Source organism: Colwellia sp. MT41 (assembly GCF_001444365.1).
GTDB lineage: Bacteria > Pseudomonadota > Gammaproteobacteria > Enterobacterales > Alteromonadaceae > Colwellia > Colwellia marinimaniae.
Window position 1 is genome coordinate 1268772 of sequence record NZ_CP013145.1, and the last position, 57671, is coordinate 1326442.

Annotated in this window: 54 protein-coding genes and 1 pseudogene (2 of these 55 cut by a window edge); 39 read left to right on the forward strand and 16 right to left on the reverse strand. The window is 39.7% G+C overall.

All coding sequences use genetic code 11. The features are described from left to right. On the reverse strand, positions 1-1132 hold the 5' portion of the coding sequence (locus CMT41_RS05355; RefSeq protein ID WP_058026574.1) for a carbohydrate binding family 9 domain-containing protein. 1130 nt of this gene lie to the left of the window's left edge; the window shows 1132 of its 2262 coding nt (coding positions 1-1132); it begins with the start codon at positions 1130-1132; its stop codon lies off the left edge, out of view. Positions 1133-1494: 362 nt separating this feature from the next. Further along, entirely contained in the window at positions 1495-2700 is a 1206-nt protein-coding gene (locus CMT41_RS05360; protein ID WP_057180146.1) for a serine hydrolase domain-containing protein, read from the reverse strand. 159 nt (positions 2701-2859) lie between these two features. Here CMT41_RS05360 and CMT41_RS05365 point away from each other — a divergent pair, with 159 nt between their 5' ends. The 11 genes from CMT41_RS05365 to CMT41_RS05410 all read left to right on the forward strand — a co-directional run bounded on the left by CMT41_RS05365 (position 2860) and on the right by CMT41_RS05410 (position 14182). Then, positions 2860-3216, forward strand: a complete 357-nt coding sequence (locus CMT41_RS05365; RefSeq protein WP_057180147.1) for a DUF2750 domain-containing protein — start codon at positions 2860-2862, stop codon at positions 3214-3216. Between the two features lie 453 nt (positions 3217-3669). Next, complete coding sequence (locus tag CMT41_RS05370) at positions 3670-4230, forward strand: type II secretion system protein (RefSeq protein WP_057180148.1); 561 nt, start codon at positions 3670-3672, stop codon at positions 4228-4230. Positions 4231-4378: 148 nt separating this feature from the next. Next, positions 4379-5335 (forward strand): ABC transporter substrate-binding protein, encoded by a 957-nt coding sequence (locus tag CMT41_RS05375; RefSeq protein ID WP_057180149.1) that lies wholly within the window; start codon positions 4379-4381, stop codon positions 5333-5335. 95 nt (positions 5336-5430) lie between these two features. Beyond that, positions 5431-7086: a glutamate synthase-related protein gene (locus tag CMT41_RS05380; protein ID WP_057180150.1), complete on the forward strand. Its 1656-nt coding sequence runs from the start codon at positions 5431-5433 to the stop codon at positions 7084-7086. Between the two features lie 175 nt (positions 7087-7261). Further along, complete coding sequence (locus CMT41_RS05385; protein ID WP_058026575.1) at positions 7262-8587, forward strand: DEAD/DEAH box helicase; 1326 nt, start codon at positions 7262-7264, stop codon at positions 8585-8587. A gap of 364 nt (positions 8588-8951) precedes the next feature. Then, entirely contained in the window at positions 8952-9407 is a 456-nt protein-coding gene (locus tag CMT41_RS05390; protein WP_057180152.1) for a DUF1456 family protein, read from the forward strand. 201 nt (positions 9408-9608) lie between these two features. Beyond that, a complete protein-coding gene (locus CMT41_RS19005; RefSeq protein ID WP_157466282.1) occupies positions 9609-9782 on the forward strand; it encodes a DUF3545 family protein in 174 nt (57 codons plus the stop codon). A gap of 691 nt (positions 9783-10473) precedes the next feature. Continuing rightward, the gene (locus CMT41_RS05395; protein WP_058026576.1) at positions 10474-11520 is read left to right on the forward strand and encodes a MipA/OmpV family protein; all 1047 of its coding nucleotides are present in this window, start codon (positions 10474-10476) and stop codon (positions 11518-11520) included. A gap of 12 nt (positions 11521-11532) precedes the next feature. Then, positions 11533-11964 (forward strand): DUF3019 domain-containing protein, encoded by a 432-nt coding sequence (locus CMT41_RS05400; protein ID WP_058028148.1) that lies wholly within the window; start codon positions 11533-11535, stop codon positions 11962-11964. A 119-nt stretch (positions 11965-12083) separates the two neighbouring features. Next, entirely contained in the window at positions 12084-12818 is a 735-nt protein-coding gene (locus CMT41_RS05405) for a response regulator (RefSeq protein ID WP_057180154.1), read from the forward strand. 47 nt (positions 12819-12865) lie between these two features. Further along, a complete protein-coding gene (locus CMT41_RS05410) occupies positions 12866-14182 on the forward strand; it encodes an ATP-binding protein (RefSeq protein ID WP_058026577.1) in 1317 nt (438 codons plus the stop codon). A gap of 351 nt (positions 14183-14533) precedes the next feature. Here CMT41_RS05410 and CMT41_RS05415 read toward each other — a convergent pair whose 3' ends face one another. Next, on the reverse strand, positions 14534-15031 hold the full coding sequence (locus CMT41_RS05415; RefSeq protein ID WP_058028149.1) for a CreA family protein: 498 nt from the start codon (positions 15029-15031) through the stop codon (positions 14534-14536). 413 nt (positions 15032-15444) lie between these two features. Between CMT41_RS05415 and CMT41_RS05420 the strand changes: the two genes are divergently transcribed. Continuing rightward, on the forward strand, positions 15445-15612 hold the full coding sequence (locus CMT41_RS05420) for a hypothetical protein (RefSeq protein WP_197410257.1): 168 nt from the start codon (positions 15445-15447) through the stop codon (positions 15610-15612). Between the two features lie 362 nt (positions 15613-15974). Next, positions 15975-17900 (forward strand): methyl-accepting chemotaxis protein, encoded by a 1926-nt coding sequence (locus CMT41_RS05425; protein WP_058026579.1) that lies wholly within the window; start codon positions 15975-15977, stop codon positions 17898-17900. Positions 17901-18134: 234 nt separating this feature from the next. Here CMT41_RS05425 and CMT41_RS05430 read toward each other — a convergent pair whose 3' ends face one another. Continuing rightward, positions 18135-20138, reverse strand: a complete 2004-nt coding sequence (locus CMT41_RS05430; protein ID WP_442855081.1) for a M13 family metallopeptidase — start codon at positions 20136-20138, stop codon at positions 18135-18137. Between the two features lie 494 nt (positions 20139-20632). On the opposite strand from CMT41_RS05430, the gene CMT41_RS05435 reads away from it, so the two are divergent. Continuing rightward, positions 20633-21157, forward strand: a complete 525-nt coding sequence (locus tag CMT41_RS05435) for a phosphatase PAP2 family protein (RefSeq protein ID WP_058028150.1) — start codon at positions 20633-20635, stop codon at positions 21155-21157. Between the two features lie 56 nt (positions 21158-21213). After that, on the forward strand, positions 21214-21537 hold the full coding sequence (locus CMT41_RS05440; protein WP_058026581.1) for a DUF2956 family protein: 324 nt from the start codon (positions 21214-21216) through the stop codon (positions 21535-21537). Positions 21538-21603: 66 nt separating this feature from the next. On the opposite strand, the gene CMT41_RS05445 is transcribed toward CMT41_RS05440, so the two are convergent. The 4 genes and pseudogenes from CMT41_RS05445 to CMT41_RS05455 all read right to left on the reverse strand — a co-directional run bounded on the left by CMT41_RS05445 (position 21604) and on the right by CMT41_RS05455 (position 24827). Next, entirely contained in the window at positions 21604-21903 is a 300-nt protein-coding gene (locus CMT41_RS05445) for an FAD-dependent oxidoreductase (RefSeq protein ID WP_058026582.1), read from the reverse strand. 158 nt (positions 21904-22061) lie between these two features. Further along, positions 22062-23030, reverse strand: a complete 969-nt coding sequence (locus CMT41_RS05450) for a dihydrodipicolinate synthase family protein (protein WP_057180368.1) — start codon at positions 23028-23030, stop codon at positions 22062-22064. A gap of 104 nt (positions 23031-23134) precedes the next feature. Further along, positions 23135-23390: pseudogene (locus CMT41_RS18550) on the reverse strand (transposase); the annotation flags it as partial. 114 nt (positions 23391-23504) lie between these two features. Next, positions 23505-24827 carry an NAD(P)/FAD-dependent oxidoreductase gene (locus CMT41_RS05455; RefSeq protein WP_058026583.1) on the reverse strand — a complete coding sequence of 441 codons (1323 nt, stop codon included), beginning with the start codon at positions 24825-24827 and terminating at the stop codon, positions 23505-23507. A gap of 485 nt (positions 24828-25312) precedes the next feature. On the opposite strand from CMT41_RS05455, the gene CMT41_RS05460 reads away from it, so the two are divergent. The 8 genes from CMT41_RS05460 to CMT41_RS05495 all read left to right on the forward strand — a co-directional run bounded on the left by CMT41_RS05460 (position 25313) and on the right by CMT41_RS05495 (position 37360). Beyond that, positions 25313-26326, forward strand: coding sequence for a 4-hydroxyproline epimerase (locus CMT41_RS05460; RefSeq protein WP_058026584.1), 1014 nt, complete (start codon positions 25313-25315; stop codon positions 26324-26326). 140 nt (positions 26327-26466) lie between these two features. Beyond that, positions 26467-27999 (forward strand): aldehyde dehydrogenase (NADP(+)), encoded by a 1533-nt coding sequence (locus tag CMT41_RS05465; RefSeq protein ID WP_058026585.1) that lies wholly within the window; start codon positions 26467-26469, stop codon positions 27997-27999. A gap of 279 nt (positions 28000-28278) precedes the next feature. Then, complete coding sequence (locus CMT41_RS05470; protein ID WP_058026586.1) at positions 28279-30081, forward strand: MFS transporter; 1803 nt, start codon at positions 28279-28281, stop codon at positions 30079-30081. A 91-nt stretch (positions 30082-30172) separates the two neighbouring features. Then, positions 30173-31252 (forward strand): proline racemase family protein, encoded by a 1080-nt coding sequence (locus tag CMT41_RS05475; RefSeq protein ID WP_058026587.1) that lies wholly within the window; start codon positions 30173-30175, stop codon positions 31250-31252. Between the two features lie 56 nt (positions 31253-31308). Further along, positions 31309-32403, forward strand: coding sequence for a M24 family metallopeptidase (locus tag CMT41_RS05480; RefSeq protein WP_058026588.1), 1095 nt, complete (start codon positions 31309-31311; stop codon positions 32401-32403). Between the two features lie 246 nt (positions 32404-32649). Next, complete coding sequence (locus CMT41_RS05485; RefSeq protein WP_058026589.1) at positions 32650-33600, forward strand: ornithine cyclodeaminase family protein; 951 nt, start codon at positions 32650-32652, stop codon at positions 33598-33600. A 422-nt stretch (positions 33601-34022) separates the two neighbouring features. Continuing rightward, positions 34023-34352 (forward strand): VF530 family DNA-binding protein, encoded by a 330-nt coding sequence (locus CMT41_RS05490; RefSeq protein WP_057180168.1) that lies wholly within the window; start codon positions 34023-34025, stop codon positions 34350-34352. Between the two features lie 536 nt (positions 34353-34888). Next, the gene (locus tag CMT41_RS05495; protein WP_057180169.1) at positions 34889-37360 is read left to right on the forward strand and encodes a PKD domain-containing protein; all 2472 of its coding nucleotides are present in this window, start codon (positions 34889-34891) and stop codon (positions 37358-37360) included. A 377-nt stretch (positions 37361-37737) separates the two neighbouring features. Here CMT41_RS05495 and CMT41_RS05500 read toward each other — a convergent pair whose 3' ends face one another. Then, positions 37738-39648 (reverse strand): hypothetical protein, encoded by a 1911-nt coding sequence (locus CMT41_RS05500; protein WP_058026590.1) that lies wholly within the window; start codon positions 39646-39648, stop codon positions 37738-37740. A gap of 328 nt (positions 39649-39976) precedes the next feature. Here CMT41_RS05500 and CMT41_RS05505 point away from each other — a divergent pair, with 328 nt between their 5' ends. The 3 genes from CMT41_RS05505 (at position 39977) to CMT41_RS05510 (ending at position 40969) form a co-directional block, all read left to right on the forward strand. Next, complete coding sequence (locus CMT41_RS05505; RefSeq protein WP_057180172.1) at positions 39977-40243, forward strand: hypothetical protein; 267 nt, start codon at positions 39977-39979, stop codon at positions 40241-40243. A gap of 122 nt (positions 40244-40365) precedes the next feature. Beyond that, positions 40366-40521, forward strand: a complete 156-nt coding sequence (locus CMT41_RS19330) for a hypothetical protein (RefSeq protein WP_197410254.1) — start codon at positions 40366-40368, stop codon at positions 40519-40521. Between the two features lie 193 nt (positions 40522-40714). Next, a complete protein-coding gene (locus tag CMT41_RS05510; protein WP_058026591.1) occupies positions 40715-40969 on the forward strand; it encodes a hypothetical protein in 255 nt (84 codons plus the stop codon). Between the two features lie 343 nt (positions 40970-41312). Here CMT41_RS05510 and CMT41_RS05515 read toward each other — a convergent pair whose 3' ends face one another. Further along, the gene (locus CMT41_RS05515; RefSeq protein WP_058026592.1) at positions 41313-42545 is read right to left on the reverse strand and encodes a M24 family metallopeptidase; all 1233 of its coding nucleotides are present in this window, start codon (positions 42543-42545) and stop codon (positions 41313-41315) included. 272 nt (positions 42546-42817) lie between these two features. Then, positions 42818-44197 (reverse strand): NAD(P)/FAD-dependent oxidoreductase, encoded by a 1380-nt coding sequence (locus CMT41_RS05520; RefSeq protein ID WP_058026593.1) that lies wholly within the window; start codon positions 44195-44197, stop codon positions 42818-42820. 331 nt (positions 44198-44528) lie between these two features. Here CMT41_RS05520 and CMT41_RS05525 point away from each other — a divergent pair, with 331 nt between their 5' ends. Continuing rightward, the gene (locus CMT41_RS05525; protein WP_232300021.1) at positions 44529-45170 is read left to right on the forward strand and encodes a pyridoxamine 5'-phosphate oxidase family protein; all 642 of its coding nucleotides are present in this window, start codon (positions 44529-44531) and stop codon (positions 45168-45170) included. A gap of 8 nt (positions 45171-45178) precedes the next feature. Here the strand turns inward: CMT41_RS05525 and CMT41_RS05530 are convergent, their stop codons facing one another. After that, positions 45179-46207, reverse strand: a complete 1029-nt coding sequence (locus CMT41_RS05530) for a lipid A deacylase LpxR family protein (protein WP_232300022.1) — start codon at positions 46205-46207, stop codon at positions 45179-45181. A gap of 110 nt (positions 46208-46317) precedes the next feature. Here CMT41_RS05530 and CMT41_RS19700 point away from each other — a divergent pair, with 110 nt between their 5' ends. The 4 genes from CMT41_RS19700 (at position 46318) to CMT41_RS05540 (ending at position 48624) form a co-directional block, all read left to right on the forward strand. Beyond that, a complete protein-coding gene (locus CMT41_RS19700; protein WP_257721034.1) occupies positions 46318-46440 on the forward strand; it encodes a hypothetical protein in 123 nt (40 codons plus the stop codon). Positions 46441-46537: 97 nt separating this feature from the next. Continuing rightward, positions 46538-46699, forward strand: coding sequence for a hypothetical protein (locus CMT41_RS19335; protein WP_197410255.1), 162 nt, complete (start codon positions 46538-46540; stop codon positions 46697-46699). A gap of 299 nt (positions 46700-46998) precedes the next feature. Next, the gene (gene efpL / locus CMT41_RS05535) at positions 46999-47574 is read left to right on the forward strand and encodes an elongation factor P-like protein EfpL (RefSeq protein WP_057180177.1); all 576 of its coding nucleotides are present in this window, start codon (positions 46999-47001) and stop codon (positions 47572-47574) included. Positions 47575-47715: 141 nt separating this feature from the next. Then, complete coding sequence (locus CMT41_RS05540; RefSeq protein WP_058026594.1) at positions 47716-48624, forward strand: M14 family metallopeptidase; 909 nt, start codon at positions 47716-47718, stop codon at positions 48622-48624. A 120-nt stretch (positions 48625-48744) separates the two neighbouring features. On the opposite strand, the gene CMT41_RS05545 is transcribed toward CMT41_RS05540, so the two are convergent. Then, on the reverse strand, positions 48745-49920 hold the full coding sequence (locus CMT41_RS05545; RefSeq protein ID WP_058028152.1) for a flagella assembly protein FlgT: 1176 nt from the start codon (positions 49918-49920) through the stop codon (positions 48745-48747). A 228-nt stretch (positions 49921-50148) separates the two neighbouring features. On the opposite strand from CMT41_RS05545, the gene CMT41_RS05550 reads away from it, so the two are divergent. Together CMT41_RS05550 and CMT41_RS05555 are read left to right on the forward strand one after the other, a co-directional pair. After that, on the forward strand, positions 50149-50793 hold the full coding sequence (locus CMT41_RS05550) for a FlgO family outer membrane protein (RefSeq protein WP_057180179.1): 645 nt from the start codon (positions 50149-50151) through the stop codon (positions 50791-50793). A gap of 103 nt (positions 50794-50896) precedes the next feature. Continuing rightward, complete coding sequence (locus tag CMT41_RS05555; RefSeq protein ID WP_057180180.1) at positions 50897-51364, forward strand: LPP20 family lipoprotein; 468 nt, start codon at positions 50897-50899, stop codon at positions 51362-51364. An 86-nt stretch (positions 51365-51450) separates the two neighbouring features. On the opposite strand, the gene flgN is transcribed toward CMT41_RS05555, so the two are convergent. From flgN to flgA, 3 genes are all read right to left on the reverse strand, one after another. Beyond that, positions 51451-51897 carry a flagellar export chaperone FlgN gene (flgN, locus tag CMT41_RS05560; protein ID WP_057180181.1) on the reverse strand — a complete coding sequence of 149 codons (447 nt, stop codon included), beginning with the start codon at positions 51895-51897 and terminating at the stop codon, positions 51451-51453. A 48-nt stretch (positions 51898-51945) separates the two neighbouring features. Further along, positions 51946-52254 carry a flagellar biosynthesis anti-sigma factor FlgM gene (flgM, locus tag CMT41_RS05565; RefSeq protein WP_058026595.1) on the reverse strand — a complete coding sequence of 103 codons (309 nt, stop codon included), beginning with the start codon at positions 52252-52254 and terminating at the stop codon, positions 51946-51948. 163 nt (positions 52255-52417) lie between these two features. Next, positions 52418-53110 (reverse strand): flagellar basal body P-ring formation chaperone FlgA, encoded by a 693-nt coding sequence (flgA, locus tag CMT41_RS05570; RefSeq protein WP_058026596.1) that lies wholly within the window; start codon positions 53108-53110, stop codon positions 52418-52420. A gap of 208 nt (positions 53111-53318) precedes the next feature. Here flgA and CMT41_RS05575 point away from each other — a divergent pair, with 208 nt between their 5' ends. The 6 genes from CMT41_RS05575 to flgE all read left to right on the forward strand — a co-directional run. Continuing rightward, positions 53319-54248, forward strand: coding sequence for a chemotaxis protein (locus CMT41_RS05575; protein WP_057180377.1), 930 nt, complete (start codon positions 53319-53321; stop codon positions 54246-54248). 106 nt (positions 54249-54354) lie between these two features. Beyond that, complete coding sequence (locus tag CMT41_RS05580) at positions 54355-55185, forward strand: CheR family methyltransferase (RefSeq protein WP_057180183.1); 831 nt, start codon at positions 54355-54357, stop codon at positions 55183-55185. Positions 55186-55335: 150 nt separating this feature from the next. Next, positions 55336-55731, forward strand: a complete 396-nt coding sequence (gene flgB / locus CMT41_RS05585; protein WP_057180378.1) for a flagellar basal body rod protein FlgB — start codon at positions 55336-55338, stop codon at positions 55729-55731. Between the two features lie 5 nt (positions 55732-55736). Beyond that, the gene (flgC, locus tag CMT41_RS05590) at positions 55737-56168 is read left to right on the forward strand and encodes a flagellar basal body rod protein FlgC (protein WP_058026597.1); all 432 of its coding nucleotides are present in this window, start codon (positions 55737-55739) and stop codon (positions 56166-56168) included. Between the two features lie 51 nt (positions 56169-56219). After that, the gene (locus tag CMT41_RS05595) at positions 56220-56912 is read left to right on the forward strand and encodes a flagellar hook assembly protein FlgD (protein WP_057180185.1); all 693 of its coding nucleotides are present in this window, start codon (positions 56220-56222) and stop codon (positions 56910-56912) included. A 475-nt stretch (positions 56913-57387) separates the two neighbouring features. Beyond that, positions 57388-57671 carry the beginning of a flagellar hook protein FlgE gene (gene flgE, locus CMT41_RS05600; protein WP_058026598.1) on the forward strand. Its footprint extends 1021 nt past the window's final position, so the window shows 284 of its 1305 coding nt (coding positions 1-284); its start codon is at positions 57388-57390; its stop codon lies beyond the right edge, outside the window.

Genomic DNA, 57671 nt, shown 5'->3' on the forward strand with positions numbered 1-57671 from the left:
GCATTAAAAAGGAGGTGTTATTGTCATCGGCTAACATTAAGCCGTAACTGTGCTCACCGGTTTTCCCGGTTAACTTTAGCCCTACATCAGGATCAGCGATATTACGGGTATGGACAAAATTAAAATTAGTGGTATCAAAGTATGAAGCACCATCTAAGAAAAAAGGCCTTTTTTCTGGGTAAAATAATGAATAAGTATTGTTAACATCCAGTTGACCGGCATCGGCTTCCACTTGGGAAAAATCAGGGTTTAACGTCGCATTTAGTACGATATCTTGCGTTAAGCCCCAACGAACATCTAAGCCAGGCTCTACTTCAATATCACCGTTTTGCCACTCTCCGGGCAAGTCGGGTTTTTCATCTTTTCGTGATAAGGTAAGCGTTGGTGTTAATTGAAAGTTCTTACCTGGTTTAATGTGCTCAAAACCAATTAGTTGGTGAAACTGGCAGAGGTTACACTCTATATCGCGATCAAAGATATTGGTGGCCATTTGAATTTTGACATCACGGGGGTAATTTCGCAAACCGGTAATATTCCAGACCAGTTTTTCATCCGAATCAGGGAAACGTAGCGCACTAAAAGGAATGCTCATTTCAACCACATAACCAAAGTCAGTAATTTGTCCGGCACTTTCCCATATAGCATCCCACGAACTATCCTCATCCCAACCATCAGTATCGTCCATACGAACATCGGCTTGTGCCCCTAAGGGGTTGACAAAAAACTCATAACCGCTGCGTTCATCGTTAAAGGTATCGATAATGATGGCGACGCTGTCATCAGCCCATAAGCTATCCCGGTCTCGCAAGGATGCTCTAATATTTTCAGGATTGGGATCGTAGGCGATAAAGGCAACGTTAAAAGAGCTGCCGTTTTCATAGAAGAACACCTCGGTTTTTACTGGCGAGGGTGTACCATCACCAGGACTCTTTTCATATTTTAATTCCATTTTTGTCGCCGTCTGCCACACGGCTTCGTCCATGCGGCCATCAACCTTGATAACGGCTTTATTGTGGGTTAATTGGTAACGTATTCTCTCTGCTTGCTTGGCAGCAAGATTTAAGGGCAGAGTGGCAATAACAAGAAGTAATAGCGTGCGAGTCAATTTTTGGCTGTTTTTTATCAAGGACATAGAGAAATATTAAATATTTATAAATTATTTTTATTAGGGTAATTGTCGCTTGAAAGTTTGAAAAGGTTTGTTTCCATATGTAACAAAAAGTAACTGACTGGTATTTTTTATGGGCAGTATTGCTGTATATACAACAAGGCTACGACTTGTCTCGTAGTCTCATCACTTTATTTTATTTCTTAGCACTAACAAAATGTCATAAATATTGACGATTTTTACTCATTTTTGCGGTAAATATTAATAAAATAGTAACTGTTTTAACTCTTTAAGCTGAACTTTACCTAACGGGCGTTATTGAGCAAGTGCTGTTTATAGCCGAGTTGGGGGGGCATTTAGTTTTATCTCTACCGCTCTCAGGTTCTTTAAAGTGTACTCTTAGTGCGCTTGGTTAAAGGTCTGCTAGACAAGTTTGCTACTTGGGACCAAAACTGGCTTGATATTTTACTGATGGTGTTTGATTCAGCGTTAATGAGTATGGCAAAACCTAGGTCTAAATCAGGTGCATAACCTATTTCCGCCCGAAAGCCTGCCACCCAACCGGAATGATAAATTATTTTCTGGCCTTTAAATTGGTATATGCGCCAGCCATAACCGTAATGTGCATCGGTTAAATACTCACGCCAATAGCGCCGACGTAAATCTTTTTTCGTTCTGATCCTCGGTGTGGTTATTTCTGTTAACAGCGCGGGTGATAATACCTCAGGTTTATGGCCTAAATTGGCGATTAACCATTTAGCTAAGTCAGTAATACTGGCATTAATACCGGCGGCAGGCGCTACTTTATAATAATCTGGGCTAACTTTTACCGTACGCCAGACATATTCGTTAATCTCACGACCTTGCTGGTCTTTTTTACCTGTTTTGACCCGTTTTCGAAGGATATGGGGCTTGGCCGTATTTATCTGCTCTTTATAAACATCGATACCCACAGAGGCGTGCGTCATATTGAGCGGGGAAAATACGCGTTCTTGTAATAAACTGGCGTAGTCTTTATCTTGGCTAGCTTCAATCGCCCCTTGCAACATACTGTAGGCTATATTTTGGTAGCCATAACATTTTTCTGGCGGGCAAATCGGCGTAATGCGTTCAAATCGGCCGATAATTTTTTCCATGTCCCAGTTTTCATGGAGTAGATTATCAAAGGCATTTGGCATCAAGCCCGTTGAATGACTTAACAGATGTTTGAGTTGTATTTTTTGTGCTGCGCCATCAGTGGCTAACACAAAGTTCGGTACATACTTGGTAATAGGATCTGACAGGCTTAATTTATGCTCTTGCGCCAGCATGGTGGTTAGTGTGGCGGCAAATGTTTTAGATACCGAAGCTAAACGAAAAACAGTATTGCTATCAATTTGATGGGACTTAGTTTTATCGGTATGACCAAAGCTTTCTATGGCAACAATAGTATTGTTTTGTACTATGGCATAAGTACCGCCAGGAATACTATATTGCTTTAGTTGCTTACTTACTTGCAGTGAAAACTCATTATTGAACTGACTAATATTAATAGCTGATGAGGACAAAGAAAAAAATATTGCTAGTAAAGTGCAGCTCATTCGAAAAAACATAGATGGCTCTCAATATTAAAATGGCGCCAATTCTAGCCATTAAGCAGCCAAATAAAAAGGCTTTAATTTTACTGCCACTTGAGCGTTACGACAAAAGCATGATCAATAGTGGCAACTTCGCTATAATCAGCGCATTCAATTAATGAGAAGCAATGACTTATGAGCAATAATATACTGACCACCTTTTTGACTGAAGCAAAACCGACACAAGTGCTTTGGGCACTACAAGATAAAGCCAGTGAAGATTGGGTCGTCCTTGATTCGCCTAGCTTTGAAAACACCGAGGTGATGCCACTTTGGTCAAGTGCCGATTTAGCTCAGCAGCACTGTATTGATGAGTGGTGTAACTATGTTCCTTGTGAAATTTCCCTAGCAGATTGGTTTGAATTTTGGCTAGAAGACTTAAATAAAGATGGTGTTATTGTTGGTATTAACTGGCAAGGTGATGAGGAATATTTGGAAATGGAATTAAGCGACTTTACTCAAGCGCTGGCTGAAATAGAGTCGTTAAAATAAATAGCCCATGCAAGTAAAGTGATTAAACTGGCTGTTTTTAAACTTTATCTACTCAATAGTTTTACCACCACAGCTACTGGAACTTGGTAAAACTCTTTGAGATATTTTGTGCGTTCAAATAGGATTTTATTTGTTTTGTCACTTTACCCGGATTACTACATTATAATGAAAAACCACGTCTCATCACATAGACATGACCTAAGAAAATAGGGTCAGTATTTGTTGAAAATATGGTCTTTTCAGTGTTATTCATCGGTTAGATAGTCCACTTATCTTGAGCATAGTTCGTTGTTTGCTTTCACTAGTATACCGTAACTTATTTGGTAAAGTCTTTGAGCCGTTATAGTTTAAGGGGGTAACACTTATTTAACTTTTAAGTGTAACATTCTTCAACTATTAATTATATTGCATGCAGTATACAATACCTAGGTTGTAATTTTTAGGTATGCAAACATGAGAGCAAAAGGATTCACTTTAATTGAGTTAGTCACCGTCATTGTCATTCTTGGCATTTTGTCTGTTACTGCTTTACCCCGTTTTATGAATTTAAGCCAAGATGCTCACGATAGCGTTGCTCATGCTACCTTTGCTTCTTTTGAAAGTGCGGTGGATTTATACCACAGTTGCTGGTTAGTCAAATCAGCAGCAGGTCATGTTAAAGATCTAAAGTGCTTTGGCGCTGGCGATATAGATGCCACTGTTACGGGCTTTCCTTTAGGACAAGATACCGAACTTTATGGTGATAATGGTCAACAGTTAACGGGAGATTTTTGTGCTGAGCTTTGGCAAGGATTACTCGAGCAAGACTTTAACATTGCTATGCATGCCGATAGTGCTTTTGGCGGCGAAAACGATATAGTTTACTGGTATATTGGTGGTGCAATATCCAATCCTGATACCCATTGTTACTTCAATTATATCTCCGATAATCCCGCAAAAGGCCAAGAAAATTGGCAAATGCGTTATTACCCTGGTACGGGTGAAGTTACAGTAGGTAAAGCAACGCTAGGTTAATCTTCATGGTGTTAGTGATACTAGTGTGCTAATAAATCTTCTTAGCTTAAGGCAAGGCCTCAGTGTTTTTTGCGAATGAGCCTTACGTATCCTTATTTCATCTTAACGCTATACTTATAACATTGTAATTCGTTTAAGGCAGCCACAAGTGCGTGTCCCCTCATTATTTTTACTTTTTTTTATTTCTTTCCATGCCTATTCTTTAGCAAAAGAAGCCATAGTTCTCCCGCTAAATGATTGGGCTAGTCAACGATTACTATCCAAAATAGTTGGCGATAAAATTGAACAATTAGGTTATCCGGTTGAGTATTTAGTTATCAGCTCTATCAATCAAATGGGAGCGTTAAGAAAGGGGCTGGTACATATACAAGTAGAAATATGGCAAACCTATGATGACGGTACCTTCGCTCAAGCGGTTAAAGCAGGCTATATAGAAGACCTTGGTTTGCATTCCGCTCTAGGTAGGGAAGATTGGTGGTACCCAGAGTATGTTGAGCAGTTGTGTCCTGGGTTACCTGCATGGCAAGCATTAAAAAAATGTGCTGAAATTTTTAGTGGTGATAGCCAGAGCTCGAAGGGCGTCTATTATACAGGACCATGGAATTATCGCGATGCTGCCCTTATAAGGGCATTAGGGATGAATTTTACTATTGAACGGTTAGGCAATGCCGAACAGCTGTGGCAAAAATTGCGTCAAGCAGAAAAGGCTAAACAAGCGATAGTACTACTTAATTGGAGCCCTAACTGGATAGATGTGCGAATAAAAGGGCACTTTATTGAATTTCCTGAGTTTGAAAAAGCCTGTGAGCAAGACGCTTCATGGGGGGTCAACAAAGAGATGTATTTCGATTGCGGTAACCCCAAGGTTACTTATATCAAAAAAGCCGCTTGGCCAGGGCTTAAAAAGCGCTGGCCTTGTGTCTACCAACTGCTAAAAAAAGTTAATTTTACCACTGAGATGATTGCTGAAGCTTCGGCATTAAATGGCGCAGATAAAAAAACTGAGCAGCAAGCGATAACAGCATGGCTGACTAAATTTAGCGATCAAAGCCAAGACTGGTTAAGTTTTACTTGTCCTAAAAACTTGCTCGATAATTCCCCCTAATCTTAGCTCTATTTTCTCAACTGGCTGTGCTTAATACTATTTATGTCTATATTTACCTCAGTTAACAATTAATAGCTAATAAGTGAGGGCATCCCATGGCTAAAGCAATCATTGCTGATATTAAACCGATTAAAGTCAATTTGCATAAAGAGCAAGAATACTACTTTTGTACTTGTGGTCGTTCACAAAGCCAGCCTTTTTGTGATGGTTCACATAAAGGCACTGGACTTAAGTCCATGCGTTTTATTGCCCAAGATAGTGGCGATGCTTTTTTATGTCGATGTAAGCAAACTGACAATGCACCTTATTGTGATGGCAGTCATAATAAATTAAGCAAAGAGCACATTGGTAAAGAAGGCGCTGCTGGAGAAACAGCTGTAGTCGCACAGCCGATAGATATTTTACCTGCAACTACTCCTTTAAGTACTAAGCCTTTAAGCACTACACCTTTAAGTAATAATCCTGCCAGTCAAATGCCAGTTGCCAGTCCAACCAAAGAAGAGCCAACGGTTGAATTTATCCATCAACTCGCTAAAGAGGGGTTAGCCGGCGTTGGCCAGCATGGCCCGATGACCTCCATGGGTGTACCCAGACATCAATTACCACATTGGGATGATTTACAAATTATGGTGGCGCAAATGGCGCGTAAACCACTAATGGAAGATGCCACCGTTGCCACTGAACTTATTATTGGTCCAGAGGCTAAAAAACCCTTGCAGTTAAAGATCCCCTTATTTGTTTCAGATATGAGTTTTGGCGCCTTATCCGAAGAAGCTAAAATTTCTTTAGCAAAGGGCGCACAGCTTTCGGGGACTGGTATCTGCTCGGGAGAAGGTGGCATGTTGCCGGAAGAGCAGGCCGCTAATGCTCGTTATTTTTATGAGCTGGCCAGTGCCAAATTTGGTTACAATGAAAAACTATTAAAAAATGTGCAAGCCTTTCATTTTAAAGGTGGCCAAGCAGCAAAAACAGGTACCGGCGGGCATTTACCAGCCAGTAAAAATGTAGGTAAAATATCACAAGTGAGGGGCATAACACCGGGGCAAGCGGCTATATCGCCGCCAACGTTTAAAGACTTGGTTAGTGTTAACGATTTTAAAGATTTTGCCGATCATGTTAGAGAGATTACTGGCGGTATTCCTATTGGCTTTAAACTTAGTGCTAATCATATTGAGCAAGATATACAATTCGCCCTAGATGCCAGCGCAGATTACCTTATTTTAGATGGTCGTGGTGGTGGTACCGGCTCTGCTCCCGAAATGTTTCGAGATCATATCAGTGTGCCAACTATTCCAGCGCTTGCCCGAGCGAGGCGTTATCTTGATAAAGTTGGTGCTAGTGGTCGAGTAACACTTATTATAACCGGAGGACTACGGGTGCCTATGGACTTTGTTAAAGCACTCGCTCTGGGAGCCGACGGTATCGCAATTGCCAACAGTGCTATGCAATCTATAGGCTGCGTTGCCGCGCGGATTTGCCATACCAATAATTGTCCAGCGGGTATTGCCACGCAAAATGCCGATTTACGTCAACGACTCAATATTGAAAAAGCATCGCAACAATTGAGTAATTTCTTTGATGCCTCTACGCAGTTGATGCAGGTTATGGCACGTGCCTGTGGTCATCATGATTTTAAGCAATTTAACTTAAATGACTTATCGACTTGGCACCGTGACATGGCGTTACTTAGCGGGGTTAATTTTTCCGGCGTCCTTGCTCAGGGGGAAATTTATCAAGGGGAACTTCGCTAAGATGAAGGTAAAATGGCCGGCTAAAATGAATATATTTGTTATAGCCATAGGTTAACTTCTAGGCTTTGTCGATTGCTGCTATACTGCAGCAATTCTTATGCTGCCAGCCTTTATCTATCGGTAAGTTCTATAAAGTATGCTGAGCCAGTCACCTTCTTTGCTCCCGAGACACCTTATGTCCTTCGCTACCCTTAAATTATCCGCGCCAATTTTAACCGCTCTAGCGGATTTAGGTTATGAAAAACCTACCGCTATTCAAAATAAAGCCATCCCTCACGTTTTAGCCGGTAGAGATATTATTGCCGCCGCACAAACAGGCACGGGAAAAACCGCCAGTTTTGTTTTACCTTTACTTGAGCAACTCCACAGTCGTTATAAAAAAACCGACCATAAACTGCGTGGTAAACGTATTCGTGCGCTTATCTTGGTACCCACTCGAGAGTTGGCGGTGCAGGTAGAAGCAAGTATCAGTCAGTATGCTAAGCATTTAGAAATTAGCTCGATGGCAATGTACGGAGGTGTTGATGCACAAGCGCAAAAGCAACGTTTGATTTTGGGTATAGATATTCTTGTTGCTACGCCAGGACGTTTACTCGACATGGCTCATCAACGAGCTCTGTATTTTGATGAGCTTGATATGTTAGTGCTTGATGAAGCCGATAGAATGCTTGATATGGGTTTTATTGATGACATTAATAAAATTATTGAGCGTTTACCTGAGCAGCGTCAAAATTTATTGTTTTCTGCCACTATTTCTGATGATGTCCGTGGCTTAGCAAAAAGGACTATCCATAAGCCGGTGGAAATTTCCATTGGTAGGGATAGCGCTTCTAAGCCAAAAATTCAGCAGTGGTTAGTTACCGTAGATAAAAGTAATAAGTCGGCCTTGTTGAGTCATTTAATCAGCACGCAAAACTGGCAACAAGCACTTATCTTTATTGAAACTAAGCATGGCGCGGCCAAATTAGTCAGTCAGTTAGAAAAGCGCGGCATTGCCGCTGAGTGTATTCATAGCGGCAGAACTCAAGATATTCGTGAACAACTACTTAGTGATTTTAAATCAGGAAAAATTAAGTTTTTAGTGGCAACAGGTATTGCTGCTCGAGGGCTTGATATTGGTGAGCTTAGCCTGGTGGTAAATTATGATTTGCCTGGGCAAGTGGATGATTATATTCACCGTATCGGCCGTACTGGCCGGGCAGGCGCGACAGGTGAAGCAGTCTCTTTGGTTTCTAAAGATAATTTCAGAGAGCTTTGCGCCATTGAAAGTCGTTTAGGCCATATTATCGAGCGTAAGGAGTTTAGCGAATTTCCGGTGAAAAAGACTGTACCAGTGTCTATTTTAAACTTTGAGTCTAAAAATGATAAAGCGAAAGGCCGTCAAGCTGCAAGTAAACAAGCTCGAAGCTCTAAACCTCGAAGCTTTAAAGCTGGCAGTAACCAGCCGAAAGTAAACCAGGCCAAAAAGGCGCACATTAGAAGTCCGTGGCCAGCTAAATAAGTCTTTAAATCGACAGCGTATTATCAGTTAAATAAAAACCGTCTAAATGTAAATGTTTAGACGGTTTTTTGTTTTTCACTAATTGTTTTTTACTAGTAAAGAAAATAATGTATGCTTTTGAAAAATAGTATTTTTTATCATCAGGCAGCTCATATTACTTTAACACTAGCAAAATTCATTTTTGCAATCAAAGCACGCTTATCCGTTCATAGTCAGTTATAATGTTGCTATCTATTGAAAGTTATTTCAAACCGCTATATATCCGTTCAACGGCAAGCTACTCTTGAACATGTATCTTGAAGTAAAACGGGTCTATAGATAACTATTCAAGCAACTCTAGCCACGACAACCTTTAGGTTTTTTAATGATTAATAATGATATCCTTCGCCGCCTCAGTACTATTTTTGAGCTAACAGATGAAAAAGTTCGTACTATTTTTGCCTTAAGCCAATGTGAAATTAGTGAAGCGCAGTTAGCCAATTATTTAAAAGAAAAAGATGATGCCGACTATCAAGAAATACTCGATGTCGAATTTGCTAGTTTCTTAAATGGTCTGATTATTGATAAAAGAGGACCAAGTGATGGTCCGGTACGTCAAACTGAAGAGCAGTTAACCAATAACATGATTTTTAATAAAATTAAAATAGCTTTGTCTTTAAAAGCCGAAGAGGTGATTAGCATTCTAGAGCTCGCTGAGCTGCGTTTAGGTAAATATGAATTAAGTGCCTTCTTTAGAAACGCTAACAATAAACATTATAGAGATTGCTCGGATGATGTTTTATCGACTTTTTTAAAGGGCTTAAAGATTAAATTTCAATAAGTAATACCATAGCGTTTAAATAGCTGCTCTTCATTGCGAAGGAAAAATTAGCACTCGCTAAGTTTACTTATCCATATATCGGCTGGTCCGCTAACCTAGCAGGAATTAGCGGGCGCCGTCACTTAAATGTCATCTTATTTTCATCTTAGTTTCATATAACTCCCTTAAATTGCCACTTACCGTTAGTGATAGGAGAGTCATATGAATAATGAATATTGGCATGAAGCAGATTTGTTGGCAGATGATGAACTAACTAGGCTGGATAAAAAAGGCAAGGCTAAAGAGCGTAAACGGAAATGGCGTGAAATCGAAGCGATAAAAGACCAGCAGCGTTTACGCAGGGACATTGCTTGCTTTGAGCAATACTCTTATTAGTTTATTTCGCTTCCTTTATATTGGCACTGACTGGCACTGACTGGCACTGAGATTTTTCGCCCCTTATTTCTGAGTGAAGCATGCACTTGCTTAGTTCAAAAAATGTTAGGTATTCGGCGATTTACGCTCAATAAATAAAGTAATAGCGCCGATAAAAATGAGTGTCAGTACACCTTACTGTTAACGTGATAAAAGTTGGCGGTCTGCATTTCCTCGGGGGGTCTTGCTGGGGCTATTTTTTATTGTTCAAGACCGCTACTCTTGCCATTTGTAATTTATTTCTGTAACCCTATCTTGTATAGGTAATGCATCTGTTAGTAGGTCACGTCTCTGACCAACTTAAGCGACTTGTAACTGCTGCAGTTACCCTCAGTATGGGCTACCTCTGAGCGGGTCATGATAAGCTGTTGACTGTTGAGATAGCAAAAAACTACTAGTGATGGGAATTAATAGGCAGATGAGACCCGCTAAGCAGATTTTTAGCTTGATAGTCATGGCTTATAGTCAGCTCACTTTGACCAAGCCAACATGCTTAATTCGCTTATTCTCCATTCCTCTGGGTGTAAAGCAATGTTATTATTGCGTTAAAATATGATACAAATTGATACATCAGCTTAATTTGTGTTACGTCTATTGTTTCAATGCTTAGTTAATATTACGGTTATCAAACAGAGACATTCACAGGGAATTTATGAAAAACTTAATCAAAACCACCGTAGTTAGCTTAGTTGCCACCAGTGTTATTTTAACTTCATTTGCTGCGACCGCAGCAGAAGAGAGTGAAAATAAAAATGTAGCACCAATAGAGCAAGTAAAAACAGTGGCAAAAGGTGATAAGCAAACAGATAATAAAGTACTCACTAAAGAGCCAATAAAAGCACTCACAAAAGCTACTGCAGCAGAGGAAGAAAGTCATGACCATGATGGGTTTTCTTTTTGCATTGGTGACTGTGATGATGAAAAACATCAAGCGCACAGTTGTGACGATGATGACAAAGACTGTGAGACCATTCATCGCTTTTTTCAAAATCGCAGAGACGGCTTTTATGTTGATGTCAGTGCCATCAGCAGTGTTGGTGATGATTATGCTTATGCCGCCAATGCCGATACTGAGTCAGAATTTGATGTCACCATTAGTTACCGAGTGCAGTTAGTAGGCTTGTTTATTGAGTCACCAGGTATTAGTACTCGTCGAATTCAAGGTATGTACTCAATGCCTGCCTGGGGGGTTAATTTCTATAATAGTGAAGATTACTCTTTTGATTTGTTTTACCAGTATAGTACTCGCGGCATTGAGGGCTTAGCTGGTATTCAAAGCCGTAATGAAGATGAACGTGCGGGTCTTAGAATGACCGGGTTTTATGACAACAGTCAGCTACAGATGATTTACTCTCCGGTTAGTCGCAATGGTGAAGGCAGTGATGGTATTGAAGCTTCTATTTCATACAGTTATAACTGGCAGTATAGAAATACTAATTTCTATAGTAATCTTGGCATGCAATACCGTTCAAAAGAAGTAACACCTTATGGCGTACAAACGTGGACTGACGATAACTTATCAACTAAAGATGGTCTCAGCTACTCGGCCGAGTTAGGGGTTGAATACCCTTTAACTACTGATTGGGTGATAGGCAGTTATGTCGGTTATAACGCGCTGTCTGAACGCAGTATTGCCGCACGCCAAGATACCGTAGAAGACGGTTACCGTGCTGGCCTTTTACTAACATTTATTTTTTAAGGGTCCATGGCGATGCTCTCTACAAAAATGAACAAGCAGCTACAACGCTTGCTATTACCACTTAAAACCTCTTGTTTGCTACTATTGTTGTTAGTCATCAATTCGGTAGCTAATGCGACAGATATACAAGCGAGTATGCAGGTAAGTCCAGAGCAATGTGTTGCTATGCGCCAAGGGCAGGCTTGTTATGTTTCGGTGCAGTTAAGCTGGCAAGTTACTAGCCCAGGCAATTATTGCGTATATCTCTCGGCAGCGACTAAAGCACTTAATTGCTGGGAAAATACCACTGAGGGTGAATTTAAAAAATCATTTGATAGTAATATCAATTTAGAATTTTCATTAAGACGTCAAAATGACAGTTTATCGGTAGCAACCGCGGTAGTAAAAATGGCTTGGGTTCATAAGAAAAAAGGTCAGCCAAGAAAATCATGGCGTATATTTTAGCGTAAATTACTCCCTGGAGTCACTCTTTGGCATGACAGCTGCTAATGCAGCTGAAAGGCTCACTAAAACAAACTAAAACAAACTAAAACAAACTAAGACAAACATAGGATAGCTAAGACATGGTAGCGCAAACGGGTTCGCATATTTTATTAGTTGAAGATGATATCGATCTCGCCCACTGGATAGCGGACTATTTAATCGCACGTGACTTTAAAGTCACCACCTGCCACCGAGGGGATGAGGCGGTGGCTCTTATTGGCTCACTTAATCCTGATATTGTTTTACTCGATGGCATGTTACCCGGTATGGATGGACTTGATGTCTGCAAGACAGTACGAGCCAGCTTTACTAACCCTATCATTATGATCACCGCCCGTGATGAAGAAATCGATGAGGTGCTAGGGCTAGAGATGGGCGCTGATGACTATATCACTAAGCCCGTTCGAGCTAGGGTATTGCTGGCTCGGATTCGCGCTTTACTGCGTCGTGAGGAAAAGTCTCGTACAGCAAATAGCCAGCTTAGTGTTGATGAGCTGGCGTCTAATGGTGTACTCAAGTTCAGCGGTTTGCTGATTAGTGCACAGGCCCGCAGTGTCATCCTTGATGGCGAGTCGATAAAATTATCCTCTAATGAGTTTGATGTTTTATGGTTTCTTGCCAGCAAAGCAGGGCAGGTGGTGTCTCGTAAAGAGCTGGTGAGCCACTTTCGTGGCTTTGATTATGACGGTTTTGATCGCTCCATTGACTTACGCATATCAAGGTTACGAAAAAAATTAAAAGATGACTCTTCTGAGCCTTTTCGCATTAAAACCATCTGGGGTAAAGGCTACTTATTTGCCAAGGATGTTTGGTAATTAGCGCTATATGCCTTCTTTTAGACAATTTTCAGGGTTAACTCTTTATGCGTAATTTAACGCTTTCTTTACTGGCGGTAGTGCTCATCGCGACGATTGGTTTAGGTTGGATGTTTGATGGTATTTATGCGCAATACTTAACGCAATATAGTGACCAAGAGCAACAACAATCAACAACAGCACAGCAAGATGCCATCAGTGTTTTAGAGCAAGTAGGTACTCACTTGGCGGTAACGCTGTCGGCGCTTGATAACCGTCAAGAGTTTATTGATAAATGGCCTAACGAAGGTACATTGTCATTACACTTACAGCCTTTAACGAACTTTCCTTTACCACAAGCCTTACTTGACGATTTGACTGCCGGCCAGCCGTTATTACTTGAAACCGATGATAGTATTGCCTTGCATTTTTATCTTGCTCGTACTGATGAACTCTTGGTCTTAACCACGCTGCCCCACACAGGCAATCAAGGTAACTCATTATTACCTGTTTTTCTAACCAGTTTGTTTTATTTGGCGGTATTGCTCTTAATGCTATTGTGGCTTTATCCACTAGCAAAAAGATTAATGACCTTACGACAAGCGGCACAATCATTTGGCGAAGGTAATTTAAATCAGCGTATAGATGTTGGCTCTATCTCTTATATTCGTGATTTAGAATTAGAATTTAACCGTATGGCGCAGCGTATTGATGATTTAGTTACCGATATAAAGTTACTCAGTAGCGCTGTTTCTCACGATTTACGTACTCCCTTGGCACGCATTCGCTTTGGTATTGATACCATTCAAGAAGAAGATGATCCTGTTTTACGCAAACGTTTTGAGCAAAGGATTAGTGATAACGTTGATGAAATGGTTGATTTGGTCGAAAGTTTACTGAGTTACGCTCGTTTAGATCAAACCTTAATCACCCTAAATAAAGCCCCGGTAGATTTTATCGCACTGCTTAATACCTGTATTAATAATAAAAGCCAAGATGATATTGAACTGACTTTGCAGGTACCTAAACAGCAAGTGATGGTTGATGGTGAATTCTCTTATTTAATGGTGTTGATGAGTAACTTATTACAAAATGCCTATCAGTACTGCGATAGTCAAATTCAGGTAACCGTGGTCGAGCAGGGCAGTAATATTATTGTCACGGTTAGCGATGATGGTCAGGGTATTGCTATTGAGCAAAGAGAACAAATCATGAAACCTTTTATTCGCGGTCAAGGTAGCGAGAAAAAAGTAAAGGGTTACGGTATGGGGCTTGCCATCGTTAAGCGAATTGTCGAGTGGCATCACGGTAATATCACCATTGACAACTCAGCAAGCTTACACGGGGCACAATTTAGCATAACGCTGCCTAAAGCTAAAGTATAAGCAAAGCCAGTAGAGCCAAAATTATATCAACAAAAAATAGGCAAAAAAAAGCCACGTTATCCACGTGGCTGAAAATAATCAATGTAAGGGAATACAAATGATCAGGAAGTTGAGTAGCGTTTAAGCAAGTGAGTGATTTACTGACTATTAGCAAGAGGTTGACCAGCATTAATGCGCAACCCTATACCGATAAAAAAACTTTAGTAATTACTCACTCCTAACGAAGTAGAGTAATTGTACTAACTACTTCGCTGATGTAAAGTTATTTTTTGTAATTAACAGAGGTAAATATTATTTTGTGCTATTTAACTCAGGGGTTGGTAGGGTGGCAAACGACACGTTATTACGGTTCTAATCTGCTACGCTTATCGTTTGCGCCACATAAGCTTTAGTGCCCCACAATGGCACTGTTGACAGGCTATGTTTAAAACTGCCAGAGGTTTCTTTAGTGGCATAAGACAAATACATTAAGGTTTGATTTTTAGCGTCAAAAATACGTCTTACTTTCATGGTTTTTAAAAATATACTTTTAGATTTTTTAAAGACTACTTCGCCAGACTTACTTTTATCTATTTTGGCAATCATTACCGAGCTAATTAGGCCCGTTTGACGACACGATATTGAACTATCACTGGGATCCGATAAGCTAAAAGTGTCTTCAACATTTGCTATGTGACAAGTAATACCTGGCACAAGCGGGTCAATTAACGTATTGATCTTTATGTCTTTTAACGTAAACATACCTAAAGAAATATCACCGACTTCATCCTTTGATAGGCTATTTATTATGAATAAAGTGATAACTAATAAGATGAAGATCGAGCCGTAAATTTTTATTTTTTTTAACATGTTAATGTCCATTTGAATGGTTATTTTATCACTGTCACGGATGCTTGAAATGACAATGAAGTGAGTAAACGATTTCTCGCCCCCCAAGGCAGGCTAGATATTAACTGGCATTGCTCTTAGTTAAAATAAAAAACTTTATAACGGCTAAGGTTTTCAGCCCTAGCATATCCGATAGTTACTGACTTAAACGCTTAAACGGGCTTTGGTTAGCGCTTTTACCTTCCAAGGTGCTGTTCTAACGCTTGTGACTGATGCACCAAGATATAAGGTAGGACTACATGGTAACTATATGATAACTCTGGTAAATATTGTTGTTTTTATGCAATCAAACCTTTAGTCAAACTTTTAATCAAACCTTTAATCAAATAATGGTGAGTGCATGTTTGGCCCACCTTTTGTCTTGGAGTAAAACAATGCGCTTTGCCGCCGCAGTTGCGGTCAACCGGTTAAGTAAAGTACTTACCGCGGATAGTGGTTTAGGGGAAATCCCAACGCAATTTCTTGGCAGGTCATGGAAACATGTTGAGCATTACTGGCAGCGCTCACCTATGTTGTCATTATTTATTATGGTGACAACATGATAGCGACTTAACAACCAAGCCGTAACGGCTTGGTTTTTTTTGCTGTATTTTATTTTAGAAAAATGACTAACTGCCGATAACTCTATATAACTGTTAGTTTTTCATCATATGAAATTAACAGTCCGGCTATGGAAAGTATTTTAAAGAATGATTTTGCTTGGTCTATAGTTAATTTGGCTTAGTACATTAATTAAATCAGCTAAAATTATTCATAGTAGCTATATACCCAAACTAGATGAAGATGCAGCTTCAAGTAGCTTGGGGTATATGTAGTCGGATGTTGTTAAGTTATTGTAAATTTTTAGTTCTTATTTTAGTCCCAGTATCAATTCGCTTTTACTTTCAAAGGAAGAGATTTATCTATGTTGAATTTAACTATTCGCCGTAAAGTTGTACTTACTACCTTGACTGCCGTGGTGCTATCTATTGTCATCGTTAGTGCTTTCGCCCTTAGCTCAAGTCGTGCCATTATTTTGGAAGCCGCCATTGAAAGAGAATTACCCGCAGCACTGGGTGAGGTTGCCAATGATTTAAAGGCACATTTGCTGTTACCTATTACGGTATCGCAGACCATGTCGACTAACCTTTATACTCAGCAGTTTATTGCTAATGGTGAGCAAAGAGGTGAGCAGCAACAAGTTACCTCTTATTTAAAAAATATTCAGCGTGAATTTGATACCATTAGCGCTTTTATCGTCTCAGCCAACACCGGTCACTACTTCACCCAAGGTGGACTTTTTAAAACCTTATCGCGACAAGATGATAATGATCAATGGTTTTATAATTTTATCAATAGTGGCAAGCAATATGAACTTGCTCTAGATATAGATGAACAAACCAATATCCCCACCTTATTTATTAATTACTTAATGAGAGTCTCAGGTGAGCCTAGCGCTGTAGTGGGGGTGGGTTTATCATTAGAGAATATGGCGCAAACTATTAGCCAATACCGTATTGCAAAAACGGGTAAGGTCTTTTTAGTTGATGAGCAGGGTAAAATAAAACTTCATCCGAATACCCAACAAATTGGCAAGTCTTTGGCTGATATCGGCGTTGAAAATAGCCAAAGTTTGTTATCGAAAGCACAATTTACCTCAACTGAGTTTACCCGCAACGGGGTAACAACCCTTATGGCAAGTCGCTATATTGACAATATAGGCTGGTATATCGTGGCAGAGGTTCCCAAAGAAGAGGTACTTGGTGCATTAACTCAAGCGACTTGGAAACTCGTTATGATGGGGCTAATTATTGCGGTAATTTCTGCCTTGGTCAGTACTTTGCTAATCTCTCGGTTAATTTCGCCCTTTGGTCAGTTGGCTGATATGTTGGCCGAAATTGGTGAAGGTGGTGGCGACTTAACCCGTCGTTTAGATGATTCACGTCAAGACGAAGTAGGTACTATGGCAAGGGGGTATAATCAATTTGTTAGCCATTTAAGCGAAATAATGCAGCAGGTTTCAAATACCGGTAATGAACTTGCGGTTGCCATTGACGAAATAGACTCACAAGCTAAATCAATGGAAGCTGAAATTAATGAGCAAGTGAGCCGCGTTGAGCAAATTGCCACGGCGATGCATGAGATGGGAATGACCGCAGAAGAGATTGCCGGCAGTGCAAATAATGCCGCGCAAAGTGCACAATCTGCTGATGCAACGGTGCAGCAAGGTAACGACTCGGTGGTACAAACCATCTCTAGCGTTTCAGCGATGAGTGAACAGCTCATCTCTACCAGTGCTATGATCACACAATTGGCGGAAGACGCTCGCTCTATTGATACAGTTGTTGAAGTAATACGTAGTGTTTCTGAGCAAACTAACTTGTTGGCCCTTAATGCCGCTATTGAAGCTGCCCGTGCTGGCGAACAAGGACGAGGTTTTGCCGTGGTTGCAGATGAAGTCAGGACCTTGGCATCACGCAGTCATGATTCGACCGAAGAGATCAGAAGTATTATTGAAAAACTTCAAGCTAAAACAGAAGAGGTGGTTGCCGCGATTGCTCAAAGCACAGAGCTCAGTACTAACAGTCAAACCGAGGCGAGTAACTCAGGTAAACACTTAAAAAGTATTTCAGCAAGTATCGCTATTATGAATGAGATGAATTTGCAAATTGCTACGGCGACAGGAGAGCAATCGAATGTGGTCGGTGAAATTAATCCTCATGTTAGTGCCGTTGCTGATATTTCGCGCGCCAATAGCCAGATAGTGCAGCAAACCTCTATTGCTTGTAGTGAGCTTAGAGAGAAAGCCATGCATTTAAATGAGCTAGTATCACGTTTTAAGTTTAATTAATATTAATGGCCTAAATATCCAATAACGTCGTTGCTTTCAATCACAATAGCTAGCTATTGCTCAATCAAGCGCCTTGTTTTTGAACATTTATTCTCATTGAATTTAATTGCTTTAACATAAAATTCATTTATTACAGCTTTCTCTGATAATAAAATTTAAAATATCATCCTACGAAATTAAAATGCCAGTCACATTATGACTGGCATTTTTTTGTCTGCTAAAAGCTAACTATTATTACCAAATGCGCACACGCTCATCTTCTGGTAAATAAAGCGCATCACCTGGTTGTACGTCAAAGGCTTTATACCAAGCATCGTGGTTACGTGGCGCTTGTGCACGGAAACGTCCTGGTGCATGTGTACCACCACGTAATTGGTTTAACATACTCTTTTCAGTACGTTTTTCTTTCCATACTTGTGCCCATGCTAAGAAGAAACGTTGGTCACCAGTAACACCGTCAATAATAGGCGCTGCTTTACCATTTAAACTCAATTTATAAGCATGGTAAGCCATGGCTAAGCCACCAACATCACCAATATTTTCGCCCAAGCTGTTACGGCCGTTTACAAAGTTATCTGGAATGGCTTCATACTTATTGTATTGCGCCACTAATTGGTCGGTTTTTGCATCAAAAGCGTCCCGGTCTTCATCAGTCCACCAATTGCGTTGTATACCATTTTCATCAGACTTTGAACCTTGATCATCAAAGCCATGGCCCATCTCATGACCAATTACCGCACCAATGGCGCCGTAGTTAACCGCAGCATCGGCCATGGGATCGAAAAATGGCGGTTGTAATATTGCTGCAGGAAAGACAATTTCATTAAATGAACTGTTGTAGTAGGCGTTAACACGTTGTGGCGTCATACCCCAACGATCACGGTCGGTTTTCTTTAACTCTTTAGCGACGCTATCGGCATGAAAAAATTGACGTAAGTTTTTAATGTTAGCCATTAAATCATTTTTTAAAATTGTTACCCCGTCAAATTCTTGCCAGACATCAGGGTAACCAATTTTAGGGGTAAATGCGGCAAGCTTAGCATGAGCATTCACTTTCGTTGCATCACTCATCCAATCAAGCCCGTCGATACGTTGGCCCAGAGCCGTACGTAAATTTTCAACTAGCTGCGCCATTTGTAACTTTGAGCTTTCAGGGAAGTAGCGTTCAACATAGACTTTACCAATAGCAAAACCTAATGATTCGGTATCTGACATTTCACCAATAGCACGTTTCCAACGTGGACGGGGCTCTTGTTGACCATTTAATTCTTGTCCATAAAAAGCAAAATTAGCGGCATAAATGTCATCAGACAATAAACCGGCATTGCCACTAATGGTATGATAAGTTAAATAATCTTGCCAAACTGCTAGCTTCTCTGAGTTGATTAAAGCAATCATGGCTTTTACCGGCTCAGGCTGAGAAATATTAAGTTGTGGCACTTTATAACCGGATTGAGCAAAGTAAGTATCCCAGTCAAAGTCAGGGTATTGCTTAGCTAAATCAGCACGTTTTACTTGATTTAAGCTTAAATCACGATTACGACGTTTCTCACGTGGCCAGTGTCCTTGGGCTATTTTAGTTTCCAGTGCCAAAACCTGCTCGGCCCGTGCTTGGCCATTTTCAATACCGGCAAAAGCTAGCATAGTCGCAATATGCGCTGCATAGGCATTACGGATTTCTTCAAAACGTTCACTGTCTTCTAAGTAGTAAGAACGGTCTGGCAGACCTAAGCCACCAGCACCAATAGACATTTCATATTGGTTTGGATCTAAACGGTTAAACCACATATAGCCACCAATTGGCGACTTGGTCCCCGTTAACCATGCCTGACCAAAAATCTTGGTTAAATCGTTAGTGTTTTTTACTGCGCTAATTTGAGCTAAAGTCGCCTGAATCGGGCTTATGCCTAATTTATTGACCGCTTCAGTGTCCATATATGCCTGATAAAAATCTGCAATTAATTGTTCATCGGCGTTGAGATTACTGCGGCTGGTAATATCATCAATAATTTCTTTTACTTGTGCTTCACTGCGCTCAGCTAAAGCAGTAAAGGCACCAAAACGAGTTTTATCGGCAGGCATAACAAAATTGTCATACCAAGTACCGCTGGCATACATAAAGAAGTCATCACCGGGCTTTATTGCTTCATTACGGGCGCTTAAGTCGACACCAAAGCTACCAAGCTCAGCTTTGCTGACGGTAACACTTTTATTGCTGTCATTACTCGCTTCAAACATGCCACAACCACCAAGAAAGGTAGCAGCCAAGGCAATGGCTATCAAAGATTTTTTCATAAAATTGTTCTCTTTTAAATTGATTTTTGTAGTTATCTACTAACTGGCTGTCGTTAATTAGTTAGCCAAGTAAATAGCGATATTAAAACAAGCAGCTTAACTTTTGTTTTTATCGGTTATGCTTGTATTGGCTGCTTTATAACATTCTTGCTTTTTCATGAGCAGCCAATATTTATCGGCTTACCCTAGCATTCTTAACCCTACCATTTTCTCGTATGTTAAAAAAATGTCAACTAGGATGCGTTTAACGGTCGGGTTTATTCGATGAGATTATTGTCACAGCAACTTTACACCCTGGTTTCGTGCGGTAATGAAAACAAACATGGTCATGCAAGTTTGTTGTTAATAAAGTTACCTTCTGCTAAATGAATTTTGCAATTATTGCTTTGGCTAGGTATAAAGGCGACCACGATTTATTATTTTATGAGTTAGTTTTAGTGAAAACGTTTTTATTGCTATTGTTATTCCTTATCGTCGGCCCAGTGCTGGCAAAGTCTAACCTGGAAAAGTCAGGTGATATTATCCACTTACTTCTACCAGCCACGGCCTTAACTGCCAGCTTAGTGATAGAGGATAACTATCAAGGTAGTTGGCAGCTTATTAAGTCAGGGCTAGTGTCTCGTGTGGCAGTGGAAGGGATCAAGTTCACTGTAGAGAAAGACAGACCTGACGGCTCTGGGGACGATTCATTGCCTTCAGGTCATACCGCCGATAGTTTTGCCGCGGCAACATTTATTCAACAACGTTATGGCTGGCAATGGGGAATTCCCGCTTATATTGGCGCAACTTTTGTTGGCTATAGTCGCGTACAAAGTAATAAACATTATGCGGTAGATGTATTAGCTGGCGCTGCTATTGGTGTTATTTCAGGGCTATATTTTACCGAACCTTACTCGGGTATTACCATTTTACCTACCGCTAGCCTTGGTCATTATGGCTTGAGTTTTAGCGGCACTTTTTAACGATTAATATTAAAATATTAAAATATCAAAAAAACAAATAAGAGTAGCAGCAAACAATGACGAATAAAGTATCAAAAGAAACCCAAGAGCAAGCCCTAAAAGTGGCCACGGGCAGACAAAAAAAAGGCCAAAGCAAAGAACAAACTAAACTTATTGCCCAAGGCATTGAAAAGGGTATTAGTGAATATAAAAAGCTGCAAAGTAAAAAGTCTCGTGAGCGAGATAAAGACCGCAAACAGCAAGTGAAACAAAAGCAACGCGCCGCTGAAGAGCTAGCAGGGGTGGATAAGCTAAGTGACGTTAACAGTACTAATAAGCTACCTTGGCTCTTATTAGGCTTAAGTTGGCTGGGTTTTATTAGCTACTTACTGCTTAGCTAATGCCCTTCAGAGCTGCTGGGCACCATTGTGCTTTTATTTGCCGTTAAAACTATAGTTATTTTTATGCTAGTTAAAGCGACTGATATAAAAAGCGCGAACGTCGATTGCTGTCTTTTCCTTAGTAACTAGCTGACCAATAAGTTTGCCAGTAATAGCACCTTGCGTTAAGACTAAATGTTGATGACCAAGGGCAAAGAATATCTTATCGTGATTTTGTGCTTGGCAAATAACGGGTAGAGAGTCGGGCAATAATGGACGACAGCCCATCCAACTTTCTTCTTTAGTTGCTTGTTCAGCTGTTTGCTCAGGCAAGTTTTTTAAAATAAAGGCGGCTTTTGCTTTTGGAAAATTCGCTAAGAGCAACACTTAACGCTACCTGGTCAAATGTTTAGAAGAACTCAGTCAACCCGAGCCTGACATAGAATCATTACTATCTTGGGATCTAAAAACTCGGTGCCAATCCGAAGACGGACACAAAAAGCCCCGTAAAAACGGAGCTTTCTCTTTTTGAATATTTGCAAGGATCAGTCTATTAAATCCAGAAGTTCAAGTCTTTCTTTTGCTAGACTATATCTTGCGCGGACATCATCAATTTGCTGTTGAGTTAATTTCTTACCAAAGGTACGAAGCCCTCCATCGGCATCATTATGATGAATTCCCATAGCAAACTTAAGATATTCCATAAGCAGCGGCTGAGCATCAAGATATGATATGGAATTCATGGCCTGAGAAATTTTGTTTGCCTCAGCCCATTCTCCTTTTAAAACATACTCTTGCATAGTAATACTTGCTTTTGGGAAGATAGTACCTACACCTGTAATCCCACCGCATGCTCCTGCAAGTCCTGCATGTACAGTTACAGTGTCAACACCTGCCAAAATTTTTAAATCTTTGTTCTCTAACATCAGCGTTTCAATAGTTGAAACATCTGTAGTCGATATTTTAAGAGCAGTTACTTCAGGTAGAACAGAAAGTCTTCTAAGAACATCAGTTGAGAGCGCATGATAGCCGGCTGCATCAGGGTTGTTATAAGGCATAATTGTTACGCCTGCCTCTTTTGCAGTTGCTACAGCAAGCTCATAGTACGCATACATTTCTTCATCAGAAGGAACCGCCTTAGTTTTTGGCGGCATGACCATGACTGTATCCACTCCAACCGTTGCGAGTCCTTCAATGATTTTGGCAAGCTCTTCCTTCGTTTCTGCTGCAGCTCCACTGATCAACGGGACATTGTATTCTTTAGCAACCTCAGAAAGGCATGTAAGTAAAGCAAGACGCTGTTCGGTGCTCAGGTAGCTATTCTCACCCAGAGTACCTGAAGCGACAAGTCCGCCCATTCTGCTGCCGCCCTTTCCCTGAGCTTTTAAAACACCTGCAGCCTGTTTTTGTGTTGCATCAAAGTCAATTTCAAGGGCACCGGATTCTGACTCTTTTAGCCAGGTAAACACGGCCGGCATAACCGTATATCGCCAATCTGTACTATTTGTTTCCATCATATTTTCTCTTGTTTAAAAACCACATTGAATATTGAATACATTATACCATTTAAATTACCTCAGGCAAAGCCGGAGGATTATTGGCTTACGCCCAAAGCGTATTACATGCCAAACTTCAGTTGCTCCCGGAACTCATCTTTTTTCTGTTGATTTGGGATATATACCCGTTACCATACTTTCATCCAACCCTACTGTTGAAACAAAATACCCTCTAGGCCCAAAAGTTTTCTCCATTGAAGTTGCGCTGCCTACCTCTGAAGTTTTTTGCTATCGAGATCGCACTTTTACCTTTAGCTAATTCAGAAAAGTTTCACCTAAATGTTTTCTTATCGCACCATAAATCAATTTTTGCCGTTGAATTTTCCCTATTCAGTCAGCGTTCTGTGAGATTTTATACAAGTGATTTAGTTTGGTCAGGATTTTCAAAAATGAACTGTTCAATTTTTACTGTCGCAGTTGCCTGAGTTAATGCTAGTTAAAGCGACTAATACAAAAAGGACTAAGGTCAATTTCTGTCTTTTTCTTCGTGACTAATTGACCAATTAGTTTGCCGGTAATAGCTCCTTGGGTTAGACCTAAGTGCTGATGGCCAAGGGCAAAGAATATCTTATCGTGATTTGGCGCTTGGCAAATAACCGGTAAAGAGTCAGGTAATGACGGGCGACAACCCATCCAGCTTTCTTCTTTAGCTGCTTGCTCTGACTCTTGTTCAGCTTTACTTTCGGGCAGTGCCTTTAAAATAAAAGCGGCATTAGTTTTTAACATTTCAGCACGCTTATAGTTGGCTGGTGCGTCAAGGCCTGCATACTCTACTGTGCCCGCTAGTCTTAAGGTATTAGCCATTGGGGTAATGATAAAGCGGCGTTCAGCAGAAGCTACTGGTCGAGATAATAGGGCAGACTCTTGTTCATTAATAGGTAAACTCAAGCTATAACCGCGTTCTGCTTCAATAGGCAGGTGATAATCTAAGCCCTTTAGTAATTCTTTTGACCATGCACCGCAAGCAACAACGCAGTGATCAAAAGCGAGTGTTAACTTATCTGTATTCTCTGTTCCATCTGTTTTTAGCGTAACACCCGTATCGGTTTGTGTAATACCTGTTACAGCTGCTTGTTGAAAGGTCATGCCTTTGCTTTTAGCGAAGTCGGCCAATGCTCGGCTCAATGCTAAGGGATCAATGGTGTGAGCAACGTCGGTAAAATATAGCGAATAGTTAATGTTGTCACTTAAATTAGGCTCCAAGGCAAGGGTCTGCGCTCTATCTAAGAGTTTTACCGCAATGCCAGCACTTTGATAGTGCTGATGCATTGCTTCTACTTTACTCAGTTCACTTGTTTCAAACACTAACAAGGAACCCTGTAAGCTAATTAAATGTTCTGCATCGGCGGCTTTTAATAGTTCAGTATAATGGCGGATGGCATTTTTATTGAGTGCTTGTAAAGCCAGGGTGTTTTTAGCACGTAAACTCGGACGCATATTATTAAAAAACTGTACAAACCATGGAATGGCCTTAAAAAAGTGCTTAGCTGATAATGAAACGGGTCCAAGAGGATCAAGTAACATCTTCGGCATTTGCCATAATAATGAAGACTCAGCCAAAGGAAATACCTGTTCACTGGCAAAATGACCGGCATTAGCTTTCGAGCAGCCCAAACCTATACCTTCCTTATCAAGTAAAGTGACTTGATAACCTAGACTTTGTAACTCTAGCGCACAATTTATACCAATAATACCGGCGCCAATAACAGCAACTGTTTGCTGTGTTTTATCTTGTTTATGTTCTGCTGTATTCATTAGTTTACACCTTGTGATAACTAGAGGTCTAAGTGATTATTATTAATAGGTTTTGCTGCCGACTATGAAGTAAAAATAAATTATACTTGCCATCTTAAATGGATTGTATACAATATACTTAAATTTGACTAGCAATAGTTTATCAAAATTCATTTTTGTACTAAACGGAATTATTGTCGAAGTAGACGTCGGATTTAACATCGACAGAAAAATCGACATTACTAATAGTTGTAAAAAGCTACAAAAATGATTGGGATATTATCACAAAGAATTTAGCGAGTTAACGCGTGCGCCACGTATGCCATTAATTGGTGAAGAGCGTGCAAACGTTGAACGCATCTATAATGAAGCGGTTGCAAACCGCATCGATTTGAGCAAATTTAACTTAGATTAATTGCTTTATTAGCAATTGACAGGGAAGCACAGGAATTTAATTTCCGTACTTCCCTTTAGTCAGTTAAAAAGGAATTATTATTGGGGACAATATGGTTAAAGGTACATTTTTTTGTATTGACGCACACACCTGCGGTAATCCGGTTCGGTTGGTGACCAGTGGTCATCCCAACTTAGTGGGTGACACCATGAGTGAAAAGCGTCTGGATTTTATTGAACGTTTTGATTGGATCCGTAAAGGCTTGATGTTTGAACCGCGTGGCCACGATATGATGTCAGGTGCGTTTTTGTATCCACCTTGTAGTGATAATGCGGATGCGGCCATTTTATTTATTGAAACCTCGGGCTGCTTACCTATGTGTGGTCATGGCACTATCGGCACTATTACCGCGGGCTTAGAAAATGGTCTTATTACCCCGAAAATCCCAGGGAAACTTATTATAGATGTTCCCGCCGGTCAGATTGCTATTGAGTATCAAGAAAATAATGGCAAGGTCTCTAGCGTTAAAATATTTAATGTTGCCGCTTACCTAGCACATCGCGATATCAGCCTCGATATTCCAGGTTTAGGTCAGTTAATTGTTGATGTATCTTACGGTGGCAATTTTTATGTCATTGTCGAACCACAAGAAAACTTTCCCGGTATCGACCAATGGAGCGCGGCAGATATATTGAAGTGGAGCCCGATAGTACGTGAAATCGCAGGAAAATCCCTTGACTGCGTGCACCCAGAAGATGCCAGTGTTAATGGCGTCAGTCACGTTTTGTGGACCGGGCAGCCGCAAACTCCAGGCTCAGATGCCGCCAATGCGGTGTTTTATGGTGATAAAGCCATTGATCGCTCGCCATGTGGCACTGGTACCAGTGCGAGAATGGCGCAATTGTTTGCCAAAGGTAAACTAGCGGTAGGCGATACCTTTGTGCATGAAAGTTTTATTGGTAGCCAATTTACCGGCAAGATTGAAAGCGTAGTTGAGCTAAATGCCTCAGGTAAGACCATCACTGCCATTATGCCGAGCATTGAAGGCTGGGCAAAAGTATTTGGTAAAAACTGTATTACCATCGATGACGATGATCCTTATGCTTTTGGTTTTAGTGTTAAGTAGCATACCTAAGATGAATAACTCAGTCATAACGAGTTAGTAAAATTTCTGATGAAAGGATAACGAGTCCCTTCGTTAAAACCCAAATTATACCCAGTGTGCTTATTTGATAAGGGCACCTAGCAACATAAGTGAGTAAGAAGATGACAATATCAGGACAAAATTTAATTGCTGGCGAATGGTCAGGCAAAACTGAAGGTGGCTTTAAAGCATTTAATGCCCAAACTCATAAGGCGATTGATATTGAATTTGCTGATGCGACTGAGCTTGAAGTAAATACTGCCATCGAACGTGCCAATGACGCTTTCACTTCTTATAGCCAGTTAAGTGCAACAAAACGCGCTGCTTTTTTACGCGCGATTGGTGCGGAAATTCTTGCCCTAGGTGACGAATTAGTTGATACCGCTTGTGCTGAAACAGGTCTACCGGCAATGCGTATTCAAGGCGAACGCGGCAGAACCATTGGTCAACTGGCACTGTTCGCTGATCTATTGGAAGCAGGAGAGTATCAAGGTGTTATTGAGCAGGCTAATAACGATCGTCAACCGTTACCAAAACCTGATACTCGTTTAGGTTATTTACCTCTAGGTGTAGTTGGTGTTTTTGCGGCAAGTAATTTCCCGCTTGCCTTTTCTACCGCGGGTGGTGATACCGCCTCTGCGCTAGCGGCAGGTTGTCCTGTGGTAATGAAAGCACACGCGGCACATCCTGCCACGGCTGAATTGGTAGCCAGAGCAATATTGAAAGCGATTGAAAGCTGTGACTTAGATCGCGGTATATTTTCCCTTATCCAAGGTAAAAACTATGCCATCGCTACACAAATTGTTAGTCATCCATTAGTTAAAGCAGTTGGTTTTACTGGCTCTGAACGTGTCGGTATGATTTTACAAGCGCAAATTCATCAACGCCCTGAGCCTATCCCATTTTATGGTGAGCTAGGTAGCATTAACCCACAATTTATTATGCCTAATAAAGTTGCTCAAGACGGCGCTGAAATTGCACAAGGCTTAGTTGCTTCATTAATGATGGGCCAAGGCCAGTTTTGTACCAGCCCGGGCGTTTGGGTTGTAGTAGGCAGTGAAGAAAGTGAAAGTTACCAAACCTTTATCACTTCAGCTAGCGAAGCGTTAGCGCAGCAAGCAGCGGGTGTTATGTTAACGCCAGCAATGTGTGCTAGCTATAATGCTGCCGTTGCTGAGCGCAAAGCACTTAGCGGTGTTAGCTTATTATCAACAGGTAAAACAGGTAATGAGCAAGAGTGTTCAGCGTCATTATTTGCTACCGACCTAGCTACCTTTGCTAAAACACCATTACTACAAGAAGAAGTTTTTGGTTTTAGCGCTTTAGTTGTTCGCTGTGCTGATATAGCTGAAATGATGCAGTTCGTTAGCCTACTTAAAGGTAACTTAACCGCAAGTATTCATGGCTTAGACAGTGATTTAGCTACCTCGAAAGAGCTAAGTCTTAGCCTTGCCCATAAAGTGGGTCGCTTGATCTACAATCAAATGCCTACCGGTGTTGAAGTATGTGCCTCAATGAACCACGGTGGTCCATTCCCAGCATCAACTAATATCAGAACAACGTCAGTGGGCAGTGCAGCCATTACCCGCTTTAGACGTCCTATCTGTTATCAAAACATGCCGACAGAGTTGTTACCGGCCTTATTGAAAGACTAACTAAAGTTAACTTTAAAACCAAGTACATAATGTACTTGGTTTTTTTCTATCTTTAATTTTAACTTTTAATATGACTTTAAATTTCACTGTAAATAATTTCACTGTAAATATTACGTTCAACATTAATTCTGTTGATTTATGCAATGTTTAGCGTTGCGAAAATCAACAGGACTAATGTGGTTAACAAGCAATAATCAATAATTAATAATAAAAAACCTTTAATAATAAAAAACCTTTAATAATAAAAAACCTTCAATAATAAAAATGGTGGATAAGATAGTGAGCCAGACCAAACGAAGTCCTTTTCAGCAAGCCTTTTACGTTGCCAATACCATGGAAATATTCGAGCGACTTGCTTGGTATGGTATGTATACCTTGCTCGCCAGTTATATCATGACCCCCACCACTCAAGGTGGTCTAGGCTTAGGTAATACTGAGCGTGGCTTGATTATGGGGGTGGTGCCTTTCTTTCTTTATCTTTTCCCTGTGGTGTCAGGCGCACTAGCCGACCGATTTGGTTATCGCAAAATGTTTTTGCTGTCTTTTACCCTGATGGCGCCGGGTTATTACTTTTTAGGTTACGCTAAAGATCTGGGCAGTTTTATGAGCATATTTATGTTGATAGCACTAGGCGCAGGTATTTTCAAACCTGTGGTAACCGCAACCATTAGCCGAACAACCGATGATACTAACCGAGGCTTAGGTTTTGGTATTTTCTATATGATGGTCAATGTCGGTGGTTTTTTAGGGCCGTTATTGGCGCCCATTATTCAAAAAAATTATGGTTGGCAAGCGGTGTTTGTTTTTGCCTGTATTTGGATATCAGTAAACTTTATCCCGGCGTTATTTTTCTATAAAGAGCCTGAGCGTCATGGTAAAAATAAACCCTTAAAGCAAGTTTTTCATGAAATGCAGCAAGTATTAGGCAATATGCGTCTCGCCTTATTAGTAGTGCCTTTGTTGATCATACTTGTGGCCTTCTATGCGGGTTATATCGGCGGTGAATTTACCTTAATTGCCACGGTATTATTAATTGTTGGCGCCATTATTTGGGACCTTTCGGTGGCTAAGTTGCTCACTAAACCAAGCCAACAAGGTGTACTGCCATGGTATTTGCAAAAAATGACCATAGGCAATAAACCGTTTATGGCGTACTTATTAATACTGTCGGGATTTTGGACAGTATATTTTCAAATATTTATAACCTTGCCGGTTTATATTCGTGACTTTGTTGATACTTCAGATTTGGTTTCATTACTACATACCGTTAGCCCTTGGGTACATGATGTTTTAACTTCAGTGAATATTGATACCTTAAGTAGTGAAATTATGCGTTTGGCTGGCAAGTTTAATGATATTGATGCCTTGCAAGCTCAAGCTGCGCTAAAAGAGATCACTAGCACAATGGCTGCGCTAGATGTTCGTATTCCTGAGCAAGAAATTCTTAATAGCTTTGGACAAATTGCATTGTCAATCAATGCCAACGACATCACAAGTGCTCAGGGGTTGAGTCAAACAGTTGCTGAGCAATGGTCAGACAAATATCGTCAAGTTAATCCTGCGACTATCTTAAGTTTAGATTTTCTGATGATTATAATTTTTCAAATTTTAATCAGTCGTTTTATTGATAAATTTAGCCCGCTACCAGCCCTTATTGTTGGTACGGCTATTTTATCCCTGTCGATGTTAATGCAAGGTTTTGCTCACGGTGTCATTTTTGGTGGCCTATTGGTGAGTTGTTCAGTAATTGTTTTTGCTGTCGGTGAAATGACCGCAACACCGAAGAGCCAAGAATATGTCGCCTCTTTTGCCCCTAAAGACAAAGCCGCCATGTTTATGGGCTATTACTTTGTTTCTATGGCATTAGGTAGCTTATTTGCTGGTTTACTCTCTGGCTGGTTATATAGCTACTTCGCCGTAGAGTTAAATAAACCGGAACTGATGTGGGCCATAATTGCCTGCTTAGGTTTTGTTACCTGCTTGGCTTTTTATCTATTTAATAAGCACTTTGTTAGCGATATCAAGCAGCAACAGTTAGCACAAAAAGAGCCGTCAGCAGAACAATCAACATCAACAGCTTAATGACATAGCTATAAGCGGCTGTTGTGCTCGAAAGATTAACAGCCGCTAGTAAAATCAAGACAAGCAAATAGATATTTAAAGAGTACAAGCAATGACCAAGAACATCGCACAAGCGGCTGAAAAATTTGAGCAGTGGCAATCTAAAAGTGAGCAAGAAAGTTTTTTAACCATTAACACCCTTGAGTGTCATACCGGCGGTGAGCCATTACGTATTGTTACTAGCGGTTTTCCGGCCCTCAAAGGCGACACTATCTTAGCGAAAAGAGATGATTGCAAAGAAAACTATGATGAATTGCGCCGAGCATTAATGTTTGAACCACGCGGTCATGCGGATATGTATGGCGCCATTATCACCGATGCCGAGCGAGAAGATAGCCATTTTGGTGCGATTTTTATTCATAACGAAGGTTATAGCACCATGTGTGGCCATGCGGTTATAGCGTTAACCAAAACCGCGGTAGAGTCTGGCGTAGTTGCCAGAACAGGTGATGTCACTAAGGTTATTATCGATGTACCTTGTGGTCAGATTCATGCATTAGCTTACAGTGAAAATGATGTGGTAAAAAAAGTAAGTTTTCAATGTGTACCTTCATTTGTTTATGCCAAAAATCAACAAATAGAGGTTGATGGTATTGGCATGGTTCAGTTTGATATTGCCTACGGCGGCGCTTTTTATGCTTATGTGCAGGCAGCCCCCCTGGGTTTATCACTTGTTCCTGAGCAGCAAGAAAAGCTCATTGATTATGGCCAGAAAATTAAACAAGCCATTATTGAATCGTCAGCGCCAGAGTTAGCCATTAATCATCCAACAACCGCTGAACTGAGCTTTTTATATGGCGTTATTTTTATTGATGACTCACCGAATGCTGGGGTGCATTCTCGCAATGTTTGTATCTTTGCTGATGGTGAATTAGACCGAAGCCCTACAGGTAGCGGTGTTAGTGGTCGCATCGCCTTACATCATGCTAATCAGCAAGTCGCGGTAAATGAAGCCATTACCATTGAAAGTATTTTAGCCAGCTCATTTAGTGTCCGTGTTATTGAGACGCTCACCTTTGCTGGTTTTACCGCGGTGATTCCTGAGGTAACCGGTGACGCCTATATTTGTGGTAAAGCGCAGTGGCTTATTAATGCACAAGATCCATTGAAATATGGTTTTTTATTAAGATAAGCGATAGTTTAAAAATAGAGTAAATAAAAAGTACAGTCTAAATTTTGAGGATTATTATGAACTTAACTACATCACTAGGTAAATTACGAGATAAAGTACTGAACAAGCCTTACAGTGCCATGCTGATCTTTAGTGATATTAATATCAGCTACCTTTCTACCTTTACCGGCCATGCGGCAACCCTATTATTAACCAGTAAGGGGAATTATTTACTGACCGATTACCGTTATTTTGAGCAAGCTAAAGTAGAAGCAAGCGACTTTAAGGTCATTTGCCGCGATAGAGCCAATCAAAGCTTAGCGTCATTAATTGAAGATCTGCTCTTCCAAGATGATTGTCAGAGCCTCTCATTTGAAAGTGACCATATTAGCGTGATGCAATGGCAAGAAATTCATCAGCAGGTCAATCAATTAACTAAACTGAGCCAAATATCGCCGTTAAGTGGCGCGGTTGAAGAATTACGATTTATCAAATCGAGCAGTGAAATAGCGTTCATGCAGCAAGCCGCTAAAATAGCCGATACGGCACTAGCAACCATGCTTAACTCGGTTAAAGTTGGCGTTACCGAGCGTGAATTGGCCATTGAACTTGATCATCAAATGGCGTTACTTGGCTCAGAGCAAGTGTCTTTTGCCACCATTTTATTATTTGGTGAGCGTAGTGCTTTGCCCCATGGTGTACCAGGAGATAGACAATTAAAATTTGGCGATCTCATCTTAATTGACTTTGGTGCTGTAGTTAACGGTTATCGCTCTGATATGACACGTACTTTTGTGTTTGGTCAGGCGAGCGCAGAACAAAAACATGTCTATCAACTAGTACAATCCGCGCAACAAGCGGCAATTGATGAAGTAGTTTCCGGCGTCTTAGGTAGTCATCTTTATCAGCAATCGGCCAATATATTACTTAACAGTGAATATAAAGAATACGTCGGTGAGGGCTTAGGCCATGGCGTCGGTTTAGTTTTACATGAGCAACCTTTTATCGGCCCTGATTGCCATATAGCCATTGAAAAGGGTTGCGTTATTACCATAGAGCCAGGTATTTATATTCCTGGTTGGGGTGGTGTGCGCATTGAAGATGATGTGGTATTAACTGACGATGGTTTAAAAATTCTTACCAAGTCACCTAGAGGCCTGATTGAGCTGTAGCACCATAAATTATTGCACGTGCCTATGCATATGGCTCAGATTCGCCAGCCCCGTGGTGTTTTTATCGGACGTGCCATGGATGGCACTTATTAGACAATGCATGGAGCTTATTGTCCTGGAGCCAGTGTCTAAGTGGCTGTGCATCTTCGATCAGAAACATCGAAGATGACGTTTACAGCTAATCCCGAGTTCAGGGTAACGACAGAATCATTTTTTTAAAGCATTAACAGAGCATACGAGATCACCATGAAAATTATTAGCGCAGAACAAGTTCACCAACATCTAAATTTTAACGAATTGATTCCCTTACTTAAACATAGTTTCAGTCGTCCATTTAGCATGCCTCAACGTCAGGTTCATGCGCTCGCGCCAGAAGAAAGTGATAATCATGATGCATTTGCCTTATTACCCTCATGGAATGAAAAAGTTATTGGTAATAAAATGTTCACCTATTTCCCAAATAATGCAGAGAAACATGACTTACCGGGCTTGTTTTCTAAAATCATGTTATTCAAACGCCAAACAGGTGAGCCGCTGGCGCTTGTTGATGGCACCAGTGTTACTTATTGGCGCACCGCGGCAATTTCTGCCTTAGCTAGCCAGCTACTTTCTAGAGAAAACAGTCGACATTTAATGTTATTTGGTACTGGCAACTTAGCGAGTTATTTAATCAAGGCGCATTTGACTGTGCGAGATATTAAGCAAGTAACCCTTTGGGGACGTAATAGCGCAAAAGTGAATGACTTGCTTGGCAAATTTAGTGCGCTTTATCCAGGCGTTACTTTTACCGCCAGTGTTGATGTTGATATGGAAGTAGCGAGTGCTGATATCATTTGCTGCGCCACAGGCGCTAAAACGCCATTATTTGATGGCAATCTTGTTAGTGCTGGCACACATATCGATTGTTTAGGTAATCACATGACTGATGCGCGTGAGTGCGATACAGCAACGGTAACGCGCGCGCGCGTCTTTGTTGATAGCTTAACCAATACCTTAAATGAAGCCGGTGAATTACTGATACCTATGGCAGAAGGTGTCTTTAATAAAGAAGACATTGTTGGTGAATTGGCTGATATGTGTAAAGAGCCAAAGATATTAAGACAATCAGCAGATGAAATAACACTGTTTAAGTCAGTCGGTACGGCTATAAGTGACTTAGTTGCCGCACATCGCGTGGTAGAGAAATTAGCAGACTAGTTTATTAAACCATGTAGCTATTTTACTAGTATTGTTTTTAATGCTAGTAATACTATGTAAGAAGGCGCCACCTTGATTAGAGGTCGCGCCTTTTTGTTTTAAAAAATTATGCTGTTAACTTATGTGAGTAACCTAAGTCATGGGATTATCTCAATAGTAGGGAGGGGGAGGGCCGTCAACGGTTTTGGTCAATGTACTGCTTTATATTAATCGACTGTTAATGCATAAAATTTATACTTAGTTAGAAATTGTGCGGCTAAGGGAGTTAAGTGACATTATTTCTATTAGATTTTACCAATATTATCACTGAGGATATTAGCTTTTCCATAAAGTTATTGGTGCATTTTTACGTGAGTTAAACGCATAAGTCTGTCAATATTTAGGAAACTTGTTACAATGCTATTTTTGATTTTAGGTAGATTATGAATAAAAGTAATGACCCGCTACACGGCGTGAAACTTGAACAGATTCTAATTGAACTGGAGAAAAAAATTGGTTGGGATAAGATGGGTGAGTTACTTAATATTCGTTGTTTCACCAATAAACCGCGTCTTAAATCAAGTTTGAAATTTCTGCGTACAACCCCTTGGGCACGCAGTAGAGTTGAAATTTTATACCTAAAAACATTTTGTAGTAAGCATAAAGAAACGGGGAAATTAATCAGGGGGATACTCGCCCAGAATACAGCAGTAGCAGAAACGACTTCCACCAAGCCCGCTGCCTTTGTTTGGCCAACATCGAAAAAAAAATAGATTTATGCCACACTGAAGACATTAATATTTGAAAATTTTAGTATGTTTTGATCTACAGCGGACATGGCTTAACAATCACATTCCTCTAGCAGTTTCCCGATAGCTGACGTTCCCCATAGATAAAACTTTAAGCTTTTGATGATGACTTTTTACCAATAAGTCATTTAGCCTCTATGTGAACTAAGCCACCATTGCCGTCAGTCGCGAAGTTGCATTGGGATGACTTCAAAGTGCGCATTATAGTCCTTTCAGTCTGAATAAACCTATATTGGATGTTTAGATCATGTGCCTATTTCATACTTCTACGGTGCTTTGGGGCACAAACCTCCATAGGTTTAATGGCAACTTGGTGCGCTTAGCGGAAGCTAGCAAATCGTTAATCGTTGCTCAAAATCACCCCTCCAATGGATCACTTAGATACGAGATAGTCCTTGGTAGCTAGATATCAGCTTAAAAATCATTTGTTGCTTATTTTATTGATAGTGGAAATATAATCTTATATGATTAACCCTTAAATAATTAAAGTGGTTTAGTCTATGATTTTAATGAAAAAACTATTTATTTTATCTATGTTAACCTCTGCTATTTCGGCATGTGGTGGTAGTGATAAACAAAACGAAATTCAAGCAGTAAATAAAGCACCAACAGTCTCCATCGATAACATTACTGTAAACGAAAATGCTCTAATAACCTTAACAGCTTCTGTAACTGATGATGGTTCAATTGCATCCTATCTATGGAATATAAATAGCAAATACCCTATTGAACTTTCAGGTGAGACTTCTTCTACCATTAGCTTTACAGCACCTAGCATCAGTGTTGACATTGATTCTTTTAGCATTAATTTAATCGTCGTTGATGACGGAGGTTTAAGTGCGACAGGCAATGCAACTATTACTGTTAATAATATAGTCCCTACACTTGCATTAGCTGATAGCTATTCTGTGGATGAAATTAGTTCTATTGTTATATCTCCGATAATTAATAGCTTTTCAGATGAAATAGTCGATTACGCATGGAGCTTTGATAATAACGATAATATAGGAATATCTGAAGATGAGAGTGGTAATTTAACTGTCACACCTTCCAATATTTTTGATGATGTTCAATTATCTTTATCTTTAACTATAACTGATACTGATGGTGACATGGCAACAGCTGTTACTAGCCTTGATATATCACAGATTTACACTCCATTAACTATCAATGGATTTGTGACTGACTCACCTATTATCAATGCTGCTACGTCTATTTATATTGGTGAGTTACAATTACCTGTTACCCCTATCACTGATGAAAACGGTGAATATTCAGTTGACATTAAAATAGATAATTCTGATGAAAATAAACTGGTTAAGATAATTTCTCAAGGCGTAGCCAATCAAATCAATGCTAAATTGGTTTCTATTTTAGGCTCTACCCAAGATATTATTGAACAAGCCGCTAGTGATGGGGTTCTGACCTCTGATGAAAATTTTGCAACTAATGTTACCAATATTACTACGGCTCACTACGCCTTAATTACAAAAGCCAATAAAGGAATTGAAGTTTCTACTCCGGAAATATTTAATGCCTTATCTAAAGCGCTAGATATCGCCGATGTTATTCACTTAGCAACAGCTATTAAAGTTGCAATCGATAAGTCTATCGACAATCCAGAACTGTCCTTGCCAGAGGGTGTTGAAAATACTTTGCAGCTGGTTTTGAATGAAGAACTAAGCCGACAGTATGTTGCTTTAGTGTCAGGAACGGAAGAGTTTACGCAAGCTCAATCTGAGATGATGGCTGATGATAAGCTGATTGAGGCAATTGAGTTTATTGTTCCAGAAAAAATTTATTTCTATGAACTTAACTCCCGTGCTTTGACTGATAATCCTATTTATTATTTTAATAATGACGGTACGGGTGAGTTAAAGGGAAATACGTTCACTTGGACTCAAACAAGTAACTTGATTAATGCTAGTTTTATTAACCAAGAAGGCACATATACTTACGTTAACGCTACATCAAACGAAGGAAATACAAGACAATTTCAAGCGATGCGGTATCCTGAATCATTTCATTTGACAGTATTAACGTTAAATGAAAATAAATTAGGTCTTTTTGTTGAATCAATCGATAAAATCGTATTTTTAGAAGATGATAAAGTCAATAATCCTAGCTTTAACTTAGACGATCAGATGGAAAGCAACGCTGAAATATCATATGGCTTAATGAGCGGTGTTGAACTACCTATAACAAATGTCGGGGCAACTATAGCTTACCTACCTGTAGTGGAGCAAGAGACGAACAGTGGTACTGATACAGTAACGGTGAAAATTGACAAATTCTCTTTGTATAGCGATGGTACTGGATATGCAAGTATTTTAGAGCAATCAATAGCATGGGTATTAACTGATGGTTACTTAAAAATCTATCAAACCGATAGTGAACAAGTACAAACAATATCATCTTACACAAAAATTGAAGCTAATGATGGCTTAGACCAATTCGCACTTGAATCAATAACAAGCCCAGAAAAAAACAAAGTAAGCCATGGGAAAATAGTGACTACTGAATTAGTTTGGGAGGCTAGTCAAGTCACCGGAATATGGGCTTACCCTGAAACAGAACCATTAAACCATTTCTACTGGGAGTTATTGGAAAATGGCGATGCTAATACGATTTCAACTAATGATGATAATAATGACGGACAAATAACCGAAGATGAAGTTTATCGGCAGTATGGTCGTTGGGAGATTCGTGATGGTAATCTAGTTATTTCTAGAATTATGCATAAAGACACTTCTGATAGTGATGAGGATCATCGAGAAGATGATGGTATTTACTGGGTCAAATATCATGAAAGAACATGGGAGTTAATAACCTTAGAAGAGGAAAAAATAGGGATATTACATAAGCATCATTTTTTTTGGGCTGACTTATATGATGGAGGAATTAACGAGATTGACTTCAGTCCTAGAGTTTTCCATAAATTAGCTGACCACCCAGTAAAAATTAACCAATAAGTTATTTAAACTAAAATAGCCAAGTCATTTAAAAATGACTTGGCTTTATATTTTTAATAGTCATAGCAACTAATCTTGGTTACGGAAAAGTGCTACATATGATGTCAGCTTCTAGCGAGCAGAAGTTCTAAAGAACGACCGATAGCTAACGTCTGCTTTATTAGTGAAGCTGACGTTAGCATAACAGCCCCTAGTGTCTGCAATGCGGACTTTTGAAGTCATGCCAATACAAATACGTGAGCGACCGCAATGGTGGCGAAGCAGACTATTTATTGTAGTAAATTCACCTCTAAATTAGGTCGGTTTTGTGGTAATTGCCGACGTTAGCATTAATAATTACCTTATGCTTTCTAATCACTAACAAGGGAAGTTAGCGCTTATTTAGTATTACTATCCATAAAAAAATTCACCTCATCCAATGCAGTAAGATACTGACGTTTAAGGTGTTTATTTTCGGCTAACTTATCTAAATCACCAATTAACGTCATGAGTTTTTTATGAGAATGGTGGTTTGTTCGCTTAAAATCTTCAGGTGATCCTTCGTTAGCGATACGCTCTTTTTTATCCATAGTATGGCTACTTTCGGTGTTTTCAAGCCAAATATCATTAATTAGACGAATGTTGCTCTCATTCTCAATATTTTCATTAAATGCCATTTGCAGTTCATATTGATTGGTTTTAGGGTTAAATTGATAAGTTTCTTTACTAACATCCACTTGGTGTTGTTGATCAAGTCCAAGCAATGCTTGATTTTTGACGGCAGTAGCAATGTTGTAGCTTTCTGTTTTGTCATAGTAATCAGGCCGAGTAAGCTGATAATCGAAATGAGTAGCTAGCGTTTTACTTTGGCTTATCCCCGTTAATTTTCCTGATTTGTGTTGCTGAGTTACTTGCGCTAACTCAATACTGATTTTAGGGCGTAGACCTCGGCCTGGTGGCTCTTTCGAAAATGAAAATTTCGCGTCAAAATCTGCTAATTTAGAAATCCCAGCACCCAAGCTATTCTTTGTTTCGCTGCCAAGCCCTTGATAGCGAGGATCATTGCTGATCATGTTATCGACTAATTCTGCGACCATTGCTCGGCCATCAGTGAATTGTTGAGCAGCGACTGACTCTATATTACTATAACGCTGCGCTGCCGATGACATACTAGCAAAAGCGCCTTTAAAAATAGCAAAGCCTTGTTGCATTTTTAAATCGTCTTTTTTACCAAATGCTGAGGTTTTATTGTCACCTTTACTATGGTAACGGCTATCTTCGAGGTTTTTATCTAAGGTGGCTAGGTATTGCTGCATTTGCTTTACGTCTTTACCGCCAAAAGTAGACATATCTAAGGAGAAATCTATTTCATTAATTCCCGCTTGAGAGTTAAATATAAGCGCTTGTTGGTTTGACTCCTGATCGATGTGGTAACTTAGATCGAGATTATTTTCTGAGGAGCCAAATTGTTGATTTTCAGTAGTCGAAAAAGACACATCAAAACCCGATAACTGTTGATGATTAAAATCAGCCAAAAAATCTAGATTAAAATCGGCTTGACCAGCTGGAACATAGTTACTGTATGAGTTTTGGCTGACTTTGAAAAATTCATCTGCCATTTGTCCAATCCCCGCCAATACCTCGGTTAGTGCCTGATGTTCAGCTTCCGATAAGTCACCCTCAACTTGATAGCTGAGAGTAAAACCATCGACTGTTTGCCCCGTGCTTTCATCATATCCTTGCGATGAATTAAAGATGATATTGATAATATCGCCTTGCTTAGTCTTTACTGATAGTTCAAAACTGTAGTTATCGTTATCTTCATTATCTGTTCGATTGATGCTTTCCATATAAGAGCCCAGTGCTCGTTCAACGCGCTGTTCACTTGAGGCTAAAAATGATTTTTGCTCGTAACCCAGTTGCCCTAAACTAGCTAGTATATCACTAGTATTGGCGTAAGCTCCGTGAATGTATTTTACCGATTTATTCAAACGTTTCATTAGCTCATCGCTGTTTTCATTGTTGAGTAAACCTTCTTGTTGACTGCTTATCACGGTGCGTAAGGCTAATTCTGTGTCTGAATATTGGTAACCCAAGACTGTCGAACTACTTGATACCATGATGAGTGCGGTAAATTGTTGATGAAGTAATTTTGCCACTCTTTCTTGATCAAACTGGCTGAAGAGTTCTGGCACCATTTCTGGCGCAATATCTTTAAGTTCATCGGTGAGTGTATAGGATTGCTCATTGACTGGTAGGGCAAGGGATGTTTTTAAGTCAAATGGGCTGTTTAATACCTTATTAATCATGATTGTCCTTAATCGTAACCCCAGGTTAAATATATATCGGCAATAACGCTACATACTTTAATTTTCAAAAATAAGATTTAGCCAGTATGTTGCTGCGATCCATTGAATTAACCAGGTTAAATGGACGAAAATCATCAACAACAATTGCATACTTTTTATAATGTTTAATTATAAAAATGTGCTTGGCATTAAATAACAGTATTTCCTTAAAAAATAAGGAAAAACCTCGCCTTTCAACGGATAATTAAAAAATACAAACTTATAAGCTATTGATGATGTGTTAGTAAAAAGGTATTGTTGCCTCTTAACTTTCTAAGGACGTATCGTAATGAAAGAAAAAGTCACCTTGGTAGTTGATTACCTGCAGACAGTTAAGACTCGCTGCACATACAATGCTGCTGCGAAAGCGTTGGGTGTTACACCGAAGGAGCTAAAGAAACTGTTAGGTAAGCGCAGGCCTGAAAACTCTTGGTTTGTTAATACGGGAACTGGCAATCCAGTTGGGTACACTGACGAAGAAAAACATCCGGAGCTTCATCGTACAAAGCTTATTATTAAATCAGCGGAAGTTTTGACACGAAATTTAGATTTATAGAAAAGTTTACAACTTGCTCAAGCGAGACGATTTTAAGTGGGGCCTAGCCCTAAAACAGCCCCTTAGCAAAGCTAGATTATTAGCAATAAAATACACCCCTAAATTAATTCAAGAGTATTCAAATGGCGAAAACAAATTACAACTATGAGAAGAAGCAGAGGGAACTCGCGAAGAAGAAAAAGAAAGAGGAAAAACGCCTGAAAAAATTAGAAAAGGCTAGTGAAGAACTCCCATCAGATGAGCCACTATTAGCGGATGATCAAAATACATCCCTATAATTATGTAGTCTACTGTGCTCACATAAAGGTGCAACTATGCCGACATCCAAGTAGTGAACGGATGTTGATAGGGTTATGTTTTTAACCAAAACAATAGAGAGCGTAAGTTAGTGGAATCGTGTATCTACTCATTTTTCAGGGGGGTACTAGCAATTAATAAATTTAGTAAGCAAGTTAAATTAGGAGTGTTGTATTGCAAACTGTAGTCAAAAAATGGTTCCGGGATAAAGAATCTGGATTTCTGGATAACGGCAACGGCCCAGATATAATAGTACGTAAAGCCGATCTTGTTAATTGTGCTTTTTTAAAAGTTGGTGCTACTGTTGAGTTTGAATGCTACTCAGAAAAGCGAGGCTTAATAGCCAAAAAGGTTAAGCTTTCGAATATGAAGCGGGCGCAACAAGGGATTCGAGACAATAAACCCTACCGCCCAGGTGTCATGACTTAAGTAATTCAGTGCAGAACAAGGCGCTGCAATCTGATAATAAAAAATTCCAGGCAAAATGGCTGCTAATTTTTTTGCAGCTGAGCTGTGGCGTTATTAATACAAAATCTAATCCAAATTAGCTTTAAGTGCCAACCACCTAATGACCGCGTTGTGGTATTAGTGAATATTACCTAGGAAACTTAAATCTCATTGGTTGTAGCCTATTCACATTAGTCATTAATTAAACTATCAAATTAACTACTGAGTACCTTGCCCGTAAAAGGTACTTCAGAGTTAATTTAAATGGTTTGTTGCGGCGCTGTTGTCACAGCGACGCCAAGCAGAGAATAGTTGCCGTTAAAGGTTAGTTAGCTTCATAGCCAAAAGGGTCATCAATAGAGTGAGCCGGCTCACTAAACCATTTTGGTCCAGATTCAGTCATGTAGAAGTGATCTTCTAAACGCACACCAAACTCACCATAAAGACACAGCATAGGCTCATTAGAAAAACACATGCCAGCAGCTAATGGCGTTTTATCACCTCTGACTAAATATGGCCATTCATGAATGTCTAAACCAACGCCATGCCCAGTACGATGTGGCAGTCCTGGTACTTGATAATCTGGGCCATAACCTTGTGTTTCAAGGTAGTTGCGAGCAGCAATATCGACAGTTTCACAAGGGGACGCTATTTTGGCCGCAGCAAAGCCCTGCGCTTGCGCTGTTTTTTCATGTAACCAAACCGTACGTTGTTTTTCACTGGCTTCACCAAAAACATAACTGCGGGTTATATCCGAATTATAGCCCTGAACTAAGCAGCCAGTATCGATTAACACCATATCATTAGCATCGAGGTTTTTAGGCTCTTTTACCCCATGTGGGTAGGCGGTATCTTGGCCAAATAAAACAATACAAAAAGATGAACCCTTAGGGGCGCCTAATTTCATATGGGCTTTGTTGATAAAGTCAGTGACTTGTGCGGTAGTGATGCCAAGGGTTAATATTTTGGCTACGGCGCGATGTACTACCATAGTCATGTCTTTAGCGCGTTGCAATAAGGCAATTTCGCTGGCAGACTTGATCATTCTACAACCGGCGGTGATACTTTTACTGCTAGTGAACGTTAACGAGATGTTTTGATCTTTTGCAGCATTCATCATGCCATCAACCGCGAAAAATGCTGTTGATTCATCAATGGCAAGGGTTCCTTGGGCACAGTTGTTTTTCTTCAGTACCTCCATAACAAGTTGATACGGTGACTCATGTTCATGCCAGCTAGCGACTTGTGCCTCAATCTGCATAAAGCCAGATAGTGTACTTACTTCGAACCAAGGGGCGATATACACTAAATTACCTTCTGCAGGTAATATTGCGCCGACTAAGCGCTCAGATGAGTACCAAGCAGTGCCAGTAAAATAGCTTAAATTAGTGCCAGCATTAATATATAAGGCGCTAATGTTTTGTGCACGCATTAGCTGTTGCGCTTTAGCAATACGCTGTTGATATTCACCTAATGAGATAGGCGTGATATCAGTGGTCATATCGGTTAATTTATTTAATTCTATTTCAGCTGTAGAGCCACCAATACCAATGGACATATTATATTTCCTTCAAAAATAATTAACTTTATGTGAGGTGTGTTTACTCAGCACTTCGCTGAGCGGCACAGTAATAAATTCATAGGTATATTGTATACAATATTTTCACTGAGACAAGTGTTAATCTAGGCTATTTCTCGGTCGTGCTGACACTGCATGCTAATATTTCATTTAGAGCAAATGGATTAATTAATTGCTCATTTAGCGAAAATTAACAGGCTTACCGGCAGGCTGCGATAACGATTAACCTCGTTTTAAAAGTAGATAATCGGTTAAAACCAGCGATCTTTGACTTTACCGTACTGAAAGTAACCCCATTGACCAACACGTCTGAATGGCGCGAAGGGAAATGTTGTTAACGGGGTTTGGTAAATGGGTAAATTGGGCACTGTCACCCCAGCAACTTTTTGCGCCAAACGTTTACCTGCTTGTACAGAGAAAGACACGCCACTGCCACAATAACCCATGGCATAAAAAACAGTGCGCTGTTCATTTTGATAAACATGGGGCATGTCATCTAACGACATACACAACCATCCTGACCAGGCATAATCGTAACGTAAGGAGTTGAGAGCGGGAAAACTTGTTTTCAATACCGCAAGTAAGCGTTTGGCGTAGTAGGGGTCGGTAGCATTTTTACCGGTTATTGCCCCACGACCGCCAAATAAAATACGATTATCAGGTAACTTGCGATAGTAATATTTCAATGCGCGTGTATCCATGATGACATTGCTGGTTAAAAAATTACACGCGGCCAGTTGCTCAGCTGATAACGGCTGAGTAACAATTATTTGTGATAAAACGGGTAATGTTTTGCTCTTAATTAAGGGGTGAAAATTCTTGGCTGAATAACCATTCGTGGCTATAACCACCTTTTTAGCTTTGACAATGCCATTTGGCGTATGCAATACCTGCAGGGTTTGGCTTTGTTGACCCGCTTTATGGGATGTCTCTTGCTGCCAGTTCTCGACTGGACTGTCACAATAAATGCTGACACCGGCTTTTCTGGCAAGCTTTTGATAGCCCCAAGCCAGTTTTAATGGGTTAAGTCCAAAACCATCTTGATAACGAATTGCGCCATAAGCATTATGATCTGCCATATAATCCTGGTGTAACTGCTCACGTGTTAATACTTGGATATCATAGCCAAACATCTTTTTTTGCAAAGCTGCCGTCTCGATTAAATCTTTTAGCATACTTGGCTTGTGGGCCACGCGAATATAGCCACTGTCTTGTGGATCGCAATCAATGCCCTCGCTAATTAAACTTTTGACGGTATCAACACCCGCACACATTTCTTGGTAAATGCCACGCATAACCTCTTCCCCCCATTGCGATTGCATGCGGGCGTAGGGTTTTCGGCCAGAGGACTTTAAAATAAAGCCAGCATTACGGCCACTGGCCCCCCAAGCCGTTCGGTTTGCTTCTAAGACCGTGGCTTTGATACCGTGCTCACGTGCTAAGTGCAGCGCCGTTGATAAGCCGGTATAACCGGCACCGATAATGGCAACATCTACCTCAATATCTTTATTTAACTGACCATCATCTGCTGGTGCATTTCCTAAGGTATTAGCCGCTGTGACGTCAGCCCAATAACTGTTAGGGTAGGGCGCATTAGCACCAATTGATTCATCAAGAAGAGGATCGTACATTTTTTATCCTAAGTAGACTTTTCAGCTAGAGGATTTTAAACAACTCATTCGCTAAAATCAGTATAAAGTTGTTAAAGTTTATTCTTTTACCGTGATTTTACTGTAATTGTCGCCAGTATTTTGTGAATATAGTGAGCTAACATTCACCACTAAACTTTAGGCTCTGTTGTAGAACACTGTTGTCTATAATGTAACACACTGATTTAAAGGAAGATGTTGCTGATGTGATAAGAGCGAGCATCACAAGCATGACGGTATATGGATATACCCTTACTAGACAGTGCAGGAGCACACTGTCCTGATGCTTGTGTTGAGCCCCATGGAAGGGTTTATGCGTCTCGCTCGTTTACTCAACAACACCAAACTACAACAGAGCCAAACTTTAAGACAAAGGAGTGAACGTCATACCATGGGACAACAATTTTCAGAATTAAATGCCAAGCATATTGAGTTTATTACCAAACAAAAGCTTTATTTTGTCAGTACAGCCGCAGATACGGGCACGGTAAACTTGTCCCCTAAAGGCGGGGATAGTTTGCGCGTGATAAATGCCTCGACTATTGCCTGGTTAAATCATACCGGCAGTGGCAATGAATCAGCGGCGCATGTATTAATAAACCCACGAATGACGATAATGTTTTGTGCGTTTGAAGGTGCGCCTCTTATACTGCGAGCTTATGGCAAGGCCACTGTATTACATCAAGGGGATGCACAGTGGCATGAATATATAGCGCTATTTCCACAAAGCGTGGCCTCCAGACAAATATTCTTATTGGCTATTGACAAAGTTCAGTCATCTTGCGGTATGTCAGTGCCGTATTTTTCCTATGAAGCCGATCGTGACGCTCTTGCTCAGTGGTCAGATAAGCAAGGTAAAGCCGGTATTGAGCAGTACTGGCAAAAGAAAAATCAGCACAGCATTGATGGCTTTGCCACGGATATAGTGAAAAAGTCAGCTCTGTTAGTAGAATAAATTACAGGCTAGCACTTAGCGTGAGTGAGCCGTAAGTATGCCCAAGGTTTAATATCACTGTGATAAGCGCGGGTATAGCCGTTCAGGCTCCAAGTGAGGGCAAAATTTTCTTGTGTCCAAGTGAAGCCTAAACTGGCCTTTGCTTGGGTATTTTTAAGTTCAACCGATGACTCATAGGGTAAGCTACCTTCAATAGACAAGTCATTAAACCGGTAGCCAAGGCCAAGCCGCGCAAAGGTGGTCAAATTACTGCCATCAATGGCTTGCGTTATATTGCCTATATGGCCGAAGTGGTTACTGAGACGACCGAAAGTGTTCGCTAGCATTGTTCCCCAGCGAAATAGAAAACCGAGAGACGCTTGAGTATTTAGATTCCCTAAGGAGATATGACTAAAACCACTGACTTCCCATTGCCAGTCGGTAAAATAAGTGCCTTGATATTTTTGCTTTCTATACCAGAGTGAGTCTACTTCATAAGCAAACTGAGCGGTGATTTGTTCTTCTACCTGATACTGCCAACCTTGAGGTATGGTTGAGCCGGTTATCTGATGTACTTTGGTTTGTATTTTTTCAGCCCTTGCTTTAGGGCCAATAACGCCCACAGCTAACCAGTTTTTTTGTGCAAAATTTGGGCTGTAATTTGCGGTGTGACTTTCTAACTCGACTAAACCAACATAAGGTCTATCATTGCTTTGATAGTTCATTTTGCCAATATCATTAGGTGTCCACATGCGCTGGGATACTTTTACTCCCCAGGCCGTTTGATTTTTATTTACCGGAAAACGCATACCATGCTGCCATTGAAGCCATATTGGCATGCTTGAGCTGAGGTGTTGGTGATATTGTCGCAGTGCTTTACTTTCCCAAGCTAAAGCAAAGCCATTGGTATAATTACCATCACTGGTAAATAGACCATCATTGTCGAACTGAACACTTAATTGGCCAGCTTGTGCGGGAATGAGAACAACGGATAAAATTGTTAATAAAAAATAGACTGGGCAATAAACTTTTTTGCTGCTTGTGAGCGCTTTAATCATAGCAAACTCCTATTCTTTCAACACTACGAGTATAGTGCGATAAAATTAATTTTCTGAAAGTAACTTAATTTAACTGAGTATTTCCAGGCAACTAAAGCGGGGTTTTGTTAATGAAAGTAACGACAGCTAAGCAAACAGAGCCGACATTTACCGCCAATAGCTCATTATTATCAGGCTATATTGGCATGTTTTTATTACCAGTTGGCACTGAGATGTACAAAAAAATGTACTAAATATAATCGTTCTACTTTATTAAATAATGGATAAAACTTACTAATGAAAGCTCTTATGTAATAATACAGGAGTGGTAACAATTTTTTGGAGGCTATTATGGCCCATGAGGAAAGACGTAATATGTCAAAAAATACTGATGCTAGTATAGATAATGGGAATAATGAACAAAAATCAACGCTAGAACAATTAGCCGATGCAAACCATGAAATTGAAGACTTAAAGTTACAAATCGCTTGGCTTGAGCGTTCTTACGAGTAGGTTTTCTAGCATTTATTCATTTGTTTATTGCTGTTGAATAATAATTAAGTGAATGAGAATAATCACAAAAACTCAATAGATTGAAAAGGCAAATATAGGGTATATATTTGCCTTTTTTGTTGTCTGTCTGTCTGTGTTTAACTATGAAAGTCACCCTGTTGGTTTTCACTTTATAGTATTTTACCTAAAAATATCATTATTCTCTCGATAAGTTATTTGCATATCTATGTGTTCATGCTATTTTCCCTGCATTGTGTTTAAAGCAAGATTATTTATAATAAATTAGAGGAAGTCATCTTATGCCAAAGGCAAGTGATATAAAGAAAAATGCTGCGATAGAGCATAACGGTAAAGTGTTAATTGTTAGGGGTATTACTCGTTCTGTACCGCAAGGTCGAGCAGGCGGCAGTTTATATAGAATGCGTTTATACGACGTGGTTACAGGTGCTAAGGTAGACGAAACCTTTAAAGCCGACGATATGTTAAGTTTTGCCGATTTAAGTCGCCGCCCAGCAATGTTTTCATATATTGATGGTGATGAATATGTCTTTATGGATAATGAAGACTACACGCCATATAACTTAAATAAAGAGTCTATCGCCGATGAGGTTCTTTTTATTAATGAAGAAACGCAAGGGATCTCTGTCATCATAGTTGACGATTCGCCAGTGGCTATTGATCTTCCTAGCAGTGTCGAGTTAGTCATTACCGAAACAGACCCTTCGATAAAAGGCGCTTCAGCGAGTGCGCGTACTAAACCCGCTATTCTCTCTACCGGATTAACGGTGCAAGTGCCTGAGCATATCTCTACCGGTGATAAAATTAAAATTAATACCGAAGACCGCAAGTTTATGGGACGTGCTGACTCGAAATAAAGTCTTGTTGCGGTAACTTCGTGCTTAGTAGCCAATAAAAAATGTCCAAATCTTTGGGCATTTTTTTATGCGGCTGGCCGGCGTTACTAAATATCAGCTAAACAGTTATTAACATTGCTGTTTGAACAATAAGGTTAAATTATGAGTGATTCAGTTTATTCTATTGGTACGCAAGGCGAACCATGGGTGGATAAAGACAAGGCGTTATGGCTTGCTAAGCAAAATATTAAACGCTCTTACCAAGATGAAGTGCTAGCAAAGCTTGAATTATTAAGTTCTTCATTTGATATGATCCAATATGGTAGCTTGTCTATTGATGAAAGCCGTTATCCTTTATATGTCATGCAAAGTCAACATTGGCAAACGCATAATAAAACCGTGCTAGTGACGGGCGGTGTACACGGTTATGAGACCAGTGGCGTGCAAGGGGCAATTCGTTTTCTTGAAACTTGTGCTAAGGGCTTTAGCGAACAGTTTAATATTATTGTCGCGCCTTGTGTTAGCCCTTGGGGTTATGAAACCATTAATCGTTGGAATAATAAAGCGATAGACCCAAACCGTTCATTTTATGCTAATAGTCCAGCGCAAGAATCGGCGGCACTGATGGCTTTTATGGTGGAACTGGATGTTGATATTGCTATGCATATTGATTTACATGAAACCACTGATAGCGACAATAGCGAGTTTAGACCGGCACTGGCTGCCCGAGACGCTAAACAGCATGATAACTGGAATATTCCCGATGGTTTCTATTTAGTCGGGGATGCAACTAAGCCTGCCGCTGATTTCCAACGGGCGATTAACCAAGCCGTAGCAAAGGTTACTCACATTGCCCCCGCTGATAGCAAGGGTAAATTGATAGGTGTTGAACTTGAGCAAGTTGGTGTTATAAATTATGCCGCCAGAGCGTTAGGCTTATGTATGGGCTTAACAAACGCGCCCTATGTCACTACCACAGAGGTTTACCCTGATAGCGCTCGGGTTGATGATGAAAATTGTATTCAAGCACAAGTTGCGGCAATATCGGCAGCAATAACCTTTATCCAATAGTTATCTAATAGTTATCTAATATTTACTTCAGACTTAACGAATATAAAAACGCCTACTAAATTGATTCTTAGTAGGCGTTTTACTTCATAAGTAGGTCTAGCTGTTAGGCTTTATAAGTTATTAATTCTCATAACGTACCGCTAAATCATCGACTTGAATATTACCAAATAATCGGCCATCAGGTGTCGCTGCCGTTGCCGTTTGCCTGGTTAGTTTGGTTACCTTTACTTTATAGGGGCTTAAGTTAAATCCAGCATAGGATTTTCCAGAGTTGTTGGTAAAATGAGTCAGGTGTAATAAGCTAAATTCATCACCTATTTTTAACCCATGATCCCTACCTAAGTTAATGGTGACTTGGTTACCGTTCACTTGAATGATTTTGCCTCGGCTAGGCTCACACATAATATTTTCATCAATATCTTGAATAACTCTGTCGATAATATTATTAACCATTAGGCCATATTCACTGTGCCAAAATGCCTGACCATTGACATCCACTTTCATGCGCTTGCTAAATGTCCATGGCGCAGAATTTTGATAAGAATCTTGCCAAACTAATTCACCATTTAGGCCGTTATATAAATAGAAGCTAATGGCAAAATTTCTAGGGTAAATACCTTGTTGCCAAAATAACCAGCTATTAGTGGCTTGTTGATCAAAAGAAGTATTGGTGATTTCACTAAACATAATATATTGGCTATCGGTACTTTCACTTAACGATTGCGTTAATTGCGCTATTTTATCACTGGCTAAGCTGTTATTAAGGCGAGAAAATTCCGTTTTATTATTAAGTATGCTACTGGTTTTAGTATAAGCACTTTGTTGATTTAGTTGTTCAGCCAATTTACGCATAACCGCTTTATCAATGAGGTAAATCTTACCAATATTAGCTTGCTCTCTATGTAATAAATGGCTGCGGGTAATGAGCAACGATTTTTTAAAGTTTACCGCAAAGCATTTTTTATCTTGAGGAAATATATCCACGCGAATTGTGACAGTGATAAGGTTGTCGCTGTGTATTTCATCAATTAGTTCAATGGAGTTGACACTGCCACTTGCCCGAATGCTAATTTTATCTTGTGTCAGTAAGCCATTGACCACTTGTTGCAGGCTCGAGACACTGGCTCCAGAGACCAGCAGCGCTTTCTTAAGTGCATTTTCCATCGCTTTAGTGCGTGCAAGCTCGATACTTATATCATTGGTGCGAGCATGTCCCTGTGTTTCATACCACTGACTGCTAACAGAAAAACTGTACAACAAGCTGAGGAATGTTAATTGTTTGATGAGTTTGTGCATAGTTTTTTTCATCTTCCTATTTAGCTTTAACCCGATTGACTTATACTTTCGGGAAAGCGTTTCTTTATCGACTAATATCGATTATGCATATTTCATGCCTTTCATATATTCGTTAATTTAGCGGGCACTTAATTATTGGCTTAGAATGTGCATTATTTATAAGTATGAAAATTAATACAATATGGCTAAGTGCTATAATTGACGAACCTAGTATTGAAGGGGAACACCATGAAAAAATGGCTTATAGCAGTTATCATACCTGCTTTATTCTCATGTGAGGCAACGAAGAATGATGGCTTTTATCAATTAACTCAAGTCGAAAAAGGACAGATTGATAGCTTTAACTTACCTCGTCATGCCATTAATGATGTGGTTAAAGGTTTAGCGTATCAGATGTTAACTAACAGTAGCTTTGTTAACGCAAACACCCCAGTTGCTGTCGCCTCTTTTGTTAATTTAAAAGACCTTGAAACAACTAATTGGCTTGGCAATCAGCTAGCGGAAAGCTTTGTTCATGAACTGCAACGTCATGGTTTAGTGGTGATCGACTTTAAAACTACTGGCCATATTCGTGTGACAAAAGACGGTGATTATGTCTTTAGTCGAGACTGGCAAGAATTACCTGAACGTCAGATAATTGACTATGTGGTTTCTGGCACCATGGTTGAGCAAGCAAATGGTATTATAGTGAATGCTCGTATGATTGGCATTCAATCTAAAGTGGTGGTTGCTACGGCGCAATCCTTTATTCCTGCTTGGGTGTTAGGTGATGAGATGAGTCATAGTGAGAATGTGAAAATGAGAGATGGTATGATTATTCGAGATAATGCTATGTTGTATAACGATGCACGTGCGGTGACTATACAAAATTAACAACTATTTCAGTAGCTTAATTCGCTATCTAAATTTAATATCTTAATTCAGTAGGGTAATGAATAATGCAATTTTATCAGCGACTAACGCTAAAGGAGTATATATGAGTAAATCATTAATTCGTGTCATTCTTATGATCAGTGTACTTTTTTTCACTAGTGCTTGCTCCCTTGTTTACGATAAACATGTACAGTGGCAAACCGTAAAACCAGAGACTTTTCCTGTGCTTTATGCGACAGGTTTTGCACCGATAAGTCTGCAAAAATCAACACATAAAACTCAGCGGATGTTAATGGCCATCAAGGCGTCAAAAATTGCCGCTTATGCAGAGTTAGCTGAGCAAGTATATGGTCAGCAAGTTACCGGTAAGGTAACCATGGCTGACTTATTAATCGAGGATCAGCAGTTAACGGCTTCGGTACAAGGTATTATACGCGGTGCTAAAGTGGTGAAAAGTTATCCTGTTGGAGATGTTTATACCACGGAATTACTGCTAGATTTTGAAGATGTATATAATATTTATCAAGTAAATCTAAATAGAAAAGTAATTAAAACGGTAACTCACTTTTAATTTTCGAGCTTGTACTTAATATATTAGCAGACATTAAAAAAGGCGTTAATCATTATGATTAACGCCTTTTTGTTGCTGGAATAAGCTTAGGCTTTTAGCCCGATACTTGACAGTCCAGCACTTTTTTTACCCTTACTATTATAAGTAATAGCGTTTTTATTATGGCTTTCTAATAGGCTTGTTTTCATACGCTCGACAGCAAGCTGAGATTGTTGGATGATTTGGCCATTGACCAAGTTTTTCTGTTGGCAACTTTTTAACAACACGGTGATTTCTGCTAGTTGCTGCGTTAATTTCCCTGCGGCTTTATCTTGAGCGAAGCCTTGATGTTGAGATATTTTTTGGTCGAGTTGCTGAATGGCTACTAACTGGGTGTTTTTTTCCTGGCTGATAGTAAGCAGCGCTTGAGGATCGTGTTGCTGTAATATTTGTTTTTCATTCGAAATTATCTGGCCCAGAGCGGTTAACTGTTGATGTTGTTGTGTTAACAATTCATGTGACGTTAATTCTTGGGAATTTGATCCTGATAACATAAGCTTGCCTTTGATTTTTCACTAAACGATATATCTTACAGTCTATCGTTAAATAAGATTAAATTCAAAGTTAGCAATATTGGCCGCTAATTTTTCCGGATTGATTTTATAATCACCAGCACTGATAGCTTTTTTTAATTCATCAATTTTCTTTTGATTTATTACCGGTGCATCCGCTGCTTTTTTTTGTAATTCATTAAGCTGTTTTGCTTGCGGAGTAATTGACACTGAATCTTGTCCGGCACTTTTTACTTGTGCACTATTCGATGCGGTTTGAGCAGATTGCTGTTTTACCTGCTGCTGTTGAGTATGCTTAACTTGATTGTTTGTATTCAAGCTATTGATATTTATAACCATAATTTCATCCTATAACAATGAAATGATATTTTAAATGAGTTCTATTAAGTTATTATCGACCACCAGCGGGATAACTTTAGCTAAACGTACATTAAAACATAAATAACCTCACAGTGAGCTTAGCTGCAAAAATTATTTGTACCCTAGATTGTCTAAAACTAGATTATAGATGAATTATGACTTGGTTCATAGCTTTGACTCTTGGGGTAATCACTTTATTTGAGCGGGTATTTCTTACTTTGATTTGTTCATTAATATTGCCGGAGCTTAATGCTACACCTTGGCTTTTGATAGTGAAGGCATCAGAGGAGACAATAATCGTTACCATATCGCCCTTACAAATTAAGCAGATACTTTTCTTACTAATGGTTTTACCTTTACCTATACGTCTTTTCGCCTTAGCGCCAAAAACAATGGCGGTATCGGTTAGTTTATCACCACGAATTTTGTTGATGGCTATGTAAGCTAACTCAACATTACTTTCGTCAAGCCGGTCTCCTTGGCTAATTGTACTTTTTGCAATTAAAACAGCTTTAGTTATTTCTATTTTGGCCGATAAATATATTTTCCATGGTATTGATTCATCACAACTAATTTTTATATTTACATTTCGTGTACTGTTTTTATCATGTATATTTGCTGTTAAGGGTATATTACACGGTTTAATGATAATTCTAGGATCTAAGTGAGCAACCGAAATACGAACTTTTTCTTCGTTAGTTGAAGGGAATTGTTCAATTAAATAGCTGGTCGCGAAACGTTCAATAAACGCACTGTCTAGTTCGCTTGCAGCAATAGTTGCTGGCTTAATGAACAGTAAGCATAAAAAAGTTAAAAAATGTTTGGTATGTCGCATATATTTTGTTATCTATCGTTAAGTAAATGCAAATATTCGTCTATGCTTAACCTAGGTTAGTGCTATAAAATGAGGTTAAATCGTGCGTCAATTATCAGGCGCTTAGTGTGAATATCAACTCTATATTTTAAATACAATTCAAGAATTGTGCCTTTTATGTTTTATTTTTTTAAATACAATGAAGGGTACGGTGTTACATGAGGTTTATATGGCAGGCATACTCGATTCGGTAAATCAGCGCACGCAACTTGTCGGCGAAAATAGATTAGAATTGTTACTATTCAAACTTGTTGGTAGGCAACTTTTTGGCATTAATGTCTTTAAAGTGCGTGAAGTGATGCCATGCCCGAGGTTAACGGTATTACCTAAACAAGACTCCTATATTAAAGGTGTTGCTCATATTCGTGGGCAAACTATTTCTGTTATTGATTTAAGTAAATCAACGGGCGGCTTGGCAATTGAACAAACGGCTGACAGCTTTATTATTATTGCTGAATATAACCGCAGTGTGCAGGGCTTTCTCGTTGCTGGCGTTGAGCGAATAGTGACATTAAGTTGGACTGATGTAATGCCACCACCAGAAGGGGCAGGTAAATCCAGTTATCTAACCGCAGTCACTGAAATAGATGGTCAAATGGTGTCAATTTTAGATGTTGAGAAAATTTTAAATGAGATTAATCCTGTTTCAACGGAGTTAAGTGAAGATGTCATTGATGCCAGTGTTGGTGAAAGTCTAGGCGATAAGCTGGTTCTGATTGCTGATGATTCAACGGTAGCACGAAACCAAGTTAGAAGGGCATTAGAGCCATTAGGTATCAAGATGATTTTAGCTAAAAATGGTCGTGATGCTCTCGATCAGTTATTGGCGATTGAGGCAACGTGTGAACATAGTATTACTGAAAAAGTTGCGCTAATGATTTCTGATATCGAAATGCCAGTAATGGATGGCTATACCTTAACGGCAGAAGTCAAAGGAAATGACCGCATGGCTAAAATGCCCATTATCTTACATACCTCGCTAAGTGGGGTATTTAATAATGCTATGGTTAAAAAAGTGGGGGCAGATGATTTTATTGCCAAGTTTCACCCTGATGAATTAGCTACCGCTGTAAAAAAATGGCTAAAATTAGAAGATTAACTCTTTATAAAAATTAAAATAAAATTTCAAAAGCATTTGACCTGAATTTATGCACCCCAATTTTGGTGAATTTAAATGAGTACTTCGAAATAAACAGGAAGCTATTGTGTCAGCAAGACAACTTGATGAAAAAAGTTATAACCAATTTAGAACCTTTTTAGAGCAGCAATGTGGCATTGTGCTCGGTGAAAATAAGCAATATTTAGTTAAAAGCCGCCTAGCGCCACTAATGGCTAGATTTGACGTGAGTTCATTGGGTGAATTAGTCACTCGGACACTTTCCCCTGTAGAGCGGCAATTACGTGCCGCAGTCATTGATGCTATGACCACAAATGAAACCTTATGGTTTCGAGATGATTATCCCTATAAGTTACTACAGAGTAAATTGTTGCCTGATTTTGTCAACAGAAAAACGCCGGTTAAAATTTGGTCCGCCGCCAGTTCTTCTGGGCAAGAACCCTATTCTATTGCGATGTCAGTATTGGAGTTTCAACAAAAAAATCCTGGAGCATTCCCTCGTGGTGTGCAGGTCATAGGTACCGATATTTCCACGACTATGCTAGAACACTGTAAATACGGTCATTATGATAATTTAGCACTTGCTCGTGGTCTATCTGAGGAACGTAAAAAACGCTTCTTTGAAGAAGGTGATAACGGTATGTTGAAGATAAAAGAACAAGTCAAAAATATGGTCAATTTTAGGCCGCTTAATTTACTGAATAGCTATAGCTTGATGGGCCGCTTCGATATTGTTTTTTGTCGTAATGTGCTCATTTATTTCTCACCAGAAATTAAAGCACAAATCATTAGTCAAATTCATGGCGTATTAAATCCTCAAGGCTATTTGTTTTTAGGTGCATCGGAATCTCTATCAGGAATAAATCAAGATTTCACTATGTTACGTTGTAATCCTGGTATCGTTTATCAGAAAAAATAACCCTGTCAAATATTACTCATTGCTAGTGAATATAACCGCTAGCAAGCATTACCCTCATTAACTCACTTACCTTTAAAACAGCCTTGTTAAATTTTTTGGCATAAATATTGAATGTCATTTAGCTATAACGTAAATCATCGTGAGGCTATTATGGCTATAGGATTCGATCAAGGCTTTCAACTACACACCCAAGGCATGCTTATCCGTGCCCAACGTGCAGAAATCATTGCTAGCAATATTGCCAATGCGGATACCCCAGGTTACAAAGCAAAAGGGCTTGACTTCAAACAAGCACTTAGCCAAGCAGCAAATAAGCAGCAAATGGGCATGACTCGTACCAATGAAAAGCACTTTGATGTACGCACCGAACTCAATAATTCAGTCAGTTTTCGTGTACCAAATCAGCCTGATACTGGGGATGGTAATACGGTAGATGTACAAGTGGAACGAAACTTGTATCTAAAAAATTCATTGAAGTATCAAGCAAGTGTACAGTTTCTTAATGGCAAAATACAAGCCATGAAGAAAGTGATTAGTGGAGGTTAATAATTATGAGTCTTTTTAACGTATTTGATATCACGGGTAGTGGTATGAGCGCACAATCAATCCGCTTAAATACTACGGCGAGTAACATTGCCAATGCCGAAAGTGTTAGTAGTAGTGCCGATAAAACTTACCGCGCTAGACATCCCGTTTTTGCCGCTGCCATGCAAGAAGCTGCCGCAGGGCTAAGAGCAAGTGACGGTAGTAGCGTAGGGGTTACTGTTTTAGGCATTGTTGAAAGTGATAAACCGCTAAATGTTGAATATGCACCTAATCACCCCATGGCAGATAAAGACGGCTATATCTATAAGCCCAATGTTAATGTCATTGAGGAAATGACAAATATGATATCAGCATCGCGTTCCTATCAAACGAACGTGCAGTTAGCTGAATCGGCCAAAAACATGCTCAATAAAACCTTAATGTTAGGGCAAAGATAATGAGCAATATTGATAGGTCACTTAGTTTACTACATAACGTAGGAGTGGATAATGGAAACAGTTAAGGGCACTAACCTGTTAGAGGGGCTTCGTTGGCAAAAAGAAGAATATAAAGCGGCTGAAAAAGATAACGGCATGCTGACGCAAGCTGATTTCTTTGCGCTATTAACCCAAGAGCTAGCGAATCAAGATCCAACCAAACCGGTTGATAATAACGAAATTATTTCTCAAATGACCGCCTTCTCAACTACTGATGGTGTGCAAAGATTGAATGATTCATTTGATATATTTGCCAGATCTATGACGTCTAGCCAAGCACTGCAAGCTTCCTCGTTGGTTGGTCGCAGTGTTTTGGTTGAAGACAATGTATTTGGCATGGAAGAGGGGCAATCGGTAAAAGGTAAACTGGTTTCAGACAAACCAGCCAGTAACGTAAAAATTTATGTTGAAAATATTGCCGGTGAAATCATTCAAACTGTGCAAGTAGGTAAGGTCGATGCCGGCGGAATGAATTTTACTTGGGATGGTCAAACAGCAGAAGGTGAACCTGCTCCCGAAGGTGCTTACCGTTTCCGTATTGTTGGTTTGGTTGACGGTCAAGCCTCTGAATTAGAGGCGATGACATACCGTAAAGTAGATAGCGTAACCTTAGCTGGTGCTGGCGGTAATATCATACTGAATCTTAATGGCGGTAGCTCCATGGCCTTAGCCGATGTGGTTGAAATATCGGGTGGTGATAGTTAAGTTTTTAGTAACATCATTAAATAGAAAGTATAAATTTTACCTGACAGAGTAATAACAAGCATTTAACTGCCCAGATATATAGCAAAGTAGCTAATTTTAAGAGAGTTAGATTATGTCATTTAACTTTATTGGTGCATTAAGCGGTTTGTAACCGTGAAGTATTTAAGCGGGTTTACAACATCATAATTAGTTTAGTTTGTTGTCGCCGAACGATTTTTTAAGAGAGTTAGATTATGTCATTTAACTTTATTGGTGCATTAAGCGGTTTGTAACCGTGAAGTATTTAAGCGGGTTTACAACATCATAATTAGTTTAGTTTGTTGTCGCCGAACGATTTTTTAAGAGAGTTAGATTATGTCATTTAACTTTATTGGTGCATTAAGCGGTTTGTAACCGTGAAGTATCTAAGCGGGTTTACAACATTATAATTAGTTTAGTTTGTTGTTGCCGAACGATTTTTTAAGAGGATTAAATTATGTCATTTAATATTGCATTAAGCGGGTTAAACGCCGCACAAAAAGACTTAGATGTTACATCAAATAACATTGCCAATGTAAACACGGTTGGCTTTAAAGAGTCCCGAACTGAGTTTGTTGATGTTTATGCCGCATCTTTATTGGCTTCAGGTAAAACGAAAGTAGGCGATGGTGTTTTAACGGCGGATGTTGCTCAGCAGTTTTCCCAAGGTAGTATTCAATTTACCAATAACTCCCTTGATTTAGCCATTGCCGGTAATGGTTTTTTTGTCACCGTACCTGA

Coding starts and splice junctions, on each gene's coding strand:
- CMT41_RS05360 (WP_057180146.1), bottom strand. CDS start 2,700: ATGTTTTTTCGAATGAGCTGCACTTTACTAGCAATATTTTTTTCTTTG.
- CMT41_RS05365 (WP_057180147.1), top strand. CDS start 2,860: ATGAGCAATAATATACTGACCACCTTTTTGACTGAAGCAAAACCGACA.
- CMT41_RS05370 (WP_057180148.1), top strand. CDS start 3,670: ATGAGAGCAAAAGGATTCACTTTAATTGAGTTAGTCACCGTCATTGTC.
- CMT41_RS05380 (WP_057180150.1), top strand. CDS start 5,431: ATGGCTAAAGCAATCATTGCTGATATTAAACCGATTAAAGTCAATTTG.
- CMT41_RS05385 (WP_058026575.1), top strand. CDS start 7,262: ATGTCCTTCGCTACCCTTAAATTATCCGCGCCAATTTTAACCGCTCTA.
- CMT41_RS05390 (WP_057180152.1), top strand. CDS start 8,952: ATGATTAATAATGATATCCTTCGCCGCCTCAGTACTATTTTTGAGCTA.
- CMT41_RS19005 (WP_157466282.1), top strand. CDS start 9,609: ATGAATAATGAATATTGGCATGAAGCAGATTTGTTGGCAGATGATGAA.
- CMT41_RS05395 (WP_058026576.1), top strand. CDS start 10,474: ATGAAAAACTTAATCAAAACCACCGTAGTTAGCTTAGTTGCCACCAGT.
- CMT41_RS05400 (WP_058028148.1), top strand. CDS start 11,533: ATGCTCTCTACAAAAATGAACAAGCAGCTACAACGCTTGCTATTACCA.
- CMT41_RS05405 (WP_057180154.1), top strand. CDS start 12,084: ATGGTAGCGCAAACGGGTTCGCATATTTTATTAGTTGAAGATGATATC.
- CMT41_RS05410 (WP_058026577.1), top strand. CDS start 12,866: ATGCGTAATTTAACGCTTTCTTTACTGGCGGTAGTGCTCATCGCGACG.
- CMT41_RS05415 (WP_058028149.1), bottom strand. CDS start 15,031: ATGTTAAAAAAAATAAAAATTTACGGCTCGATCTTCATCTTATTAGTT.
- CMT41_RS05420 (WP_197410257.1), top strand. CDS start 15,445: ATGCGCTTTGCCGCCGCAGTTGCGGTCAACCGGTTAAGTAAAGTACTT.
- CMT41_RS05425 (WP_058026579.1), top strand. CDS start 15,975: ATGTTGAATTTAACTATTCGCCGTAAAGTTGTACTTACTACCTTGACT.
- CMT41_RS05430 (WP_442855081.1), bottom strand. CDS start 20,138: ATGTTTGAAGCGAGTAATGACAGCAATAAAAGTGTTACCGTCAGCAAA.
- CMT41_RS05440 (WP_058026581.1), top strand. CDS start 21,214: ATGACGAATAAAGTATCAAAAGAAACCCAAGAGCAAGCCCTAAAAGTG.
- CMT41_RS05450 (WP_057180368.1), bottom strand. CDS start 23,030: ATGGAAACAAATAGTACAGATTGGCGATATACGGTTATGCCGGCCGTG.
- CMT41_RS05455 (WP_058026583.1), bottom strand. CDS start 24,827: ATGAATACAGCAGAACATAAACAAGATAAAACACAGCAAACAGTTGCT.
- CMT41_RS05460 (WP_058026584.1), top strand. CDS start 25,313: ATGGTTAAAGGTACATTTTTTTGTATTGACGCACACACCTGCGGTAAT.
- CMT41_RS05465 (WP_058026585.1), top strand. CDS start 26,467: ATGACAATATCAGGACAAAATTTAATTGCTGGCGAATGGTCAGGCAAA.
- CMT41_RS05475 (WP_058026587.1), top strand. CDS start 30,173: ATGACCAAGAACATCGCACAAGCGGCTGAAAAATTTGAGCAGTGGCAA.
- CMT41_RS05480 (WP_058026588.1), top strand. CDS start 31,309: ATGAACTTAACTACATCACTAGGTAAATTACGAGATAAAGTACTGAAC.
- CMT41_RS05485 (WP_058026589.1), top strand. CDS start 32,650: ATGAAAATTATTAGCGCAGAACAAGTTCACCAACATCTAAATTTTAAC.
- CMT41_RS05490 (WP_057180168.1), top strand. CDS start 34,023: ATGAATAAAAGTAATGACCCGCTACACGGCGTGAAACTTGAACAGATT.
- CMT41_RS05495 (WP_057180169.1), top strand. CDS start 34,889: ATGATTTTAATGAAAAAACTATTTATTTTATCTATGTTAACCTCTGCT.
- CMT41_RS05500 (WP_058026590.1), bottom strand. CDS start 39,648: ATGATTAATAAGGTATTAAACAGCCCATTTGACTTAAAAACATCCCTT.
- CMT41_RS05505 (WP_057180172.1), top strand. CDS start 39,977: ATGAAAGAAAAAGTCACCTTGGTAGTTGATTACCTGCAGACAGTTAAG.
- CMT41_RS19330 (WP_197410254.1), top strand. CDS start 40,366: ATGGCGAAAACAAATTACAACTATGAGAAGAAGCAGAGGGAACTCGCG.
- CMT41_RS05515 (WP_058026592.1), bottom strand. CDS start 42,545: ATGTCCATTGGTATTGGTGGCTCTACAGCTGAAATAGAATTAAATAAA.
- CMT41_RS05520 (WP_058026593.1), bottom strand. CDS start 44,197: ATGTACGATCCTCTTCTTGATGAATCAATTGGTGCTAATGCGCCCTAC.
- CMT41_RS05525 (WP_232300021.1), top strand. CDS start 44,529: ATGCGTCTCGCTCGTTTACTCAACAACACCAAACTACAACAGAGCCAA.
- CMT41_RS05530 (WP_232300022.1), bottom strand. CDS start 46,207: ATGATTAAAGCGCTCACAAGCAGCAAAAAAGTTTATTGCCCAGTCTAT.
- CMT41_RS19700 (WP_257721034.1), top strand. CDS start 46,318: ATGAAAGTAACGACAGCTAAGCAAACAGAGCCGACATTTACCGCCAAT.
- CMT41_RS19335 (WP_197410255.1), top strand. CDS start 46,538: ATGGCCCATGAGGAAAGACGTAATATGTCAAAAAATACTGATGCTAGT.
- efpL (WP_057180177.1), top strand. CDS start 46,999: ATGCCAAAGGCAAGTGATATAAAGAAAAATGCTGCGATAGAGCATAAC.
- CMT41_RS05540 (WP_058026594.1), top strand. CDS start 47,716: ATGAGTGATTCAGTTTATTCTATTGGTACGCAAGGCGAACCATGGGTG.
- CMT41_RS05545 (WP_058028152.1), bottom strand. CDS start 49,920: ATGCACAAACTCATCAAACAATTAACATTCCTCAGCTTGTTGTACAGT.
- CMT41_RS05550 (WP_057180179.1), top strand. CDS start 50,149: ATGAAAAAATGGCTTATAGCAGTTATCATACCTGCTTTATTCTCATGT.
- CMT41_RS05555 (WP_057180180.1), top strand. CDS start 50,897: ATGAGTAAATCATTAATTCGTGTCATTCTTATGATCAGTGTACTTTTT.
- flgN (WP_057180181.1), bottom strand. CDS start 51,897: ATGTTATCAGGATCAAATTCCCAAGAATTAACGTCACATGAATTGTTA.
- flgM (WP_058026595.1), bottom strand. CDS start 52,254: ATGGTTATAAATATCAATAGCTTGAATACAAACAATCAAGTTAAGCAT.
- flgA (WP_058026596.1), bottom strand. CDS start 53,110: ATGCGACATACCAAACATTTTTTAACTTTTTTATGCTTACTGTTCATT.
- CMT41_RS05575 (WP_057180377.1), top strand. CDS start 53,319: ATGGCAGGCATACTCGATTCGGTAAATCAGCGCACGCAACTTGTCGGC.
- flgB (WP_057180378.1), top strand. CDS start 55,336: ATGGCTATAGGATTCGATCAAGGCTTTCAACTACACACCCAAGGCATG.
- flgC (WP_058026597.1), top strand. CDS start 55,737: ATGAGTCTTTTTAACGTATTTGATATCACGGGTAGTGGTATGAGCGCA.
- CMT41_RS05595 (WP_057180185.1), top strand. CDS start 56,220: ATGGAAACAGTTAAGGGCACTAACCTGTTAGAGGGGCTTCGTTGGCAA.